Origin of the sequence: Marinomonas sp. 5E14-1 (genome assembly GCF_039939215.1) — a bacterium.
Lineage (GTDB): Bacteria > Pseudomonadota > Gammaproteobacteria > Pseudomonadales > Marinomonadaceae > Marinomonas.
On the sequence record NZ_JBDXMW010000019.1, the window covers coordinates 1 to 48,160 of the forward strand.

The following is a 48,160-nucleotide window of genomic DNA, read 5'->3' on the forward strand; positions in this document are numbered from 1 at the left end:
ATATTAAGGATATACAGATTTTGTGCAACCTTTTTATGTCAAAAAAGACAATTAATTTAATACAAAAGCCTTTTTGTTCACATAACAAACAAAAATACCTTTTTTAGAGTGTTTTTTAATCAAATCAAAACAAAAAAGCCTCGCTACAATTAAGTAACAAGGCTTTTTTCACAACTACCTTACTGAAACTAAGGCATTGCGGTTACGATAAGAAATTATTGAGCGCTTTGCGCTTGCAGATCTTCAAGTTGAATTTGAAGCTCTCGAAATTTAGCACCTAACATGGCTTCTTTTTCTGCAGGAGTAGAGGCTGCATTTAGGTCAACACTAGAGTCAACCTCTGCACCCATGCTTTCCAACTGAGCAGCAATAGCATCAACACGAGATTGCGCCTCAGCTAAAGCATTGTCATTTGCGAAAGCCGCTGTAGAGATTGCAGTAGCAGCCAAAAAAGTTAACGCTGATTTAGTAAATACATTCATAATTTTTCTCCATTCGCTAATTAAATTTCATTTTCAATAAAAAGGTCTTTATTGAGAACGATTGCGTTCCCACGAGAGAAATAATAGCAATAGATTTCCATTAAAAAAGCACCTGAAAGCCGCTTCCCCGTTTGATTCAGAATGAAAGCAATAAACTCTCGTTCGAAGACCTAAAGTAAAAATAGGTAAAGAGAAACTGACGAAATTAGAAGAATCCAGACACTTTATTTAGTAATTATGACGTCAAATACAGCACTCTGAAAAACACATACTTTTTAAGGTCCAATTTTTGGAGAGATAACAGGAATAGAATGACTAACAACCATTCTTTCAGTTGTGATATCGACTTTATAGGCAAGCACCTCAACACCTTTTTCCAGCACTTCAGCAAAAGCCAAGGCATATTTTTCATCTATATGGACAGCTGGAGAAACAGAACCGATCCCCGAATGACTCACACAGAAAAACAAAACCGCCCTATGCCCTTCTTCAACCATTTTTGCGAGTTCATACAAATGCTTACGCCCTCTATCAGTTACTGCATCAGGGAAATAGCCATTTCCATCCTCTTCTAATAAAGTGACATTTTTCACTTCAACATAGCATTTTTGACCTTCACTTCCAGTTAACAACCAATCAATACGGCTCTTTTCACCATATTTTACTTCGGCCTTTTGCTCTGCATAACCAGCAAGTTCAGACACAACACCATTCGCAATAGCCTCACCAACCAACTTATTTGGCAAACCTGTATTAATACAAGCTAGATGCTCGCCATCAACTTCAACTAATTCCCAGGTATAGCCCAACTTTCGTTTCGGGTTATCACTTTTAGAAAGCCACACACAAGCATTATCTTGCTGACAACGTTTCATCGAACCTGTATTCGGGCAATGAGCAACCACCACCTCACCACTAGGCAATTCAACATCAGACAAAAAACGCTTATAACGCTTAATTAAACGTCCTTCTATTAATGAGGTAGAAAAATCCAAAACGCAACTCCAACATTTTTTCTATATAGAACAAAAAAGCGGCTCTCTTTGGTAACAAAAGAAGCCGCTCTTTATATTCTTAAACTAAGTAGTTAATCCGTGGAAATTATTCCCACTCAATCGTTGCTGGCGGCTTAGACGAAACATCATAAGCCACACGAGAAATATGTTCGATTTCATTAATGATGCGGCCAGAAACCGTTTCCAACAATTCATATGGAAGGTGCGCCCAACGAGCCGTCATGAAATCAATTGTTTCCACTGCTCGAAGAGAGACTACATATTCATAGCGACGACCATCACCAACCACACCAACAGATTTCACTGGCAAGAACACAACGAAAGCTTGGCTTGTTTTCTCATACCAGCCAGAACGACGTAGCTCTTCAATGAAAATAGCATCTGCACGACGAAGAATATCTGCATACTCTTTTTTTACTTCGCCTAAGATACGAACACCTAATCCAGGCCCAGGGAACGGATGACGATAAACCATGTCATACGGAAGACCAAGTGCAAGACCAAGTTTACGAACTTCATCTTTAAAAAGTTCACGAAGCGGCTCAACCAACTCCATCTTCATATCCTCAGGCAAGCCACCCACATTGTGGTGAGACTTAATAACGTGCGCTTTACCCGTTTTAGATGCGGCCGATTCAATGACATCAGGGTAAATTGTACCCTGTGCAAGGAAGTCGATACCGTCTAATTTAGAAGACTCTTCATCGAAGATTTCGATAAATGTATTACCGATGATTTTACGCTTCTTCTCTGGATCAGCTTCACCAGCCAACTTGCCAAGGAACAAGTCTTCCGCATCAACACGAATCACTTTCACGCCCATGTTGTCTGCAAACATTTTCATCACTTGGTCGCCTTCGTTTAAACGAAGTAAACCGTTATCAACGAAAACACACGTCAACTGACTACCAATTGCTTTATGCAATAAAGCCGCTACAACAGAAGAGTCGACACCGCCAGACAAGGCCAGCAGAACTTGCTTATCGCCCACTTGCTCACGCATTCTTTCGATTGCATCTTCAGCAATGTTAGCTGGTGTCCATAAAGTGTCACACTCACAAATATCCACTACGAAACGAGACAGAATTTTCCCACCTTGTTTCGTATGAGTCACTTCAGGGTGGAATTGAACGCCGTAAAACTTTTTAACTTCATTCGACATCGCAGCAATTGGACAGCTTTCCGTAGACGCCATCAAAGAGAAGTCAGCTGGCATTGCAGATACTTTATCACCGTGACTCATCCAAACATCTAATGCAGCAACACCATTGTTCGCTACATGATCTTGAACACCTTCTAATAAAGAAGAGCCTTCGTACTTACGGATTTGAGCATAACCAAATTCACGCAACTCAGAACCTTGAACTTTACCGCCCAATTGTTCTGCCATTGTTTGCATGCCGTAACAGATACCGAAAACAGGCACGCCCAAAGTAAATACAGCTTCTGGAGCACGAGGAGAACCCGGTTCAGGAACAGACTCAGGACCGCCAGCTAAGATGATACCTTTAGGAGCGAAATCAATAACCTCCTGATCTTCCATATCAAAAGCACGAACTTCACAGTAAACACCAATTTCACGAACACGACGCGCAATCAGCTGAGTGTACTGGGAGCCAAAATCAAGAATTAGAATTTTATGAGCGTGGATATCTTGCGACATTGTTAGCCATTCCTTTCACTCTATTCCAAAGAACATCGCCCTTTAAAATAGAAGTAATTAATCAATAGATAGTAAGAGCAAAAAATAAAGATGGGGCGTGTTATACGCCCCATCCAAATATTAAATTATCAAGCGATTAACCCACGTGATAATTTGGTGCCTCTTTCGTAATAGTCACATCATGAACATGACTCTCACGCATACCAGCACCGGTAATTTGAGAGAACTGAGTTTTCGTACGCATCGTCTCAATATCAGCTGAGCCAGTGTAACCCATAGAAGAGCGCACACCACCCATCAACTGATGAACAACCGCAACCATTGGTCCTTTCGAGGGTACACGACCTTCAATGCCTTCAGGAACAAGCTTCTCAACACTGCTTGAGTCTTGGAAATAGCGATCACTTGAACCTTGAGACTGAGACATAGCTCCAAGCGAGCCCATGCCGCGATACGCTTTAAATGAACGACCTTGGAACAAAACTACTTCACCAGGCGCTTCATCTGTACCAGCAAGCAAACCACCGACCATGATCACACTCGCACCTGCCGCAATGGCTTTACTGATATCACCAGAGAAACGCACGCCGCCATCAGCAATAACTGGAATGCCGCGAGGGTTCATTGCTTCAGCAACATTGGCAACCGCACTGATTTGAGGAACACCCACACCAGCAACAATACGAGTAGTACAGATAGAACCCGGACCAATGCCCACTTTCACACCGTCTGCACCTGCATCAGCAAGCGCAATCGCAGCTTCAGCAGTTGCAATATTGCCACCGATAACTTGAATATGAGGGAAGTTTTCTTTCACCCAGCGAACGCGATCAATCACGCCTTTCGAGTGTCCGTGAGCGGTATCAACCACAACCACGTCAACGCCCGCTTCAGACAAGGCTTTCACTCGTTCTTCAGTGTCTGCGCCAGTGCCAACTGCAGCGCCAACACGCAAACGGCCCTCTTCGTCTTTACACGCATTTGGGAAAGTCGTGGCTTTATTAAAGTCCGTAACCGTTACCATGCCACGCAATTCGAATTGCTCATTCACAATCAACACTTTTTCAATGCGATTTTCATGCAGCAATTTGCGGATGGAACCAGAAGACGCGCCTTCAAGAGCCGTTACAAGGCGATCTTTTGGCGTCATAATATCAGACACTTTTTTATCGAAATCTTTTACAAAGCGAACATCACGACTGGTCACTATACCAACGAGATCTTCACCTTTCACAACAGGCACACTTGAGATACTGTTTGCTGACGTCAACACCATTAATTCATTAATAGATGCATCAGGGTCGATTGTTACAAGATCACGAACAATACCACTTTCGTATCTTTTCACACGGCGCACTTCATTCGCCTGCTCTTCAACGGTCAAGTTTTTGTGCACAATGCCTATGCCGCCTTCTTGAGCCAAAGCAATCGCCATGCGATGTTCAGTAACTGTGTCCATTGCAGAAGACGTAAGCGGAATATTCAACTCGATGTCTTTCGTGATTTTGGTTTTGAGGCTAACATCCTTAGGAAGAACTTCGGAATAGCCGGGGATAAGCAATACGTCATCAAACGTTAGAGCTTCTTGCACGATTCGTAACATAATAGAGGGGTTTCCAATGCCAACAGGGTGTTAAGATGGCAAGTAATTCTACTCCTATAGTTGCCTTCGGTAAATCAAAACAACGAGAGATTAATGAATAATTTTACATCTTCTGTTCAACAGGAAACGGCTTTCAGTGTTTCGCAACTAAATAAACAAATCCAACAGCTACTTGAAGCCAGTTTTCCATGGATTTTAGTTGAAGGTGAAATATCGAATTTAGCCAAGCCTGGATCAGGTCATTGGTACTTTTCTCTTAAAGACGACAAAGCACAAATTCGCTGCGCCATGTTCAAAGGCAAAAACCGAACAGTACGTTTTCAACCCAAAGATGGCGATAAAGTAAGATTACGCGCAAAAGTCACTTTCTATGGGCCTCGTGGTGACTGCCAGCTCAGTGTAGAAAGTATGGAATCGGCTGGAGAAGGCGCGCTTCAGCAAGCGTTTGACCGCTTAAAAAACAGTTTGCAGCTAGAAGGCTTATTTGATGCCTCCCATAAAAAGCCACTGCCAACAAAGCCAGAGCGTGTTGCCATTATCACCTCCCCCGTTGGCGCTGCCGTACGAGACATGATCATTGCCTTTCGCCGTCGCTTCCCTTTAACAGAGCTGACAATCCTACCGTCATTAGTGCAAGGCCAAGATGCTGCAAAAAACATCTTAAAACAACTGCAACGAGCGGATGACAGCAGTCATTTCGACGCAATTATTCTTGGTCGCGGCGGCGGCTCACTGGAAGATTTATGGAGTTTCAACGACGAAGCATTAGCCAGAGCGGTTTTTCATGCTCAAACGCCAATTGTTTCTGCTGTAGGACACGAAACCGACTTTACCATTACAGACTTTGTCGCAGACGTTCGCGCCGCAACCCCAACAGCGGCTGCCGAACTATTGAGCCCAGATCGAAATCAGCTGGTTCGACAAATTGAGCAACAGGAAAAACAACTCACTCGACGCATCTCTCGCATTCTTGAACAATGTCAACAGCAGCTCGACTTCACAACAAAACGCATTCGCCACCCAAAAGAACGCATTGAGCAACAACAAAACCAGCTCAACCAATTAATACATCGTCTACAGCAAAACATTCAGCGCAAAGTGTCAGAGCAGCATATTCAGACAAACAACCTCTGCCATCGACTTGAAAGAAACAGCCCAGCTCGTCGTATTAGCCAAGAAAGACAAGCGCTCAACAATATAGACACAAGACTGGCGCACGCTCTGCGTAATAATCTAACCAACCAACAAACGGCTTTTGCTCGCATCATTGATAAACTCAACCTCGTCAGCCCACTCAATACTTTGTCTCGTGGCTACGCAATCGCCTCGAAAGACAAACAAGTGATTCGTTCTATTGAAGAAGTAGAAAAAGGTGATGCATTAACCGTACGAGTTCAGGATGGTGAAATATTATGCGCAGTCAGTGAAGGGAGAAAGATCCAACCAAGATAAACAATACTTTTATGTCAAATTAAAATACTTAAGCATCACTACAATATATAAACTCAAGCTTTTATTGAATATAAAAACCAAGGCTTTTATATTCCGAGTTACAAGGTAAAAGTGATATTTACTTTTTCCATTTTGTTTATCAAACACAAAGTGATCACCAAGGTTGGTTTATATGGCATTAAAACTCTCCACTAAAATAGTACTTTGCTTCTCTTGCATCGGCCTATTATTCATAGGATCTTCTTGGCTAAATTATGAGAGCCGACGGGAAGTCATTAGCGGATTAAATACCATTAATGAATCCTCTACCCCTATTGTAAAACTGTCTTCCAATGTCACAGATTCAGTGACCAGCGCTGAAATCCTATTACTAAAACTGCTCAACACAACAACTCCCACTGAACATTCAGAGCTACTAAGTCATATCGACCAAAACAAAAGCAAAGCATTGACAACTTTAGCAGAACTTAAAGCCGCTGCTAGTGGAGTGGATAGCAGCCTACAAGATGAAATACTCCCAAACATCGATTCACTGGATCTTGCGATGACTCATATGTTTGAGCTGACTGAAAAAATAGAAAAGCATCAGCATTCTTTTATCGATCTAAGCATGCAAGCAAAATCCATTTCCGATAAATTAACTCAATTAAGAGATGAAGTACTGCCTTTATTAGCCAACATCCTTCTTCAAGTTGAAAAAGACAATGTTATTTCCGTCATCAATGAAACTAACGCATCTATTTCGTCAGGTATGTTAGTTATCGAAGAGTTGGTCAACACAAGAAATATAAATGAATTAAAAAGCAATCGAGAACATTTTGTCGACTGGCAAAACATGCATTCCAATTTATTACCTAAATTGATTTTCTCCTCTAATGAAGATTACTTTAAGAACTTTGTCTCTGAATTATCCCTATTAACGCTTTCTATTCTTGATGCCGTAGAAGGTGATACAGGCCTCATCGCCATTCAAAACGAGCGATTGGCTCTAGCAGAACAATCACGTATAGACACTTTAGAGCTAGAAACAAAAATACAAGAAGTAAAAATAGCTACTCAAGGCTTACTGGATACCGCGTTTCGAATTAACACCAACCTTTCCGTTTCTTTAGGTGAGGATGCTGTCAATCAAAACCGCAACAGCGTTATGATAGGCATAGTCATCCTAAGCATGATTTTAATCCTTTCTATCTGGATTAGCCGTTTCTTGAAAACCTCTATCAGACAATTAATGAAAGAGCTGAACGATCTTTCTCAAGGCTATTTAAACCGTGTGCAAGCGACTAATAAAACAGATGAATTTGGTGAGTTAAATCGCTACATGGTGATGGTCATAAATAACCTCAGACAAACCGTCTTAAACATTGATGACTCTTCTCAATTTGTTGAAAAATCTGTCTCCAGTGTTGTGGACAGTTCCCAAAGCACCTTGGAGATAGTTCAGCAACAAAAATCTGAAATCGACTTAGTTTCAGCTGCACTGGTAGAAATGACAGCCACAGCCAATGAAGTAGCCACTCATACAGAGAAAACTCACAGAGAAGTGTTGTCTGCAGCCGAACTCGCAAAAGAAGGCCGAACTTGTGTGCAAGCCAGCTATCAAAGTATTGAGAAAATTTCAGAGCAAACAGGTCAAGCAATAAAAGTCATTGAAAATCTAGACTCCTCAGTGACCAGTATCGAAGACATTATCAGTGCCATCACAGACATCGCAGACCAAACCAATCTACTCGCGCTAAACGCGGCAATCGAAGCCGCAAGAGCCGGAGAACAAGGTCGAGGCTTTGCTGTCGTCGCAGATGAAGTGCGTACGCTCGCCACCAAAACACAAGAATCCACACTGGAAATACAGGAAAAAATATCCTCCATGGTGATAGATTCCAAACGCGCAGTTAACGTGATAAACCAAAGCGAAGAAAAAGTCGCCCTGAGTCTAGAACAGGCAAGAATCTCAGACGGCACCATTGCCAAATTCGAAGAAAAAATGAGCGAAGTTCGCGAACTCAGTTACCTAATTGCTACAGCCGCAGAGGAACAAGCTCAAACCACAGCAGAACTAGAAGGTAATCTAACCCGAATTTCAAATCTAACCGATGAAACAAACCAAAAAGCAGAATCCGCTAAAGACGTTGCCGTGTCTCAAGTTAAGGTCGTCAATTCTTTAAAAGAAAATGTCTCTAAATTCGTTATTGATGAGGTCTAATTCAGCATGATTAAAATACTAAAGAACACACAGACCTTAATAAACACATCAATTTTAGCTGGCACTTTTTCTGCTATCGCCTTGTCGGCTACCAGCGCCCACGCGGTCGAGCTAAACATCGCCACGGTGAATAATGGTCACATGATTGAAATGCAGAAACTCAGCAACGAATTTGAAACGTTACATCCAGACATTCAATTAAAATGGCACGTTTATAATGAAGGCAGTTTACGCATGCGAGCCATTGCCGACATTGCTTCTGGTGGTGGACGTTACGACGTATTGACCATTGGTATGTATGAAGCGCCTATTTGGGCAAAACACGGATGGTTAAAGCCTCTTAATTTTAGTTCATCCTATGATGTAGACGACCTTCTGCCTTCTGTCAGAGAAGGTTTATCTTATGAAGGTGAGTTATACGCAGCGCCCTTCTATGGCGAAAGCTCCATGTTGATGTATAGAGAAGACTTACTCAGCAAAGCCAATCTCTCATTCGACAGTCGCCCTAGTTGGGATCAAGTCTACAACGCAGCACAAAAAATGCACGACCCAGAAAATGATATCTATGGTATTTGCCTACGAGGAAAGCCAGGCTGGGGAGATAACATGGCCTTAATATCCACCATGGTAAACAGCTTTGGTGGTCAATGGTTCGACATGAACTGGACTCCTCAAATAGACAGCTCAGCTTGGCAAAAAGCCGTCAGTTTTTATATAGATCTTCTATCAAACTACGGTCCGCCAAACTCAGAGAAAAACAGCTTCAATGAAATTTTATCGCTATCCCGTGAAGGCAAATGCGCAATGTGGATTGATGCCTCCGTTGCCGCTTCGTTTATAACCAATCAAAACGAAAGCCAATACGCCAATAATTGGAAATTTGCCCAATCGCCTTATCAAGAAACCAGCTTAGGTGCGAATTGGTTATGGGCTTGGTCTTTGGCCATCCCGCAAAATACCAAAAAACTGGAAGCAGCAGAAACCTTCATTAGTTGGGCAACCTCAAAAGATTACATAGGTTTGATAGCAAAGAAAAATGGTTGGAAAAACATTCCAACAGGCACTCGAACATCCACCTATCAAGAGCAGAGCTTCCTGTCTGTTGCGGGTGTTTTTGCCAATGCAGAATTAGAAGCCTTACGAACAGCCACGCCAGATAACAGCACGTTATCTGCGTCGCCCTATTCTGGAATTCAGTTCGTCCCTATTCCAGAGTTTGTTCCTATTGCCGGTAATACAGGGCAAAAAATAGCGGAAGTATTGGAAGGCAATATGTCAGTACAAGAAGCCTTATCAAGCGCACAAAAAACCGCTGTGAGAGAAATGAAACGAGCAGAACATTAACTCAGCTTTATCTCTTTATGGCATTTAATAAAAAGCACGCGTCATGCGTGCTTTTTTTGTACTCTCGCGGCAAGACTCTAACTGGCGTTTTTTAAATGCTCAATAAAAGCAACAATGTGTGCAGGAAGCACTCGGTCTTTCATCGTCACCAAATCAATTCCGGCTGAAATGGATTTGGAATCAGGCAGTATTTCGACAACCTCTTTGCTGGCCAGCTCCTTTTCCACCAGCACTCTGGGCAAATTCGCGATGCCAAGCCCAGCCATCACAAAATCTTTAACTAGGCGATCGTCATTCGCAGCAACGGAGGCGCTCTTCACCTCCAAGCGTTTTACCAACTTTTTATCGTTCTTTCCTAACCAAGTTTTCATGGACGGACAATCCATCTGGTAATCAATAATATCGAGATCCACTACTTGCTTAAAATCGGTAATCTCATCGTGCTCCGCAATAAATTGACGACTCGCCACAGTGACAAACGCTTCTGAGCGAAAGGGATAAACCTCTAACAAACGGTTGTCTGAAGAAAACACCACTATTCCAATGTCCGTTTTACCATTCACCACACCATTTACCGTCGTTGCATCGTCTTGCAATTCAATCTCAATATTGACTTGTGGGTGCGCTTTTTTAAATGCATCAATGACAGGAACAAGCAGCAAGGTCGCCAGTTCCATCGTACAAGCAACCGACAAAGTACCAAACAAACTCCCAGAGTCCCGCTTCACCTTAATCATCTCTTCTTCAAGGGCTGAGAGATGCTTATCTGCGGTCACCAGCAGCTCTCTTCCCTCTGGCGTCAGATAGATTTTTCGATTGGCCCTTTTAAACAGAACAATTCCTAACTCTTCTTCAAGCTTTTTAATTTGATGAGAGACTGCTTGCTGAGTTAAATACAAACGACTCGCCGCTTTGGTCACACTTTCATATTTTGCCACCTGAACGAAAGTCGCCAGATTATTTAAATGACGCATTAGCCTCTTAACCCCTTATTCCATCACTTCATATAAAAACAACTTAACACAAATTAAATTTCAAAAAAGTCAAAAAATCACTGTTTTTTATTTGTTAATCAATCCTTCACACTCTCCATATCTTCATCAAATGACACGCGATTTAACACAGAGAGGAACACCATGAAAAAGCCCGTCACACACATAGCAATTGGATTACTCTTTAGCGCTATGGCAACACAAGCGGCCGCGCTTGATATTGAAATAGACCCAACCGCTTATCTCCTAAATGGCCATTCGGTACACTTTGGATTTGGTGGCGACAACTTCCGTCTTGATATAGGTGCATTTGGGCTGGAAGCGCCGGAAGCCTTTCATGGAGATGAAAACTATGACCTAGAATTCGAAGGCGTTGGCATCAAACTGGATTATTTGTTCGGCAATTACGCGGGATGGTTCGTTGGCGTTGAAGCTAACTCAAACGATGTCACTTACACTCGAAAGTCCACCAAGGAAACCGTCACCCGAAAGCAAGTCTCATTAGGGCCAAGGTTTGGTTATCGCATCATGTACACGCAAAATATAACCATCACGCCATGGTTAGGCATCGACTTGAACCTTGAACATGACGATGTGATATTGGATGGTGAACGCGCGGACAGTGAAGCCGTTACCTTCTTCCCAGCGGTTCACCTTGGTTGGAAGTTTTAAATGATGATTAGCAGAAACCTCAAAGGCATGTTGCGCCTTGAAGCTGTGGCGATATTGATTTTATCCAGTATCACCTACTTTCAATACAACCCAGATTGGCGGCTTTTCGCCCTTTTATTTTTACTGCCTGACTTGGCAATATTAGGATATCTAGCCAGCAATAAAACAGGCGCGATCTTGTACAACATCACTCATTCATTAATCGGCCCAGCTGTGTGCTTTGGCATCAGTTGGTTAGTGCTCAAGAGTGAACTGGGCATTTCTATTGGCCTGATTTGGCTCGCACACGTTGGCTTTGACCGCACCTTAGGTTATGGACTCAAATACGCTATCGGCTTTAAACACACGCACTTGGGAATCATTGGCAAATAAGTTTTTCTGCATGTCGCATGATCGGTTGAAAACTCTATTTGGTTGATAGAAGAAACAAAATAAGCGTGTATTCGTCACTCAACGAATAACAACGCGACAAAGTATCGATAAGATCACCTTCTCAATCGATGCTCTTTTTACAAACCGCTTTCTGACGTCTATTTCTAGACGAAACAGAAAGCGGTTTTTTTATGTTTAAAACGTTCTACTTCAAATTCTCGATATTAGTGATAATTAATATCGTATAATCAGCCAAAACGTAAATAGTCTCATTCCCATTAAAGGCAAATATAGACAGTAAGGGTGTTATGAATTCTTATACAGCAATAAAAGATGTAGATCACAAAATAGATATTCTTGACCACGTAAATCAAGATCACCCTAACGAAGTCTTAGCAATCGTAAAAAGCAAATATTCAGATGAAGAGATTATATCTGCGAAGCTGTTTGATATTTTTGAAGAAGGTATTTTGATTCATACACAAGCACGCTCTAAAGACTCGACTAACGAAATGTTTATTCCCTTTGAAATAGAAGGGTCATTAGAAGATCAGATACTCTATTTAGCTTATGCGGCTAGTGTAAAACAAGGTGTGGAAATTGGTCGTTCAAGCAAGCACTTTTTTGAAATCACGGGCAAACAAGCGATCACCAAAAACATCATTCGTTTAACCGTCAGCAGTCTAACTCCTTTACCTGAATATTACGCCGGTCATGCCTATGCATTTTTATTAAAAGCCTTTAAACACCAACCTAAAAACACTTCTTCAAAGAAACCTGAAAAACACTGGCGTAAAAAAGTCACTGAACACTTTATGATTTGGTTGATGAAGCACATTTCCAGTAAAAACCGTCAAAGACTACTTAAAGGTGCGAATAAAGATGTACGTCCCTACACGTTGCGAAAAGCATGGAAAAGTACTGATAATTCCTCTTTTTCTGATTTAGGTTACATCGACATTTATACTCATAACGACACATTAGGCAGCTTATGGGCAAAAAGCTTAACAGTCGGTGACACCATCATGAGTAAATCTGAATCAAAAGATAATCACCAACACCTTGAAGACGGCCAAGCGTTATTAATTGCAGATGAAACCGCCTATCCAGCCATAGCAGGAATTCTAGAGCATTGGCAAAATCCTCTTCCTCCTCATGTCATCCTAATTAGTAATAAGGAAGCGGAACAGGAATACGCCAAGTTGATAAAGTTCCCTGAAAGAACGGTTGTTCACCGGGTTATTTGTGCAACCGAAAATCAAGCAAATGAAGCACTTTCTATTATCAAACAGTTAGAAAACATAGACACGGTCTGGGGCGCATTAGAAGGTGATGCAGCGAAAACGATCAGATATTATTTAAGGAATGAACGAAATATTATTGGCAAAAAAAATCACACAAGAGCCTATTGGAAAATCAAATCTAACCGTCAATAGCTTTCATTTAAAGATATTTCTCCCTTTCTAAAAAGCATCTTTATAAATGATTTAAAGGTGCTTTTTATTTGCTATCAAAAAGTGCATATATCATTACCGAATTGTAAGTTTTTTAGACTTTTTTGTTTACAATTGAAATGATAATCGATATCGTTCGCAATATTTTTCTGCTCAGAGTTAAGTTTTGCCTTCTTTTCCATTTTTAGTACATCACTTTAGTGAGGATATCATGATAAAAAAAGCCGTTTTATGTACCAAATTAACGCCTATTGCCTTTGCGTTAATGACTGCCTACTCAGTAAATGCAGCCGAGGTGTTAGACACTGTTGTGGTGACTAGTGGCAGTGTTGAAACGGCGATTTCAGATGTTGCCGCAACTATGTGGGTGGTGGATCAAGATCAAATTGAGCGTGAAATAAATACTGGCGCAGATCTAAAAGTGGCTCTAGGTAGATTGATTCCTGGCTATGACTTTGGTGGGGAAAGTAGAACTAACTATGGCCAAAATATGCGAGGCCGCTCAGCATTAGTCATGATTGATGGCGTTTCACTAAACTCTACACGAGGCATAAGTCGTCAACTAGACAGTATTTCTCCATTGAATATCGCAAGAGTAGAAGTCCTTTCTGGTGCGACATCTATTTACGGCGCAGGCGCTTCTGGCGGCATCATTAATATCATTACGAAAAAAGCGACTTCAGAAGAAACGACTACTGAGCTTGCAATAGGCGCATCAACTGGAATGAATGGTAGTGATAACTTCACAAAAAATATTGGCGTTGCCGTCTCTGGCGGGAACGAAAAGCTTAGTGGGCGCTTATCTGTTTCCTATGAAAGTACAGGGGCAAGTTACGATGCAAATGGTGACATGATATTGCCAGACGTCACACAAACCGATCTTCAGTTTAATGACACTATTGATATCATGGCTAATGGAGAATACCAACCAGATGATAAACAATTACTGTCTGTTACAGCCCAATATTATAAAAGTCAGCAAGATACTGAATACACACCTTACCTTGGCGTCTATTTAGCAAATGCTGTTGGCAGTTCAGATATCACTATTAGTGATGAACTAGACTTAGAAGAGCAGCCAAGCACTGAACGCCTAATGTTAAATGCACAATATAGTAATAAAGAAGTGCTCGATCATTCTCTGCTGGCTCAAGTCTATTTTCGTAGTGAAGAAATGCAGTTCTTTCCTTTTCCAAGCGTCGATCCATATAATTCAAATGGGTATGGTTATTTATACGGCGCATCTGTTCAAAAAACAGAAGCAATGGGTGCAAAAGTATTACTTAGTAAACAAATGGATGACATTGAGATCAATTATGGTATTGATTCTGAAATAGAGACGTTCACAGCCGATTGGTTGGTGTATGACATAGCATCTGCTTTAGCGTCTGGTGGTGTAATATTCAACCAAACAGATACTGTTGAGCGATATCCGGACGTTGATACACAAAAGATTGGTGCTTTCACACAAGCAAACTGGGAGGCTACTGACAATTTAAAGGTCTCTGGTGGTTTGCGATATCAGTATATAAAACATGGTATTGGTGATTATATCGGTATCTCACAACAATTAATTTATGGTGATTCAGCCGACACAATAGAAGGTGGGACAACTCAATATAGTGAGTTTCTAGCAAATATTGGTGCCATTTATACCATTAACAAAGGCCAACAGCTTTGGGCAAACCTCAGCCAAGGTTTTGAGATTCCAGACCCTGCGAAATATTACGGTAATGGAACGTACAGTGATTCTAGTTTGGTCAGTAGTATCAATATTGAAGATAATGAGCTAGAAGGTGTAAAAACCAACTCTCTTGAATTTGGTTGGCGTTTAAACAAACCAAAATATGACGTGCAAGTTGCAGCCTACTATTCGTTATCGGATAAAACAACATCTTACGATAGCACAACGTATGCAATTGTAGTGAATGACGATGAAAAACGCATTTATGGCATTGAAGGTCAAACAACTTACCGATTCAATAATGAATGGTATGCGGGTTTACAGGCGCATTTAATCAAGAGTGAAACAAAATCTAATGGCAGCTGGTCTGACTTAGAAGCAGAAACAGCTAGCCCTTCCAATGCATCTGTTCGAGCTGGCTATGATAATTTTGATTATGGTGCTGAATTACAATTACAGACCTTGGCTGATTATCACGAAGAAAACGATGAAACTATAAATGGCTATTCATTAGTACACTTTAGCTCTTATTACACTTTACCTTTAGGTAAAGTAAGCTTCGGTATTCAAAACCTGCTAAACGAAGACTATTACACACTTTGGTCACAACGAGCTCAGATTCTTTATGCTGGTTACAACGAAAATCTATTTTCTTATAAAGGCGCTGGCAGAACGTACACTGTAAGCTACAACGCTGAATTTTAGGAGATAGTACTTGTTTCAATTCAAGAACCTTTCCCTTCAAATTGGAGGGAATGAGATTTTGCGTAATATGACAGGAGACATTTCTGAGGGTTCAATCACCGCGTTGATTGGCCCTAATGGCTCAGGGAAGAGCAGCCTATTGTCTTTGTTATGTGGATTAACGGCACCGACAAAAGGCGAGGTATTACTACGTGATAAATCGCTTTCATCCATAAAGCGCCATGATCTAGCAAAACAGTTAGCATTATTACCTCAGAGCAACCCTGTTCCTGCGACATTAACGGTTTCGGATTTAGTAACCTTTGGTCGTCATCCTCATCGCCCTTGGTATAAAAAAGTGGCTAAAGAAGACAAGGAAGTGATTGATTGGGCTATGCAGGAAACAGGTATCACACCTTATGCGAATCGATTATTAACGGATTTATCTGGTGGTGAACTACAACGAACTTGGCTTGCTATGGTTCTGGCTCAAGACACCGACATTCTCATGTTGGATGAACCGACATCTTGGTTGGATATTTCGCATCAATTGAGCTTATTGAAAATCGTTCGTCGCTTAAACCAAGAGTACAATAAAACCATTGTTTGGGTGCTGCACGACTTGAACCAAGCTCGCCAATTTAGCGACCGAGCGATTCTAATTAATCAAGGCGAAATTGTTGCTCAAGGTAACGTTATGGATGTCATCAATGCAAAAGACATCAGTGATGTTTATCAAACACCTGTCAAAATGCATGCATTAGAAGAACTGCAAATTTTGTGGCCAGAGGAACAAGTATGAAACGTTATGCCTTGTGGCTAACGCTATTATTGTGTTTTTTAAGTAGTCATTCTTTTTCTGCGACACCAACATCTATCTGCCTTAGCACCTGTGTTGAATTGCCTAAGCCAGCACTAAGAGTCGTTGCCCTCAATTGGTCTGTCGCTGAAATGCTGTTAACGCTGGATATTGTCCCTGTCGGAGTGACACAAGGAAATGGCTATCGAAAATGGCAAACCAATTATCCCGTTTTACCTGAATCTGTTACAGAAATTGGTAGCCGCCAAGAGCCCAGTCTTGCGGCGATTGCAAAGCTCAACCCCGATTTAATTATTGGTTATGAGTTTCGCCATCGTAAAATCTTAAATTCGTTGCAAAGTATTGCACCAACACTGTTATACCGACAGTTTCCCGATGCTTCTCAAACGAGTTTTAGATATTTTGAGCAGTCTCAAAAAGTATTTTTAGGCGTAGCAAAAGCGGTTAATGAAACAGAAAAAGCGCAATCTATTATTAGATCTTTGTCTCAAAGACTCGCAGAACTAAAACAACAACTATCTGATGCAGGCTTAGCAAACACAAAAGTAACCTTTGGAAAGTTTGTTGGGATGGGATATGGCTTGCGAATTTTCACAAAGATCAGTCTTGCCGGGTCGATCATTGATGAACTTGGATTAGAGTATACGTGGCAAGACGGTTTACCAGGCAAAGACTTCACTCACTTACAACTCGAACAATTACCTGCACTTAATAACAGCCACCTTTTTTTAGCAGGCAATCAAGTAGATGGAGAGCGTATGATGCACTCTCCCGTTTGGCCATTATTGCCTTTCGTACAAAACAATAACTCATCAGATGTTCCTCCGCTGTTTAGTTTCGGCGGCCCTTTATCGGCACTAAAAATGGCCGAAGCGTTTAGCCAGTCACTCTTAACATGGCAGGAAAACTCACATGATTAAATCGCTTTCCATCAGCGGAGTGATATTGCTTTCTCTACTTTGTGGATACTTGTTTTTCCCTCCAGTAATTAGTAATGCCTCTTTAGCCACTGCCATGTTCGATAACGTTTGGCTACCTACCGCACTTATTGCCTTATTAACGGGGGCATTACTCGGCAGCTCAGGTTTATTGATTCAAACAACATTAGACAATGATTTTGCTTCACCTTCGACCTTAGGCATCGCGGCTGGCGCCTTACTCGGCGCAGTATTGATTAGAATACTCGTTCCTGCAGCAAGTTTAAATTTGATTTGGGCTGGCGCATTAATTGGCTCGATTTTGTTGTCTCTCGCTGTACTCGGTGTTAGCCAACTCATTGGTGGCGGAAAGCTTCCTATTGTATTAATCGGCATGGCGTTAGGGTTAAGTGCTGGCGCGCTGTCTTCTTTATTGATCATCTATTTTGAGAATCAAATGGATGGTTTGTTTTTATGGGGAAGCGGGCAAGTATTACAAACCAGTACATCTACGCTGAATCAAACGCTTATCCCCATTATTATTAGCTTAATGTTGACCGTATTTATGCTTCCTAAGTTGGCACTTTTTCTACTTGGTGACACGCATGCGGCAAGCCTAGGTTTGTCTGTAAAGCCTTGGCGTTGGGCGGTTTTATTACTTGCTTTAATTCAAGCGGCATTAGCGACCTCTATTGTTGGAATGATAGGTTTTGTCGGTTTGATGGCGCCACACATGACACGCTTGTTGCTTAGCAAATGTCATATTGGTGGCCGTAATATGTTGCTCCAATGGGTTTTAACCTTGCTGATAGGAGCCATGTTAGTCTTAGTTGCAGAGTGGTGTTCGAGGAGTCTGCTATTTCTTGGTTATCGCTTACCGACTGGTGCTTTTACTGCTTTACTTGGCGCACCTTATTTTGTGTACCTTTTGTTCCAACGTTCTGGCCGGGTTTTAGCTGCAACGGAACGACAAAGCCTTACGTTAAAACCTTTACTGCATGTCTCACCGTCTACAATTTTGATTGGCTTGTTTCTCTTGTTATTGATCACGCTCTATATTTGCTTAGAGCCTTTTAGTAACACCGGCGCGACTTGGATTAATCAAAGAGTGTTATTAGCCGGATTAGGTGGAATAGGATTAGCGTGTGCAGGTACTTTGTTGCAAACGCTGTTCAAAAATCCAATGGCCAGCCCTGATATTTCTGGTGTAAGTGCGTTTGCTATTTTTATCATTGCTTGTGTATTGGTTATCTCTCCTGCCGCGAATCATTTGATGCTGGTTATCGCCGCGTTAACAGGTGCGGGCATAGTCATTGGCCTGCTATCGTGGGGATTAAAACAGCAGTTGAGCGTTTCTCAGCTTGCCTTGTTTGGTATTGTGATTACCGCTTTTTCTGGCACGGCAACGCAAATACTTCTGACCTTTGGGACCTCAACCGCTTCGGTGACTATGATGTGGTTAGCGGGTACAACTTATGGTGCTTCGATAGATAGAATTATGCCGTTATCTATGGCATTGATTTTAGCCGGTGTGGTGATTGCTCCGTATTTGAGAAACCTTGATTTAATGCCATTGGGTGAAATATTGCCACGTACATTAGGTGTATCACTTAAAGGTCAGCGTATCATTTTATTAATCGTTGCCGCATCACTGACAGCTATTTGTGTATCCAGTATTGGCTCGATCAGTTTCATTGGCTTGCTTGCTCCACACTGTGCTCGTTTGCTTGGCTTGTATCGACATGTTCATTTGCTTCCAGCATCCGCCATGACAGGCGCTATATTATTGATTTACGCCGATAATTTAGGGCGCAATATCATGTCGCCAAATGAGATTCCTGCGGGCTTAATGGTGTCTGTAATTGGCAGCCTTTATTTTCTCTTACTGCTCTTTATTGCTTATCGTAAAAAAGCATAATCTGGTCAGCAATTCGGCTTAGCTGTTGAATAATTTGCTGTAAAGAAACAAAACACGTTCGCGCCAGCGCGAGAAGTCGCTGAACCTTGTTTTGGTTTCTTTTTTAAATGAGTAGGCAATTGTAAAACGCTTTCATAAAGCGTAATTTAAATACTATCTTTTAAAGGAATAACACGGATAAAACAGAAAAGGAGGTTGCTATGGACGGTAATCAATGAAGTGGAAATCCGTGATCGCTGGTTCAGTGATTACAACTTCCTGCTATTGTCACCTTTACCACTCCTAAGTTTGGTCGCTGCCTTCTTTCTATGGAAAGAGTTGAGTGCCCATAAACCACATCAAGATCACAGCAGAGAAAGCCGTCCTTTTTGGTGTGCTTCCGCGCTCTTCTTGTTAGGTTTTGCAGGCTTGGTTGTAGGGCTGCTCCCTTACCTGATTCCAAGACAATTAACCTTTATGGACGCCGCCTCGCCAGATTCTAGCTTGCTCTTCTTGCTACCGGGGGTGTGTATTTTCGTTCCGCTAATTTGCGCCTATACCATTTGGGGTTATCGCGTATTTGCAGGCAAAGTCGAAGATTATCAGGAGGGTTACTAATCATGCTTCAGTTTATTAAGGCTAAAACCGCTCGCCTCAAATCTTGGCAATGGTTCTTGTTGCTGTATTTAGGTGGGACTCTTACGTTAATCTCCATCTCCTATGGCATTAAATTATTCATCGCTGGAATACAAATTTAAAGGATGAAACAGAGTGTTATACAGTAACATTTTATGAGAAAATGGACTTTCTACGTTTTACAATCATTTAAACCTTCCATGGTATACATTCAAGGAAACCAATTTATGTCCTTACTTTCTAGGATCGCGCTTACAGCCTGCATCGCTATTGCCTCAATCATGCCGGCAGTTGCAAAAGATAACAGCCTATCAATCGCCATTACATTCGGCCCCAAATCTGAAGTGCCAGACCCTCGCGCTGGATACAATGGCTGGCTGTCGAACCAAGTGGGTGTCACAGAGACCCTTATGGGAATTGATTATGATATGAACCTCTACCCACGCGTTGCTAAAAGCATCGAGCAAGTTAGCCCAACAACATGGAAGGTCGTGGTTCGTGAAGGCGTTACGTTTCATGATGGTTCAGCCGTGACAGCGGATAAAATTGTAGAAGGCATTGCCGCTATTTCTAAAGAAGGCCATGCAGGGCATAACGCCCGTGTTGCTAAACTGCTTGATTTAGCGAACCTGTCTGCTCAAGATAAAAAGACAATTCTCTTTGAAACCAATAGCCCAAATGCGGCTTTCCCTTGGACGTTATCTGAGCCAGCTATTGCGGTACTTGGCCCAGTATCAGACGCTTTCCCAATCAATGCGACTGGCCCTTATGTCTTTAAAGAAGCCATTCCAGAGCAACTTTATCGCGCTGAAGCAAATGCCAACTATCGCCTTGGCACACCAGGCTTTGAAGAGGTCAAAGTGGTTGTCTCTGCTGACCCTGCTTCTGCCGCATTGGCTTTTGAAGCAGGCGAAGTCGATATGGTAGTCAATTACCCTGAAGCCGATTTCCAACGCATTCAAGAAACAGGCGCGCTTGGTTTTGCGGCTCCTACAGCACGACTTTACTTCTACACAATCAACGCTTCTAGCGGCCCAATGGCAAACCCTTTAATTCGCCGTGCTGTTTCTCTTGCCATAGATCGTCAAGGTATTGTCGATGCGGCACTTTCTGGTGTCGGTGGTGTACCAGCTGGCACAATTTACCCGGCTAACAAAGGTTGGGCGGCGGACATCCCAGCGACTTATGACCCACAACAAGCCGAAACGTTATTAGCAAAAGCAGGTGCGATTAAAAAAGGCGGCATTTGGACTTTAGATGGTGAGCCGTTGGAAATAGACATCGTGACTTACTCTTCTCGTGCGGCATTATCGCCTTCGGCTGCATTGACTCAAGCTTTCCTTCAAGCTATCGGCATCAAGGCGAATGTTCGTGTTGGTGAATATGGCGCAAGCAATGATATTATGGCGGCAGGAAAAGCCGACATGTTCCTACAAGCTTGGGTAACAACGCCACAGGGCGATCCGGGTGCTGTATTGGAAACCTTACTGAAATCAGATGGCGGTTCAAACACAGGCCGTTATAGCAATGCCACATTGGATTCATTGCTTGCTAAAGGCCGTACCACTTTTGATCATGATGCTCGTAAAGTCATTTATGACAAAATACAAAACATCATTGCCACTGATGCGGCGCTCATTCCACTTTTCCATGTAGCACAAACAAATGTCGCAAAATCCGGTTTAGAAGGCTATCAAGTGCACCCAACAGAAACCTACTGGCTCACTCACAAGACAAAATTCTCGAAATGATATTGTCTGTATCCGACCTAAGCGCTGTGCGCTCGGGTCGGACTATCCTACACCCAACATCTCTTGAGATAAGGCTTGGTGATCGCATCGGGCTTGTTGGCGCGTCTGGTTCTGGAAAGTCCACTTTCGGCCATGCCTTGATAGACAATTTAAGAGCACAAAACATTCCTGTGGCTCACGTACCACAAACGCCGGATCAAGCACTTGATCCATTGCGCAGTATGGATTTTCATTGGCGTGAAACCGAAACGGCTCTAGGTTTGTCGCATGATGCAGAGCGCCAAACACGGCTTTTTCAGGCTCTTAATATTGAAGATGGTGATTTACGGAAACGCCCTTGGGGGTGGAGTCGTGGCATGCAACAAAGGTTTGTTATTGCGCTGGCATTAATCCACTCGCCAGCCTTATTGATCATGGACGAACCAACTTCGGCACTGGATCCAATTGTTGCAGCGCGAACCATGACACTACTGGAAAACTACCTATCTACTCGCAATACCGCAATGTTATTAATTACTCATGATCTTGGTCTTGCCGCGCAACAAGTGGACAGATTATTAGTGATGGACGAAGGAAGAATTGTAGAAGATGCTCCAACTCAAGATGTGCTAAACAATCCTCAATCTCAAGTGGCTCAATCTCTTTGCACTCACCGAAATTGGCTCACTTTGCCACGCTAACTATCCTAGAACGACTATGCTAACACTCAATCACATCTCTGCCAGTTATAAGAAAACACCGGTGCTTAAGGACATTTCTCTGACACTATCAGCGGGTCAAACCCTTGCTGTTGTCGGTGAAAGTGGCGCGGGGAAATCCACGCTTATTGCCGTTATTCTAGGGCTCGTTAAAGCAGATAATGGCGAGGTGTCATGGTCAAATTCCCCTGTGAAAGATTGCTTGCCATCATTGGTCATGCAAGAGCCTTTATCGGCATTCAACCCTATTCTGCCTTTACGGCAATCCGTCATGGAACCTTTAAAGGCACAAAACAAAACCATCACTGAAGCACGATTGGCGCAATTGTGTGAACGCTTAGAACTTCCATTAGCCTTGTTAGACAGAAAACCAAATCAAGTGTCTATTGGACAAGCACAAAGAGCAGGGATTTTACGCGCTTTAATGGCTGAGCCACCACTTATTTTATTTGATGAGCCGTTGTCGGCATTGGACGCGGTGTCTCAGAAAAAAACCGCTCAGTTGATTGCTGACTTACAACAAGAGCAAGGATTTTCGGCCCTCATCGTCACTCATGATTTAGGTTATGCCGCCGCTTTCAGCGATTATATTGCGGTATTACGTAAAGGACATATTGAGGAAATTACCTCAACGACTGAATTCATCAAAAAACCTCAGTCTGATTATGGTCATGAATTGCGAGCGGCGGCTTTTAGCCTAGGTTCTTTAGGTTACAGCAACTTAGAAGCCAAAAGGGAGAACTCAAAATGACACGCCGCATTCTCGGTCTTTTAGCACGTGCTTTTGTTGTTCTATCTGGCACCGCATTCGCTACTTTCACACTACTTTGGTATGCGCCTGGAGATCCTGCACATGCCATCGCCATGGCTAGATTTGACGCTATTGTCTCAACCGACATCGTTGATATAGTTCGTGCTGAAGCTGGCCTTGATGTCGACTTTTGGCCTGCTTTTATCAATTGGCTAACGCCTCTATTACAAGGCGATTTTGGTTACTCATCCGTTACAGGCAGAGCCATCTGGCCAGATTTATTGTCTGCTATTTCCTATACCGCTCCACTCGCCCTAGTCGGGTTAGTCATCGGCCTGATGTTGGCCATTCCACTGGCTATCTTTGCCACTCGTTATCCAGAAAGTTGGCTAGACCGAACAGCAGTAGCCATTGCATCACTTGGCGTAGCGATTCCGGCTTATTGGCTAGGGCTGCTTTTGATTCTGCTATTTTCAGTCAAGCTGGCTTGGTTACCTGCCATCGGAGCACGCACTGCAAGCCATATGATTCTGCCGGCGTTGACATTAGGTTGTGGCGTTGCTGCGGCACTCATGCGAATTATCCGCTCAGGTATTTTAGAAGCGAAATGTCAGCCATTTATACCCGCGCTACAAAGACGCAGTATTTCTCAATCTCGTATTGCTCGCAGTCATGTTGCTCTGCATGCCGCTATCCCAGTGATTACTGTGTTTGGTTTAGAATTGGCTTTTTTATTAGAGGGCACCGTGATTGTTGAAGTTATTTTTGGTCGCCCCGGTGTAGGTCGTTTCTTAGTGAAAGCGATTGAAGCTCGTGACTTTCCTAAAGTTCAAGCGGTGGTTGTTCTCACCGCTTTACTCTTTGTCACAATTAATCTTCTCATCGACATTATTTATAAGCTCATTGAGCCTCGTATCGGAGATAACAATGCGTAGTGTGGCCCTGCTTGTTTTTGTGCTTTTCCTGCTTTCTGTGATTGGCCCTTTGCTAGCACCGTATGACCCAACGGCCATTCACATTGCCGAACGCTTGAGCTCACCAAGCAGTAAATGGTTATTGGGAACTGATGCTCTTGGCCGAGATATACTATCTCGGTTGCTTCATGGCACACGCTGGTCATTAGGGTTAGCCTTTGTTATTTCATTAATTGGCCTGTTGGTTGGCACTTTCATTGGACTCATGGCGGCACTTGGCAACAAAACCCTAGATTGGGCCATTATGCGTGTTACTGATTCTTTTTTGGCCTTCCCTGAGCTGATTGCGGCTGTGGTTATTGCAGGCCTATTAGGTGGCGGTATTAATAGCCTAATATTGGCATTAAGCCTTACAAGTTGGATGCGCTATGCACGAGTGGCTCGAGGCATTGGGTTGTCACTACAAACTCGTGGGTATGTGGTGCAAGCAAGACTTGCCGGGGTATCTTTACTCAGTCTTGCCCGATGGCACTATTTGCCGTCTCTCTTACCTTCTCTTGTTGTGGTGTGGACGAGTATGTTCGCGCGTGCGATTTTAGGTATTTCCGCTTTAGGTTTTCTAGGTTTTGGTGTACAACCACCTAGCCCTGAATGGGGAACCATGTTGCTGGACGCAAGAATACACATGCGTGCTGCCCCACTCCAAATGATATGGCCTGGAATAACGGTTGTGATCTGCGTCTTGGTTATTAACCTTGCTGGAGATGCTCTAAGAGATGCGCTTGCTAAAAAGGGAAATGAATGAATACGGCTAAAAAAAGTACGAGCAAAACAGACACAACGACTAATATTTTAGATCGGTCAACATTAGGGATTAATTTACGCATACTATCTGGCCTATTGGCGGCAGGTATGTTCATTTGCATCAAGGCTGCCAGCGATGAAGTGCCTTTAGGAGAAGTGGTATTTTTCCGTTCTTTCTTCGCCATTCTACCACTGATTATTTTCTTATGGCTGCGAAAAGAGTTTCCAAGCGGATTAGCAACCAAACGCCCTCTTGATCACCTTTTACGCGCGTCTTTAGGCACACTGGCCATGTTCTGTGCTTTTGCCGCATTGGCTCGTTTAAATGTTGCAGAAGCGATCCTTATCGCACAGCTTTCTCCCTTATTAACCGCCATTGCTGCTATCTTACTTTTATCAGAAAGGTTAACGATTTTTCGCATTGGTGGCATTGCTCTTGGTTTTTCCGGTGTGGTGACCTTAGTCTGGCCTGAATTAGGTGGTGATGGAGAAAATGAAAATCGCCTCTTTGGCGTCATCTTTGGCCTTGTATCTGCGGTTCTTTCTTCGTTAGCTTTGATAATGGTACGCCGCTTGAATCAGACCGAAAGCCCAGGCGCCATAGCACTCTACTTTGTTCTAGCTTCTATGGTTGGTGGCTTGCTGACGCTCCCTTGGGGTTGGGTTATGCCAGAAGGAATGACTTTATTGTATTTAATTTCTGCTGGGGTATTTGGTGGTTTTGCACATATCGCCATGACATTGTCTTTTCGCTATGCAGAAGCATCACGACTTGCGCCTTTTGAATATTTGGCACTTTTTTGGCCTTTGTTAGCGGATTTATTCATTTTCCATTTATCCATTTCTGCAACGTTCCTTATCTCAGCGCCTCTTGTTTTAGCTGGAGCAGCTCTAGCCTCGGCCGAAAGAAAAAAGCGATCGAAAATAAAAAGAATCTAATCTGTCTGCTTTATTTTTCGTGAATGTGTACATAGGTTTTTTATAAAAAACCACTTAAAGTAAATACTTAATCTTTATTCGCTTCTAAGGTTCCCCATGACTCCAAAAGATATGTTACTCGGCCTCGCTATCATTTTCGTGTGGGGCTTTAACTTTGTAGTCATTCGCTGGGGGCTTGATGAGTTAACACCTATGATGTTGGGTGGCTTACGCTTCGTTGGGATCGCTGCTATTGGGTCATTCTTTTTCTCTTTCCCCAAAACCCCATTAAAATGGGTAATCCTTTATGCATTAACACTTAATTTTGGGCAGTTTGCGCTTCTCTTCCTCGCTATGGAATTTGGTATGCCAGCTGGATTGGCTTCTTTGGTCTTACAATCACAAGCGATTTTCACCTTATTATTTGCCACACTGTTCTTAAAAGAGTGCGTTCGTCCTTACCAATTATTATCAATTGGTGTTGCAGCAATTGGGCTTGCGATTATTGGTTTAAATAACGCGAACACAACCATGACGGCATTAGGCTTTGCGATTACCTTAGCAGCAGCAGCAAGCTGGGGATTAGGTAATATAGTCACCAAAACGATCAGTAAAAAAGGCTACGATTCAAATGTAAATCTCGTTGTTTGGGCAAGCTGGATACCACCTATTCCATTCTTTTTAGGCGCTTATTTCATTGATGGCGCGGATGTTATGTGGAGCAACCTTATCCACATAAACTGGAAAGCCATAGCAACTTTATTTTACTTGTCTGTTGCTGCGTCAATCATAGGTTATGGCTTATGGAACTATTTAATGTCGCGATATTCTGCTGGCACTGTTGCCCCTTTAACACTGGGAGTCCCCGTTGTCGGGCTAACATCAGCCGCTTTAATTTTGAATGAAGAAATCAGCTCGTTTCAATGGCTAGGCATTGCTTTGGTATTAACTGGGTTGGTCATGAACACACTAGGTGGACGCTGGTTAGCTCGCAGAGACAACCAAAAAGCTAGTAAAGAACAATAACTTCAGCTATTTGGTAAATAACATTCCAAATCAACCGAAATTAGAGATACAGAATGAAGTATATCTTGATACACCATAGATAAATGGTAGTTATTTATTTCCTTGTCAAACAAGATGTATTCATTTGACTGCAAAAGCTGGGATAGTTGAATAGATTTTAAGCTAGTGTTTGTTTGAGTAATATGATCGAAAGATTTGAAAAAAGCTTCTTTTGCACACCAAACCTCGTAGAAATACGATTCTTTTTGGCTTTCACACGCCATCTCATGCAATTTGATAAGCTCCTCATGAGACATAAAGAAATCACTTTTATCCATTATATTTTTGACATTTTTTTTATATTCGATATCTACACCAATAGGAGAGGTGTGCAAAACACAGCATATCAAATCTTTACTGTGTGAAATCGAAACATAAAAGTCGTCTAAGCCATGCACTATAGGTGCTGAGAAATCCTTCTCTAATATGAGTGGAAGATTCTGTTGCCGCCTTTCGCTATATAACGCTTGTACCAGTAACGCTCGCCCTACTATAAACTCTTTTTGTCTTTTTTGATTACCTATTGCAATGGCTTTATTTTTTTGAGCAATAGGTAAGCTATTGAAAATACGTTGCTGTACTTCAGTCGATACATTTTTAGTATTTGTAAAAAAAATACGTATTTCGTTATGCATAAAAAGCACATCTAACCATTAAGAATTCATTAGTGCTACATTCAATAGCTAAACCTAATCATCATTTACTCGATTGTTACTACTTTACCAACTAAAGCGACTCCAGCCATAATTGTGCCTGCACCACACTTAAATTCATCTGAGCTAGATGTCAGATTATTTTTATAGTTAGATTTAATTTCGACTACTGCATTACCACCTTCATTAATCGCTCTTTGCTTAAGCGCAATCATTGCAGATAGAAAAACCCAATTACAGGCTTCAGAATCACTTTTACCAAACGCATTCGTTTTTTTATTGGTCTTAAATACTCCAAATTCTTTAACTATTTCTCCGTATGACTCATCACCAAAATAAAACGAAATATCTGATCCCAATTTTGCTTTTGCTACATCTGTGCTTATTACACTAGAAATAGAATAAGTTCCTATATCATCACGGGCAAAACTATAAGATGAGCAAAGAATAAGTATTGAAATAGCTGCGACAATGATTTTTTTCATAAAATTCCCTCTTTCTAAAAGTTGAATGTAGTTTACAATAACACTCGAGAAAAATCGCATAATTCTACAAGCTGGATTCACTTTGTGAATATGATTCCCCTCCCCCTCCTAAATGATCAACTCAAAAATATTATGTAAATAGAAACGAAAATCTATTATCCTAGTCCCAGCTAATATATAGGATTGCTGTGTAACATACGGTCAAATTAGGGAATTATATAAGTGTTAAGTTTTAAGTTGCGTGGATGGAATGCCTATACCCCAGGGCTAGATTCTTCAGAATCTTGGGATAATTGGCTTAATAGCCCGTATGTATTACCCACTGATTGCCCTAAGCCTAAGCTCTCTCGCATCCCTACTATGCTTCGTAGACGTTTCACCGCTCTTGGTAAGGGGGCCGTCGAAGCAGCAGATCCCCTTTTAAATGAAAATGAACAAATACCTTTAGTCTTTGCGTCTCGCCATGGTGACGTAGATTTAACACTGTCGTTACTCAAATCCATTGCGGCTAATGAACCACTTTCTCCAACAAGCTTTAGTCTTGCCGTACACAATGCAATCAGTGGTTTATATTCAATAGCACGAAAGGATAAAAGTGAGATTACGGCTATATCAGCCACTGAAAACTTAATACCATTTGCGATATTAGAAGCAGCAACTCAGCTACAAGAACATAAACACATACTCTGTATCATCTGTGAGTCTACTTTACCTGACTTATATAAGCCCTTTGCGTCTTCTCCACCTTTTACTTATGCCATTGCCATGGTATTAAGTCGTGATGAAGGTGACACATTTAATCTCAGCAGAACTATGTCAAAAGAAGTACCACAACATTCAGACAATGAGTTTAAAGAATTAATAGCCTTACTTTTATCTCATAGCCAGCATGCTCTCTTCCCTAGCACTAAAGACTCTCAATGGTCCATCAAAAGGTAAAATAAGATGCTAGAGATAATGAAATATTATTGGCGCTGGACTGCCACTGCTTTTAGCTTTTTAGTCTTCGGCATTGGAGGTATTTTATTACCTATCTTGGCTTTACCTATCTTGTATGCCACTTCATCATCTTCATTAATTAGAGAGAAAAAAGCGCAATCACTAATCCATCACACATTTCGTTGTTATATCGAAATGATGCGGTTCTTAGGGGTTTTAAGCTATGAGATTGAAGACGTAGCGAAACTTAAAAATGCTCAATTAGTACTGGCAAATCATCCGTCACTGATAGATGTCGTTTTTTTGATTGCCTTAATACCAAATGCAAACTGTGTCGTGAAAGGTCGTTTAACTAAAAATATATTTACCCGTGGCTCTGTAAAAGCAGCAGGTTATATTATTAATGATAATAATGAGCACGTCATAAAAATGGCTGAAGAAGCCTTCTCCAAAGGACACGCTTTAATTGTTTTTCCTGAAGGAACAAGATCCACTCCAGGTGAAAAATTGGCACTTAAACGTGGTGCAGCCAACATTGCGATTCGCGCGAAAGCACAAATAACAACGGTATTAATTAATTGCAACCCAACCACTTTAACAAAAAGCGATGCTTGGTATCAGATTCCAAAAACCAAGGCGCACTTTAAGATAAAAGTAAAAGAAACTATTGATGTACATTCTTACTCGATTGGAAACTCATCTCCTGTAGCAGCAAGAAAATTAACATCTGACTTAAAACACTATTTTGAAAAGGAGTTACTTCTAAATGACTAACATAAAGTTAGAATTAAAAAATATGATTATTGAAGCACTTGAGTTAGAAGATATTACAGCAGACGACATCATTGATTCGGAACCGCTTTTTATTGATGGGCTTGGGCTAGATTCTATTGATGCTTTAGAAATTGGTTTAGCACTACAAAAAAAATATGGCATCAAACTAAAAGCAGATTCGAAAGAAACTCATAACCACTTCGCCAGTATCAACGCATTGGCAGAATTAGTTGAATCATATAAAGAAACACATTAAGAGAAGATTATGAATAGCATTAACCTAGAAGTATTTGAAAAAGTATCAGGTGTTTTACAAGATCTGTTTGAATTATCCGCTGATGACATACAACCATCTTCAAAGCTATATGAAGATCTTGATATTGATAGTATCGATGCCGTTGACTTGGTTGTAGAACTAAAAAAGATGACAGGCAAAAAAATTAACCCTGATGACTTTAAATCCGTTAGAACGGTTGAAGATGTTGTGATCGCTGTAGAAAAGTTGTTTGTATAAGGTAAATAGTGGTGATTCTCAAAATATTCTTAGTAATTGTCACCATTATGTACCCGTTCCTTGTTTATTTTGGCTTAACTCACTTTGATTCTACTTTTGTCCTATTTTTTATCATCACATTGTTGATGATAAAAGGCCTAACAGAAAGAAGAAAGCACACACGAAAAATCATTTTTGTAGCAGTTGTTGGGATGGTAGTTATCGCGTATTTCTGGGGTAATCAACAAGGGTTAAAATTCTACCCTGTGCTAGTGAATGCTGCCATGTTATTAGTTTTTGCTTCCAGTCTTTATAGTGGGCAACCCATTATTGAACGTATAGCACGCCTAAAAGAACCCGATTTACCAGAAACAGGTGTTAGCTACACTAGAAAAGTCACCGTGGTTTGGTGTGCGTTTTTTACGCTAAACGGTTTTATTGCCTTATTCACCGCACTCTGGGCATCCGATGAGGCTTGGCTATTTTATAATGGCTTTTTTGCTTATGTTCTTATTGGCCTCTTAGTGACGACTGAATGGATCATAAGGCATAGAGTTAAAAATAAAGCATGAGTACATTAATACCTTTATCAAGATGGCTACTAGATGTCGCCGAAGAGCAGCCAATTGCGGTATTCAACGACATCATCATAACGAAGGCGCACTTATCTAAAAAAGTGGCCATGTGGCAAACTATTTTGCCCTTATCTCATGGTCAGAAATGGGCAGTATTCCACAGCGATGCCATTGAGTTTTTCACACTTTTACTCGCTTTATGGCAATCAGGCTGCACAGCTTGTATACCTGGTGATAACTGTACTTCGACGGTTGAACGTTTAAAATATTCCGTGGCAGGTTTCCTCGGTGAATTTGAACAAACCATCACCTCGAAACACCAATTAGATGAACAGCATGAGCATGACGAACAGTGTACTAATACATCACTTTCTTGGATAGAAATTGAACGCCTCTTTCCTGCCATAGAAGTTTATACTTCAGGATCAACAGGAGAGCCTAAGCCCATTCCCAAAAACATGGCTCAGATTGATGACGAGCTCTCTTGTATTGAAACTTTATGGCCTCTTTCGAACAAATCCGTTGTACTGTCTACAGTCACTCACCAACATTTGTTTGGATTAACATTTCGCTTATTTTGGTCATTAGCAACGGGGCGCCTTTTACTCGCTAAACACAGTGCATTCTCAGAAGATATTTATCACCTTGCTTCTCAATATGAGCAATTCCTTCTGATATCCACTCCCGCTCACTTAAAGCGCTTAAACAATCAACTCGATTGGTCTCATCTAAAAGGAAGATGCGAGGCGACTATTTCTTCTGCAGCGCCACTACAGTACAAAGACAGTCAATATGCTGCTCATTTGCTTCACTCTCCAATATTAGAAGTCTATGGTAGCTCCGAAACAGGCGCTATTGCTTGGCGTAACCAAACAAAGAAAGAAGCCGATTATTGGACGTTATTACCCAATATAACTTTAGATAAGTCTGATGAAGGTTTTACAGTAAAAGGTCCTCATATCTCAACTGAACACGAAACACTCTCAGACAACATAGAACACCTGTCAGAGAATTGTTTCCGGCTACATGGTCGCTCAGATCGTATTGTTAAAGTCGAAGGCAAGCGCTTATCTTTATCAAAAGTAGAAAAATGTCTAGAAGAAAGTAATTGGATTTGTGTTGCTAAAGCACTGGTTATCACAAAAAAACGAGAAGAAGTCGCTATCGTCGCTGAACTTAATGACACAGGAAAAAGGTTAGTACAAAAACATTCGCAAAAATGGTTAGCAACTCAATTAAAAGAGTCTTTAAAAGCATCATTTGAACCTGTTTTACTTCCTAGAAGATGGCGTTTTGTAAACACGCTCCCCTACAATCAACAAGGTAAGCTTCCTATGGAATCATTACAGGCATTATTTGAAATAACAGAGTTTGAAACAGCAGAAGTACAATGGCCACGAGAATTAGCTCGGGTTAATACAAGTGAAAATACATGCCGACTCGATTTTCATATTCCTAAAGAGCTTATTTATTTTGATGGCCATTTTGAGAAAGCACCTATTTTACCTGGGATTGCACAAACACATTGGGCTATCCAGTATGCTAGAGACATATTTGCTTTCGAAGGTAGCTTCGTTCGTTTAGAAGTCGTTAAATTCCAATCTGTCATATTTCCAAACGCAGAAGTGTCATTAGAACTGGAATACGACTCTATCAAAAGCAAAGTGATTTTCAAATATGTATCAATTGCAGGAGTGCATTCTAGTGGCAGAATATGTTTTGAATAACGACTTTAAACCAGCGATCGTAATTCCTGTCTACAACCATGAAGCGGCCATAGAGAACACTCTTAATAAGGTGCTTAAATATGGCTACCCCGTTGTTCTCGTAAATGATGGTAGTCATGAAAAATGCAGAAACGTACTAGAAAAATTGGCACAAAAACACAGAGAAGCTGTTTATCTCGTTCAACTAGACGTCAATAAAGGCAAAGGTGGTGCAGTAAAAGCTGGAATGCGTTTTCTGCTCTCTCAAGGTTTTAGTCATGCACTGCAAGTCGATGCAGATGGCCAACATAACATTAGCGACTTACCACTTTTTATAGAAATGGCAAAAAAAGAACAAAGCAGTTTAATCTGTGGGGCGCCAATTTATGACGCCAGCGTTCCTAAACACCGTTATTACTCTCGTTATTTAACTCATGTTTGGGTCTGGATAAACACGCTTTCTTTTGACATTAAAGATTCAATGTGTGGGTTTCGAGTATATCCTTTGGATAAAATCTGCAAACAGCTTGATCGTAACGACTGCGGCAACCGTATGTCTTTTGATACCGAAGTTGTAGTTCGTTGGTTATGGTCCGGTAACAAGGTCACAAACTTACCAACAAAAGTCCTTTACCCTAAAGATGGGGTCTCTCATTTCAAAGCGGTAAAAGACAATGTCTTGATCTCATGGATGCACACACGTTTATTTTTTGGCATGGTTTTACGTCTTCCAGTTATATTATGGAACAAACGTCATGACTAACTCATCGAAACATTGGTCTACAGTGGCAGAAACAGGCACCGTTTTAGGTATGCGTATCTTGTTGATGTGCTATAAATTATTCGGTTATAAAGGTTTTCAACTTTTCCTTGCCCCTGTCATCTTATATTTTTATTTGAAGCAGCATTCTATTCGATCAGCTTCTAAGGATTATCTAGGAAGAGTAGCATCATTTTTACCAGAAGATGCGAAACATAAATTAACACCTTTACGTCATTTTTGGATGTTCGGTGAAATTCTACTAGATAAATTTTTAGTCTGGATGGGGGAAATCAACCTTCAAAATGTTATCTTTGAAACACCTGAGGCGTTCTATAAATTAGACAATTCGAGCAAAGGTGGCATCATCGTTGTGTCTCATCTTGGCAACACTGAAGTTTGCAATGCACTTGCACATCAATTGCCCGACATTAAGGTCACCATCCTTGTATATACCAAGCACGCTCAAAAATTCAATAGCATGATGAAACGGGTTAACGCGAATGCGTCTATTGATATCATGCAAGTCACCGATATGTCACCTGCCACTGCGATGACTCTCTCTGAGCGAATTGCAGAAGGAGAGTTTATCGTGATCGCCGGTGACCGAACACCAGTGAATAATGGCGAGCGCGTCTCTATTGTGGATTTTTTAGGAGCCAAAGCTGCATTACCACAAGGTGCATTTATTTTAGCTAATCTCCTACGCTGTCCTGTATATCTTATGTTTTGCTTAAAGCAAGAGTCTATTTATCATATTTATATGGAAACCTTCTCTGAAAAACTGACTATGGCTCGAAAAGAGAGAGAGCAAAAATTAGAGGAAGCAGTTGCTCGTTATGCAAAACGTTTGGAGCATTATTGTCAGTTAGCGCCTCTACAATGGTTTAACTTTTTCCCATTCTGGGAAACGACTATGAAAGATAAGCCAACATCAACAAATCGTCGCAACTCATAGTTCTGTGCACAATGGCTGCAGGAGAAAGTAATGATATATGTTGAAATTGAGTTAGAAGTGCCTTTTCACGACGTGGATATTATTCGAGTCGCTTGGCATGGTCATTATGCAAAATACATGGAAATAGCACGCTGTAAATTAATGGACTCCATCGACTACGGCATCATCGCAATGGAAGAAAGTGGTTTCATTTGGCCTGTAATAGATATGCGAATTCGTTATGCACATCCTTTAAAGTTCGGACAAACATTCAAAATCAGAGCGACTTTAGTTGAATGGGAGAATAGGCTAAAAGTGGACTATGTTTTTTTAGACAGCCAAACAAGCAAGCGCCTAACAAAGGCTTATACCATTCAAGTGGCTGTCGATAAAAACACTGGAGAAATGCAATATGCCTCTCCATCAGTGCTTCTTGAAAAACTAGGAATTCCTGAATGAAAAACACCATCCTTGGCATAATTTTATTTCTATTAAGTTTATCAAGCTTCGCTAACGACTTAGATAGACTAAAAACCGTTACCGCAGCACCAGACAAACTCACTGGCACTTTTACACAAAGTAAGTATCTAGCGCAATTAGATACATCGCTACAGTCTACGGGGGAGTTTAATTACTTACGTGATACCCAGATCATTTGGCACACACTCTCCCCCATTGATAGCACGCTAGAACTCACACCAAACACCATGCTAAATTATCAAAACGGCATTCAGGTCAATAAACTTGATACAACAACTAATCCTATCGTTGCTGTGTTGAGTGATATTTTCTTCGGCGTGATGACAGCGCAATGGCAAATATTGGAAGAGTACTTTGACGTGAATGCCGAGGTTGTTGGAGAGCATTGGAAAGCAACATTGATTCCACTCAACAAGAACATTGGTAGCTTTATTCATAAGGTAACGCTAGAAGGCGATAAATATCTCAAACAAGTCACACTATACGAACCCGAAGGGAATCTGACTCATATAGAGTTCGATCAATTACAGCAAAAATGATAATCAACGCTAAATTAAGTGCCCTAGTTTGGGCTATTTTTGTTCTTACCGTTTGTCTTTTTGCAGGGGTGAAACAGACCGCTTTTGATACGAGCATCATGGCATTACTACCAAAGCATGAACAAAAGCCTGTCATTAGCGAACTGCAAGAACAACAAACTAGTGAATACGCCAATCACATATTTATTATGATATCGGCCAATGACAAGCAAAGCGCTAAGGCGGCTGTTCATGCTGTTTCACAAGATCTAAATACGCTCATCGGTGTAGCAGATCTGACTTCTTTGGCGAATTCCGCAAGCAAAAAAACTAATGCACTTTATCCTTTTAGGTTTGCTTTATTAAGTGATGATGTTGCCAAAAGATTAGAATCAGGAGATTACGAAGAGCAACTTAATTCATCTTTAAGCAATCTATTTTCCCCGATGAGAGCCGGAAAAACAGACCCTATACAAGACCCATTTTTTTTATATTCGGACCTATTGTTAAATCAAAAAATAGACACACAAATCAAACTAGAAGACGGTCTCTTACGTTTAACTAATACAGGGAAAATTAGCTATCTTTTGGTACTTGAACTGCATCAAAACCCATTCAATCTAGCGACACAAGCTCAAGTTGTTCCTGTATTACAATCAATCAAACAGAAAATGAACGAGCAGAGTATTAGTGTTTCCTATTCAGGTTTATTACTTCATGCAGCAAAAGGAGCGGAACAAGCCAAATTCGAAATATCGACGATAGGACTGGGGTCAATACTCGGTATTGTCATCATTATTTTATTCGTGTTTCGCCGAGTGGCCCCGCTTATACACATTTTACTACCTGTAATAGTCGGCTGCCTCGTAGCGATGGCTGTGACAAGCTTATATTTTGAACGAGTTCATTTAATTACGATTGCGTTTGGCGCAGGATTAGTTGGTGTAGCGGTCGACTATTCTATGCATTTTGTATGTGAAAGTTATCTCAATGACGGCTCAATTGTTGTACGTAAACTTTTCCCTGGATTATTATTAGGGCTAACATCCAGTGTGTTAGCTTATGGTGGATTAGCCTTAACGCCTTTTCCCGGTCTTCAACAAATAGCGGTTTTCTCTGCAACAGGTTTAATTGCTGCATGGCTGACGGTCTTGTTATTTTTACCTTTAATAACAACCAAAAACACTCTATCTAATAAAGAAAGTTACCTGCCTACTGCACTCGTCTTAAATTCTTATCAAGAAGCACTTCCAAAACTAGACCAATATCCTAAAACAACAGGCTTATTTGTAACTATTTTAGTCACAACTTGTTTCAGTGTATTCTTTTGGGCCACACCGCAAGACAGTATACGTTTACTTCAGACATCCCCTCCTTCGCTATTGAAGGAAGATCAACGAGTGCAACAAGCTTTAGGGAATAATACTAATTCAGCCTTTTTAATTGTTTCAGGAAACAGTACTGAAAACATGTTACAAAACGAAGAGCTGTTTCGTTCAAAACTAGACTTATTGATGCAGCACGGATTGTTAGAAGGTTATCAGTCTATCAGCCAATCGCTGCCTTCTTTATTGCGCCAGCAACATAATATAGGTCTTGTCAAAAAGCTCTACCAAGCTAAGCTCGATACCTATGCTCAAGTAGTAGGATTATCAAAGCAGCAAAAAGAAGCCGCTAATCGTTATTTACAAGACAACTCACAAACCTTGTCACCAGAAACATGGTCAACGTTAGCGGCTAATTTTCAATGGTCTGAAACGTTGAAACCTCGTTCTACAGGTGAATACGCCACTATGATTCGATTACAAGGCTCTTTATCAGAAAGTACTGTTAAGCAATTAGAAGATGCAGCTATAACCAATAACAACATTAGCTATGTTGACCAAGTCGCGGACATCAGCAAAACGTTAGCAAATTATCGGGCTAATATCGCAGATTGGCTACTCACTGCTTATGGCATCATCACCCTATTACTAGCACTACGTTATCGACTCAATGTATGGCGAGTCATGCTGCCATCTGTCACTGGCGCTATTATTGCGTTGGCTCTCGCCGTATTTATTAATGGTGGATACAATATTTTCAACTTAATTGCCTTGATGCTGGTCTTTGGAATAGGACTAGATATAGGGATTTTTTTACAAGAATCCGAAGGTGGCGCACACACATGGTTAGCTGTTTCGTTATCTACATTCACTAGCTTACTTGCCTTTGGTTTATTGGCACTTAGTAAAACACCTGTTTTATATCATTTCGGCATTATTGTTTTGCCTGGATTATTAGCTATTTGGCTAGTATCCCCTTTAATGCAAACTCGTCGATTGGAGACATAATAAATGGAAAAATCGCAAAATTACTATGATGTAGTGGTAATCGGCGCAGGACCTGCAGGAGCTGTGGCTTCAACTATATTGTCAAAAAAAGGTTATCGGGTATTGGTTTTAGAAAAACAACACTTCCCACGTTTTTCAATTGGAGAAAGTCTGCTTCCTCAATGCATGGAAATATTGGAATCCGCTGGTATGCTTAAAGCTGTTATTGAGGCTGGTTTCCAATATAAAAACGGTGCTGCTTTTGCAACTAATGAAAAGTATGACTTTTTCGATTTTAGGCAAAAATTCTCGGCGGGTTGGGGAACAACCTATCAAGTTCAGCGTGCTCAATTTGATAAGGTTCTTGCTAATTGTGCCGAAGAAAATGGCGCAGAAATACGTTATGGACACAGTGTTGCTTCATATAAAGATATTGGTGATCGCGTCCAGCTTGATGTGATCAATGAAAATAGTGAAAGCGAGACGTATCAAGTAGAGGCTAAATTTGTTCTAGATGCGAGCGGCTTTGGTCGCGTGTTACCCAAGCTTCTAAACTTAGAGAAAGAATCCAGTCTATCCCCTCGTGTTTCACTTTTCACTCACATTAAAGATGGGATTACTCACCCAGAATATGACCGCAATAAAATATTAATTTCTGTCTGCCCTGACAACAATCAAATTTGGTATTGGTTAATCCCTTTTAGCAATGGCAGAGCATCCGTTGGTGTCATTCTTCCAAGGGACATTTACGACAACAATTCAGTAGGTGACAACGCAGCAGACAATAAAGAATTGCTCCTTAAATATATTTCAAAAGCCACTATGATGCATGGCTACTTAAAAGAAGCAGAATTCGACACAGAAATTAGAAAGTTAGACGGATATTCTTGTGATGTCACCAGTCTATATGGTGATAAATTTGCTTTATTAGGTAATGCTGGTGAATTCCTTGATCCTGTTTTTTCTTCTGGTGTTACCATCGCCCTAAAATCAGCCGATTTGGCAACACAAGCCTTGCACAAAAAACTGCAAGGTGAAGTCGTTGATTGGGAAGTAGAATATAGCCAACCATTAAAACAAGGTGTGGGGGTTTTCAAAACATTTGTTCAAGGTTGGTATGATGGTTCATTACAGGACGTCATATTCACCGAAGATAAGTCACTCAAAATAAAAGAAATGATCAGTTCTGTATTAGCAGGTTATGCGTGGGACACTAAAAACCCGTATGTGAAAGACCCTAATCGATTAAAGATACTAGCTGAACTATGCCAATCTTAACTATGTTCAAATTCACCGTACCCAGAACAACAGTACCGAGTTTAATGCGAGTATGTTTGCTATATAGCCTGATTGCTTTATCAGGTTGCAGTCTATTCCGTACCGTTGAAAGACCAATAGACGGTTTAATATTGCTGCCGCCCATTCAAGGGACGACAACACAGGTATTAAAGCAAAAGGTCACCATAGAGAAGTACACACAAGCAAAACAGTTTATTGCAGTCACTCGCTTTTCACCACAAGAAACAAAGCTCGTTGCATTGTTACCTACCGGGCAAACTTTTCTGTATTTACTATATGATCAAAATGGCTTTGAAGAAAAAAATGATGCAGGTGTAGAGCTACCCAGTAAAGACATTCTCGCAATGATTCAATTTACTTATTGGCCGGAATCAGAGATTAAGCTCGGTTACCCAGAGTCTCAAGGTTGGCACATAGAAATAAAGCCTCATCAACGACATTTGTACTATAAAAACGCCCTACTATTGGAAATCAAAATAGAGGATGACAACGTCGCCATAGCTCACCATGGTGATCGTTACACTACTGATATTCATACATTCGACCAAGAGGTGTTACCGCTTTGACTCGTTGTTTTCTAAGCTCAATGTCCATGATCAGTGCCTTAGGTGCAGATACTAATGATATAAAAGAGCGCTTACTCACTGGGCAACCACAACTTGAGTTTTCTAAAAAATACCATCCAACAGGGAATCCGTTGCCTCTAGCTTTAGTTCAAGAAAAGTTGGCAGTAATCCCTCTCAAGGATGAAAAGTGGCACAGCAGAAACAATCAAATGGCTTGGACAGCAGCTCAACCCATTTTGCCTGACGTTCAAGCATTGATTAAGAAATTCGGCAAAGAACGCATCGGTGTCATTATTGGAACTTCTACATCAGGCATTGGCGATAATGAAGAAGCCATGCAGGCACAATTTGAGACAGGTCTATTGCCAGAATCCTATCACTACGGCAAACAAGAGATGGGAGAAACCGCATCCTTCTTAGGAATGGCTTTTGATGTCTGTGGCCCTATTTTTGGTGTTTCGACAGCCTGTTCTTCTGGCGCCAAAGCATTAGCTTCTGCCCGTAGACTTATTCGTGCAGGTGTTTGTGATGCGGTTATCGCAGGTGGCGTGGATACTATTTGTAGACTAACAGTGCAGGGATTTTCATCTTTAGAAGCGGTCAGTACAGCGCAATGTAATCCGTTCAGCACCAACCGAAAAGGCATCAATATTGGTGAAGCCGCAGCTTTGTTTATCGTATCAAAGGAAATAGGTGATATTGAGTTAGTGGGCGTCGGAGAAAGTTCTGATGCTCATCACATATCCGCACCCGACCCATCAGGCCAAGGTGCTGTCAACTGTATGACGGCCGCATTAAGAGACGCCAAGATTAATTCAAATGAAATAGACTATGTAAACCTTCATGGCACAGCAACCGAATTGAATGACCAGATGGAGTCGAGAGCTGTCGCGGAAGTCTTCGGAAGTAATACTCCTTGCAGTTCAACCAAACCTTTTACAGGTCATACTTTAGGTGCGGCAGGCGCACTTGAAGCAGCAATTTGTTGGCTAGCACTGAAGAACGGTATGATTCCCAAGCACTTATGGGATGGTTGCCAAGATGGCAATTTACCAAAAATTGGGTTGAGCAATGGAGAGCATAATTGCACTCTCAATTATGCTCTGAGTAACTCTTTTGCCTTTGGCGGGAATAACATTTCGCTTATCTTAAGGAAGTTATGATGGAAGCAAATTATAGCGTCGCCGAACTCGTACCACATTCTGAACGCATGAGTTTGTTAACCCGAATAGTAGGCTATGGTGATGGCTGGCTATCGGCTGAAGTGGATATTAAAGCAAACTCCATGTTTTCTGATAGATTAGGCGTACCTTCTTGGGTAGGGCTGGAATATTTAGCTCAAGCCATAGCAGCTTATGCCGGCTTACAGGAACGACAACATGGCGGCTCGCCAAAGCTTGGCTTTCTCCTCGGTACGCGAAAATACACAAGCTCTAAAGAATATTTTGCTATTGGCTCAACACTAACAATTAAAGTCATTGAAAACCTGCAAGCTGATAATGGCTTGGGGACATTTGATTGCACACTAAACAGCTCGGATTCTTGCGAAGCATCTGCACGATTAAATGTCTTTCAGCCAGAAAACGCAGACGAATTTTTAAAGGATGCACCACATGGATAAAACAATACTAGTGACAGGGTCAAGTCGAGGAATAGGTAAAGCAATTGCTCTCAGGCTAGCAAAAGACGGCTATGATATTGTTTTACATTGTCGCTCTAAAATAGAAGATGCAGAAGCTGTTGCAAAGCAAATTCAAGAACTGGGTCAAGCAGTTCGAATTTTACAGTTCGATCTATCTAACCGAGATCAAGCTTGTTCTGTTTTAGAACAAGACATGGAAGACTTTGGCGCTTACTTTGGCGTAGTTTGTAATGCAGGTGTCGCCCGCGATAATGCTTTTCCTGCTATGCCTGGAGAAGAATGGGACGAAGTACTCAAAACCAATCTAGACGGTTTTTATAATGTGCTTCACCCTATCACTATGCCGATGATTCGCCGCCGAAAGCCCGGGCGTATCGTGACATTATCATCCGTTTCTGGCCAGATGGGTAACCGTGGACAAGTGAATTATAGCGCAGCTAAAGCCGGCATAATTGGTGCTACCAAAGCATTATCAGTAGAATTAGCCAAACGAAAAATCACAGTAAACTGCGTGGCTCCAGGCATTATCGAAACAGAAATGACAGAGCACCTCCCTTTAGAAGAGGCATTAAAAATGGTGCCAATGCAACGAGCAGGCAGTGTTAATGAAGTCGCAGGAACGGTAAGCTTTTTAATGTCTGAAGACGCAGCTTATATAACGCGTCAGGTAATCTCAGTAAATGGTGGAATGTTTTAATGAAACGAGTCGTAATCACTGGAATAGCAGGATTTTCTCCTATCGGTAATGATTGGGAGACAATTTATGCAAATTTGAAAAGTTTTAAAACAGGCATCAAACGCATGGATGACTGGGATAAATACGATGGATTAAATACACGATTAGCCGCACCAGTTACTGATTTTACATTACCGAAGCATTACTCGCGTAAAACACTGAGAAGTATGGGGCGTGTCGCTCAGTTTGCCGTATGCAGTGCAGAACGTGCATTAGAAGACGCAGGACTACTTAACGACCCTTTTCTTAACAGTGGTCAAGTTGGTGTTGCTTATGGCTCTTCTGCAGGAGACTCCATATCTTATATCGATTTTGGCAACATGCTTACAAAAAATTCGACAGATGGCTTGAACGCTAACTCTTATATTAAAATGATGGCACATACGGCACCCGTTAATATTGGTGTCTTCTTTGGTCTACATGGTCGTGTTTTCACCACCTCAAGTGCTTGCACCTCTGGCAGTCAAGGTATTGGCTATGCTTATGAAGCCATTAAGTATGGCATGCAGACAGCAATGATTGCAGGTGGGAGCGAAGGTTTGTGTGCTACAGAGTCTGCGGTTTTTGATACGCTTTTCGCGACAAGCGTTAAAAATGATGTTCCACATCTAAGCCCAAGCCCTTTCGACAAAGATCGTGATGGTTTAGTCATTGGTGAGGGCGGCTGCTCTTTGATTCTTGAAGAATTGGAACATGCGAAAAACAGAGGCGCAAAAATTTACGCTGAAATTATAGGCTTTGGTACTAATTCAGACGGTAAGCATGTTACTCAGCCAAATGCAGAAACTATGCAAGAAGCCATACGTTTGTCTTTAGTGGATGCAGAAATAGAGCCATCAGATATTGGCTACATTAATGCTCATGGCACTGCGACAGACCGAGGTGATATTGCAGAAAGTAACGCCACCGCAAAAATCATGGGAAATAAAATACCAATAAGCTCATTAAAAAGTTATACCGGTCACACCTTAGGGGCTTGCGGTGCATTAGAAGCTTGGTGCTCTATTGAGATGATGAGAAATAATTGGTTTTGTCCTACGGTAAATTTAACCACCATTGACCCTGAATGTGGTGATTTAGATTACATAAGAGGTGAAGGTCGTGAGATAAAAACAGATTACGTGATGAGCAATAATTTTGCCTTTGGAGGAATAAACACGTCTTTGATTTTTAAGAGATATAGTCATTAGGCGGATGCTGGTTAGCTAAGAAAGTCAGCTAACCAGCATCTTTATTTAGTCTTTTAACTTATCGTTTTGCGAATCTATTTTGTCCGCGAGTCGTGTCACTTGTGCTTGCAGCTCGGAGATTTGAGCCACTAAAGCATGATGATGATTATCCTGATTTTCTTGCTCTTTCTCGGCAGTTTCTCTAGTCATAACATCAAGTACTACCCCGACCATCATGTTTAAAAATACAAATGCCGTTAAGAAAATGAAAACAATGTAGAAGACCCAACTCATTGGATATACTTCCATTGTTTCATACATGACATCCGTCCAATCCTCAAAGGTTGCAACACGGAACAGAGTCAGCATCGAAATTGCGATATCACCCCACAATTCGTCATTAACCTGATCGAAGAAGATTGAACCAACCGCGGCAAAGATGTAAAAAATGATAAACATCAAAAGCGCGATATAGCCCATTTTAGGAATGGCTTTTAATAAGGCGTTAATTAAAAAGCGCAGATCGGGAATAATCGAAACCAGACGTAGAACTCGGAAGACTCGCAATAAACGAGCAACCAGAATCATGTCTGTGTCTGAGAGAGGCACCAAACTGCCAATCACGATAATGGTGTCGAACAAGTTCCATGGGTCTTTTAAGAATCGACGTTTGTCGTCGCAAGCCATAAAACGCAAACTGATTTCTACCAAAAAGAATATCGTGATGAAAGCATCTAGATAATTAATCGCCAGCTCAACACTGTAAGGTAGAGGGTAGGTTTTTGCTCCTACGGTTAACGCAGCAACAACGATGATAGCGATGATAAAACCTTGAAACCAAACACTACGCTCAATATGTTTCATCGTATTAAGCAATTTTTCAGAAAGACTTACTGCCATTATTCTCTTCGCCCAGTTATAAAAATGTCCCGTATAGCACGGATCATCACATCTTAAATTGATCTTCTCTGGAAGAAAAGTAAAAGGCTTTTGAATTGGCGATTAAAGATTACGTCCGCTTTACACGAACCACTTTCATAATTTCAACAGGAATCCCAGCCACAGTTTCGTGTGACGGATAATAGGTAAGATTCACCCGTGAACCCAATAACGTGCGATATTTTCCTTGGCGTTTAAACCGAAATGGCACGTCGTAACCCTCAATCATCAAGGTATGCAGCACCCAATCTTCTTGCGGACGTTGCACATGGGATTTCACCTTCATGGCATCGGAATGAATTAACTCTTTGTTATTCTTCAATAAGGCGTCTGGATCAGATTGCACAGGATTCTCCTTCAAAAGATGGAAGAGAGACAGTATGACACAAATGAATCAAACCTTAAAAAATATTGATCATTTTTTACTCAAACGCCATAGAACGTAGAACAACACGTTATCATAGAGGCAGAACAACAATGAGCCCTGTTATGTCAAACGATTTACCCATTTATCAATTGATTCCTGAGTTGAAAAAACAACTCCAACATCATCATGAAGCCATACTGGAAGCGGCGCCCGGCGCAGGTAAAACCACAGTTGTGCCAATTGCTTTGATGGAAGAACCTTGGTTAAAAGGCCGTAAAATCATTATGTTGGAGCCAAGACGTTTGGCAGCGAAAACCGCGGCGCAACGCCTTGCGGACACCTTACAAGAACCGCTTGGTGAACGTGTCGGTTACCGTATTCGTCATGAAGGCAAAGAAAGTCTCCGCACTCAAGTACTGGTTGTCACTGAAGGCGTATTAACGCGCATGTTGCACGATGATCCAAGCTTAAGTGATATCGCTTTGGTTATTTTCGACGAATTTCATGAACGTAACTTGCATTCAGATTTGGCCTTTGCTTTGTGTCTACAAGCCAGAGAACTCTACCGAGACGAAGAACCACTGAAATTATTAGTGATGTCGGCAACACTCGACACAGCATTGCTGGAATCTCGATTGCATTGTCCGACGCTCACCAGCCAAGGACGCAGCTTTCCTATCGACATACGTTATTCTAATAAATCGTTGAAAAGCGATGACGTAACCGACGAAGTGGTTCGATTAACACGCCAAGCGTTCCATGAAGAATCAGGCAGTATCTTGGTGTTTCTTCCGGGCCAAAGAGAAATACGCCGCGCCGCAACACAGCTCCAACACAGCTTCGCTAACGAGAGTCAGGTGAGTATTCTGCCGCTTTATGGCGAACTCAGTTTGAAAGAACAAGAAGCAGTGATTCAGCCGGCGGTTGCGCCTATGCGCAAAATTGTCCTCGCCACCGCAATTGCCCAAACCAGTTTAACCATAGAAGGCATTCGTGTAGTGATCGACAGCGGCTTAAGCCGAGAAGCACATTTTGATGCAAACACCGCCACAACTCGATTACACACGAGACGTGTCACCCAAGCCGAAAGTGTCCAGCGCATGGGCCGAGCAGGACGAATAGAAGCGGGCGTTTGTTATCGTTGGTGGAGCGCAGAACAACAGTCTCGATTAGCGCCTCAAGCGCAGCCTCAAATTGAAATAAGTGACTTGAGCAATGTGGTAATGGATCTGGCTCGCTGGGGCGCACAAGAACGCTTAGAGTTAGATTGGATAACGGAACCGCCAAAAAGCCATTGGCAACAAGCAGTGGATTTGCTCACCAAGCTTAGCGCCTTAGAAAACCAAGATAGCTTGCAATTAACAGCGCAAGGCGAACACATGAGCCAGCTTGGCATCGAACCACGTTTGGCTCGAATTCTCATTGAAGGCAAGCGTCAGAACAATAGCCAACTTGCCAGCGCGGTGTGTACCATTTTATCCGAAGGCGACCCTTTTACTCAGCATCATAGTGATTTGTCAGATCGATTACATTGGCTAAAAGACGATCTCAACATAAAGAGTAAACGCCCTCGCCACGCCTATTTGAAAACTCAAAAACAATGGCAGCACCGTAGCCAACAGCTCAATATAGATAAGCAAGTAGAGGCTTCTTTAGAATACGACCCTGCGTCTTTGTTGGTCTTTGCATTTGCCGATCGCATCGGACAGCGCATCAATCAAGCACAAGACAAGGTGTATTTTAAATTGTCCAATGGACGTAAAGCCTCGTTGCCGGTTCATGATCCTTGTGCACAAAATGAATGGATCATTGCATTGGATATTGGCGGTCACAAAAATGCCAATGAGGATCGTATTTTCCTCAGCACACCTGTGGCATTTTCGCTATTAAACCAACTTGCCGAAACGCAAGAGCATACCGCTTGGTCGAAAAGCGACGGTCGTATTATTAGTGAGTCTCAACGTTGGATTGGCAAGCTCAAAATCGATGCCAAAAAGCAACCTTCTCCTTCTGAGTCAACGATCAGCGAAGCGGTTTGCCAATACATACGAGACGAAGGCATTCATGCTTTACCTTGGGATAACGCCAGCAAACAAATGCAGGCGCGCATACAGTTCGCCTTTCAACACGACACAAACAACAAGTATGATGACATGGCTTGGCCGAACTGCTCAGATGACACATTATTGCAGAGTTTAGAAACGTGGCTTGCGCCATATTTAGGCAAGGTAACCAACCAACAAAGCTTGAACAAACTGCCCCTCTCAGAAATATTATTGAACCAGTTAGATTGGTCACAACAGCAAAAGCTAAATAAACAAGTTCCAGCAAGAATCACAGTACCATCTGGTTCAAGTCATTCAGTAGATTATTGTGAGCTGGTCCCAACATTAAGAGTGAAATTACAGGAAATGTTTGGTTGTACAAGCAGTCCAACGGTGTTTAATCAAAGTATCCGTATTGAACTCTTATCTCCGGGTCAACGACCACTCGCAGTGACTCAAGATTTGGCGTTTTTCTGGCGTGAGGCTTACCCAGAAGTTCGTAAAGAAATGCGCGGTCGTTATCCTAAACACCCATGGCCAGAAAACCCTTTAGAAGCACAAGCAACCTCTAAGACAAACAAAGCACTGAGGTCTTCATAATGGTTTACTTAATTCGCGTAATGCTTGTTCCGTTATATGACGACTAAACTCTGTATTCTTTTTGTGTGTTGGTAGCCAACCCATAATAAAACGATGAAAATCTGCCCATGCAATCGGGAATAGCTCACACCATTCATTCGCCACAGCATCGGCCACATCTGGTGATTCCCCTGTCGATAAAATGCAACGAGATAACTCAGAGAAATAATTCTCTAATAAGTAATCCAAATGCAATGCTAACTCTGACTGACTAAAGCAACTACCAAGGAAGTAAGCAAGGTCTTGAATACCAACGCCGCGGCCAACGTATTGAAAGTCAACGGCGGCGACAGAGTCTAAACACTCACTAAAACAAAAATTTGCCAACTTCGCATCACCATGAACGATTGTCTGATATTGGGCATGATTTAACCTTTGATCTAGTTGACTCGCTGCGTTTTTTAACTCACCTTCTTCCATGGCATTCCATTCATCAGGACGCGTTGCTAAATGCCAATAAGTGCCCCTTTTCCATAAGTCTTTTGGCCAGTTTTGGTTTTTATCATCTTGGTATTCTGCGTTGAGAAAACGTGCATGGAAGTTCGCTAACCAATGCAAGACAACGCACGCCTCTTCAACACTCAAGGAATCACAACGACGTGGGAAACCAGTCGCATCCAAGTCTTCAAGCAGCAAGTAAATACGTCCTTCTTCTTGCCAATGACCGAACAAAGCCGCAACACGCTCATGGCTTCCACAGAGTTGTGACCAAGCTTGATACCAAGCCGACTCCACATGATAAGACTTAAGTTTACGTTGGTGAGAAAACGTCGATTGCCAACCACGAGGATGATTTTGAATTAGATCCAAACGAATAGATTTGAGAATCACACTCGATGCTTGCTGAGAGCCGCTTACGGAAAAACGAACGATTTCCCCATACCCACTCCACAAACTTTGAACTTGCTCGACACGACGAACCTGAGTGGCATTAAGAGCACGTTTGATAAAAATTTCTGGCGTCATAATCTCAAATCGTCGTCATTATTAAATTGAATAAGAATAATAACCTAATTCTGATACCGACTTATATTTAACTACTAAATCATTTCTTACTTTGCGTTGGCGCAGCAAACGAAGTGGATAAGTGCCTAAGTTATTAACACCTAAAAGCAAACGCTCTTCTTGAGTCGTTTTGTGGATAAATAGACTGCTTATTAAAAGGAGCCAAACGGCTCCTTTTTTGCATTTACACAAGCGTAGTTAAGGAGAAGACTTACGAGTCAATAGAGTGTCTTAGTTGTCATTTATGCAGATGTGTTGAACTCACGAAACAGGCGCAAGTAAATGGAAGCAAGACGCTCTTATTTCTAAATCAGATCTTCCATTTCTTA

The 48,160-nt window shown here is 41.6% G+C and carries 47 protein-coding genes; 37 read left to right on the plus strand and 10 right to left on the minus strand.

Annotated elements, in window-relative coordinates:
* Positions 1-215: 215 nt before the first annotated feature.
* The 4 genes from ABFY09_RS14090 to guaB form a co-directional block, all read right to left on the minus strand.
* Positions 216-482 (minus strand): hypothetical protein, encoded by a 267-nt coding sequence (locus tag ABFY09_RS14090; protein WP_347984913.1) that lies wholly within the window; start codon positions 480-482, stop codon positions 216-218.
* 275 nt (positions 483-757) lie between these two features.
* Complete coding sequence (gene sfsA, locus ABFY09_RS14095) at positions 758-1,477, minus strand: DNA/RNA nuclease SfsA (RefSeq protein ID WP_347984914.1); 720 nt, start codon at positions 1,475-1,477, stop codon at positions 758-760.
* A gap of 106 nt (positions 1,478-1,583) precedes the next feature.
* Positions 1,584-3,161 carry a glutamine-hydrolyzing GMP synthase gene (gene guaA, locus ABFY09_RS14100; RefSeq protein WP_347984915.1) on the minus strand — a complete coding sequence of 526 codons (1,578 nt, stop codon included), beginning with the start codon at positions 3,159-3,161 and terminating at the stop codon, positions 1,584-1,586.
* A 136-nt stretch (positions 3,162-3,297) separates the two neighbouring features.
* A complete protein-coding gene (guaB, locus tag ABFY09_RS14105; RefSeq protein WP_347984916.1) occupies positions 3,298-4,764 on the minus strand; it encodes an IMP dehydrogenase in 1,467 nt (488 codons plus the stop codon).
* Between the two features lie 93 nt (positions 4,765-4,857).
* Here guaB and xseA point away from each other — a divergent pair, with 93 nt between their 5' ends.
* From xseA to ABFY09_RS14120, 3 genes are all read left to right on the plus strand, one after another.
* Positions 4,858-6,216: an exodeoxyribonuclease VII large subunit gene (gene xseA, locus ABFY09_RS14110; protein WP_347984917.1), complete on the plus strand. Its 1,359-nt coding sequence runs from the start codon at positions 4,858-4,860 to the stop codon at positions 6,214-6,216.
* Positions 6,217-6,388: 172 nt separating this feature from the next.
* Positions 6,389-8,419 (plus strand): methyl-accepting chemotaxis protein, encoded by a 2,031-nt coding sequence (locus tag ABFY09_RS14115; protein WP_347984918.1) that lies wholly within the window; start codon positions 6,389-6,391, stop codon positions 8,417-8,419.
* A gap of 6 nt (positions 8,420-8,425) precedes the next feature.
* The gene (locus tag ABFY09_RS14120) at positions 8,426-9,763 is read left to right on the plus strand and encodes a sugar ABC transporter substrate-binding protein (RefSeq protein ID WP_347984919.1); all 1,338 of its coding nucleotides are present in this window, start codon (positions 8,426-8,428) and stop codon (positions 9,761-9,763) included.
* 77 nt (positions 9,764-9,840) lie between these two features.
* Here ABFY09_RS14120 and ABFY09_RS14125 read toward each other — a convergent pair whose 3' ends face one another.
* Complete coding sequence (locus tag ABFY09_RS14125; protein ID WP_347984920.1) at positions 9,841-10,737, minus strand: LysR family transcriptional regulator; 897 nt, start codon at positions 10,735-10,737, stop codon at positions 9,841-9,843.
* A 162-nt stretch (positions 10,738-10,899) separates the two neighbouring features.
* Between ABFY09_RS14125 and ABFY09_RS14130 the strand changes: the two genes are divergently transcribed.
* From ABFY09_RS14130 to ABFY09_RS14205, 16 genes are all read left to right on the plus strand, one after another.
* Entirely contained in the window at positions 10,900-11,427 is a 528-nt protein-coding gene (locus tag ABFY09_RS14130) for a hypothetical protein (RefSeq protein WP_347984921.1), read from the plus strand.
* Positions 11,428-11,799, plus strand: a complete 372-nt coding sequence (locus ABFY09_RS14135; RefSeq protein WP_347984922.1) for a DUF4260 domain-containing protein — start codon at positions 11,428-11,430, stop codon at positions 11,797-11,799. It begins immediately after the preceding gene.
* Between the two features lie 308 nt (positions 11,800-12,107).
* Positions 12,108-13,235, plus strand: a complete 1,128-nt coding sequence (locus ABFY09_RS14140) for a siderophore-interacting protein (protein WP_347984923.1) — start codon at positions 12,108-12,110, stop codon at positions 13,233-13,235.
* Between the two features lie 229 nt (positions 13,236-13,464).
* Positions 13,465-15,642: a TonB-dependent receptor gene (locus ABFY09_RS14145; protein ID WP_347984924.1), complete on the plus strand. Its 2,178-nt coding sequence runs from the start codon at positions 13,465-13,467 to the stop codon at positions 15,640-15,642.
* Between the two features lie 10 nt (positions 15,643-15,652).
* Positions 15,653-16,423 (plus strand): ABC transporter ATP-binding protein, encoded by a 771-nt coding sequence (locus ABFY09_RS14150; RefSeq protein WP_347984925.1) that lies wholly within the window; start codon positions 15,653-15,655, stop codon positions 16,421-16,423.
* Positions 16,420-17,361: an iron-siderophore ABC transporter substrate-binding protein gene (locus ABFY09_RS14155; RefSeq protein WP_347984926.1), complete on the plus strand. Its 942-nt coding sequence runs from the start codon at positions 16,420-16,422 to the stop codon at positions 17,359-17,361. Before ABFY09_RS14150 ends, ABFY09_RS14155 begins: the two co-directional genes overlap by 4 nt.
* Complete coding sequence (locus ABFY09_RS14160; protein ID WP_347984927.1) at positions 17,354-19,276, plus strand: iron ABC transporter permease; 1,923 nt, start codon at positions 17,354-17,356, stop codon at positions 19,274-19,276. The genes ABFY09_RS14155 and ABFY09_RS14160 overlap by 8 nt, the downstream gene beginning before the upstream one ends.
* Positions 19,277-19,471: 195 nt before the next feature.
* Positions 19,472-19,873: a cytochrome d ubiquinol oxidase subunit II gene (locus ABFY09_RS14165; RefSeq protein ID WP_347984928.1), complete on the plus strand. Its 402-nt coding sequence runs from the start codon at positions 19,472-19,474 to the stop codon at positions 19,871-19,873.
* Positions 19,874-19,875: 2 nt separating this feature from the next.
* Positions 19,876-20,013 (plus strand): hypothetical protein, encoded by a 138-nt coding sequence (locus ABFY09_RS14170; RefSeq protein WP_347984929.1) that lies wholly within the window; start codon positions 19,876-19,878, stop codon positions 20,011-20,013.
* Between the two features lie 105 nt (positions 20,014-20,118).
* Positions 20,119-21,642 (plus strand): ABC transporter substrate-binding protein, encoded by a 1,524-nt coding sequence (locus tag ABFY09_RS14175; protein WP_347984930.1) that lies wholly within the window; start codon positions 20,119-20,121, stop codon positions 21,640-21,642.
* On the plus strand, positions 21,639-22,322 hold the full coding sequence (locus tag ABFY09_RS14180; protein ID WP_347984931.1) for an ATP-binding cassette domain-containing protein: 684 nt from the start codon (positions 21,639-21,641) through the stop codon (positions 22,320-22,322). Before ABFY09_RS14175 ends, ABFY09_RS14180 begins: the two co-directional genes overlap by 4 nt.
* Before the next feature lie 16 nt (positions 22,323-22,338).
* Entirely contained in the window at positions 22,339-23,091 is a 753-nt protein-coding gene (locus tag ABFY09_RS14185) for a dipeptide/oligopeptide/nickel ABC transporter ATP-binding protein (RefSeq protein WP_347984932.1), read from the plus strand.
* On the plus strand, positions 23,088-24,026 hold the full coding sequence (locus ABFY09_RS14190) for an ABC transporter permease (RefSeq protein ID WP_347984933.1): 939 nt from the start codon (positions 23,088-23,090) through the stop codon (positions 24,024-24,026). Before ABFY09_RS14185 ends, ABFY09_RS14190 begins: the two co-directional genes overlap by 4 nt.
* Complete coding sequence (locus tag ABFY09_RS14195; protein ID WP_347984934.1) at positions 24,019-24,810, plus strand: ABC transporter permease; 792 nt, start codon at positions 24,019-24,021, stop codon at positions 24,808-24,810. Before ABFY09_RS14190 ends, ABFY09_RS14195 begins: the two co-directional genes overlap by 8 nt.
* Positions 24,807-25,748 carry a DMT family transporter gene (locus ABFY09_RS14200; RefSeq protein WP_347984935.1) on the plus strand — a complete coding sequence of 314 codons (942 nt, stop codon included), beginning with the start codon at positions 24,807-24,809 and terminating at the stop codon, positions 25,746-25,748. The genes ABFY09_RS14195 and ABFY09_RS14200 overlap by 4 nt, the downstream gene beginning before the upstream one ends.
* A 96-nt stretch (positions 25,749-25,844) precedes the next feature.
* Positions 25,845-26,753 (plus strand): EamA family transporter, encoded by a 909-nt coding sequence (locus ABFY09_RS14205; protein ID WP_347984936.1) that lies wholly within the window; start codon positions 25,845-25,847, stop codon positions 26,751-26,753.
* A 2-nt stretch (positions 26,754-26,755) separates the two neighbouring features.
* Here the strand turns inward: ABFY09_RS14205 and ABFY09_RS14210 are convergent, their stop codons facing one another.
* Both ABFY09_RS14210 and ABFY09_RS14215 read right to left on the minus strand, forming a co-directional pair.
* Positions 26,756-27,427, minus strand: coding sequence for a 4'-phosphopantetheinyl transferase superfamily protein (locus ABFY09_RS14210; RefSeq protein ID WP_347984937.1), 672 nt, complete (start codon positions 27,425-27,427; stop codon positions 26,756-26,758).
* Positions 27,428-27,492: 65 nt separating this feature from the next.
* Positions 27,493-27,930 carry an excinuclease gene (locus ABFY09_RS14215; RefSeq protein WP_347984938.1) on the minus strand — a complete coding sequence of 146 codons (438 nt, stop codon included), beginning with the start codon at positions 27,928-27,930 and terminating at the stop codon, positions 27,493-27,495.
* A 222-nt stretch (positions 27,931-28,152) separates the two neighbouring features.
* On the opposite strand from ABFY09_RS14215, the gene ABFY09_RS14220 reads away from it, so the two are divergent.
* The 17 genes from ABFY09_RS14220 (at position 28,153) to ABFY09_RS14300 (ending at position 42,857) form a co-directional block, all read left to right on the plus strand.
* A complete protein-coding gene (locus tag ABFY09_RS14220; protein ID WP_347984939.1) occupies positions 28,153-28,869 on the plus strand; it encodes a beta-ketoacyl synthase chain length factor in 717 nt (238 codons plus the stop codon).
* Positions 28,870-28,875: 6 nt separating this feature from the next.
* Entirely contained in the window at positions 28,876-29,643 is a 768-nt protein-coding gene (locus ABFY09_RS14225; RefSeq protein WP_347984940.1) for a lysophospholipid acyltransferase family protein, read from the plus strand.
* Positions 29,636-29,899, plus strand: a complete 264-nt coding sequence (locus ABFY09_RS14230; protein WP_347984941.1) for a phosphopantetheine-binding protein — start codon at positions 29,636-29,638, stop codon at positions 29,897-29,899. Before ABFY09_RS14225 ends, ABFY09_RS14230 begins: the two co-directional genes overlap by 8 nt.
* Before the next feature lie 9 nt (positions 29,900-29,908).
* Complete coding sequence (locus ABFY09_RS14235; protein WP_347984942.1) at positions 29,909-30,157, plus strand: acyl carrier protein; 249 nt, start codon at positions 29,909-29,911, stop codon at positions 30,155-30,157.
* A gap of 8 nt (positions 30,158-30,165) precedes the next feature.
* Entirely contained in the window at positions 30,166-30,708 is a 543-nt protein-coding gene (locus ABFY09_RS14240) for a hypothetical protein (RefSeq protein ID WP_347984943.1), read from the plus strand.
* Positions 30,705-32,438, plus strand: a complete 1,734-nt coding sequence (locus ABFY09_RS14245) for an AMP-binding protein (protein WP_347984944.1) — start codon at positions 30,705-30,707, stop codon at positions 32,436-32,438. The genes ABFY09_RS14240 and ABFY09_RS14245 overlap by 4 nt, the downstream gene beginning before the upstream one ends.
* A complete protein-coding gene (locus tag ABFY09_RS14250; RefSeq protein ID WP_347984945.1) occupies positions 32,416-33,180 on the plus strand; it encodes a glycosyltransferase family 2 protein in 765 nt (254 codons plus the stop codon). Before ABFY09_RS14245 ends, ABFY09_RS14250 begins: the two co-directional genes overlap by 23 nt.
* Positions 33,173-34,135, plus strand: a complete 963-nt coding sequence (locus ABFY09_RS14255) for a lipid A biosynthesis acyltransferase (RefSeq protein WP_347984946.1) — start codon at positions 33,173-33,175, stop codon at positions 34,133-34,135. The genes ABFY09_RS14250 and ABFY09_RS14255 overlap by 8 nt, the downstream gene beginning before the upstream one ends.
* Before the next feature lie 30 nt (positions 34,136-34,165).
* Complete coding sequence (locus tag ABFY09_RS14260; protein ID WP_347984947.1) at positions 34,166-34,573, plus strand: acyl-CoA thioesterase; 408 nt, start codon at positions 34,166-34,168, stop codon at positions 34,571-34,573.
* The gene (locus ABFY09_RS14265; protein WP_347984948.1) at positions 34,570-35,133 is read left to right on the plus strand and encodes an outer membrane lipoprotein carrier protein LolA; all 564 of its coding nucleotides are present in this window, start codon (positions 34,570-34,572) and stop codon (positions 35,131-35,133) included. Before ABFY09_RS14260 ends, ABFY09_RS14265 begins: the two co-directional genes overlap by 4 nt.
* 98 nt (positions 35,134-35,231) lie before the next feature.
* Positions 35,232-37,445: an MMPL family transporter gene (locus tag ABFY09_RS14270; protein WP_347984949.1), complete on the plus strand. Its 2,214-nt coding sequence runs from the start codon at positions 35,232-35,234 to the stop codon at positions 37,443-37,445.
* 3 nt (positions 37,446-37,448) lie between these two features.
* Positions 37,449-38,702, plus strand: coding sequence for an NAD(P)/FAD-dependent oxidoreductase (locus ABFY09_RS14275; RefSeq protein WP_347984950.1), 1,254 nt, complete (start codon positions 37,449-37,451; stop codon positions 38,700-38,702).
* The gene (locus ABFY09_RS14280) at positions 38,690-39,289 is read left to right on the plus strand and encodes a DUF3261 domain-containing protein (protein ID WP_347984951.1); all 600 of its coding nucleotides are present in this window, start codon (positions 38,690-38,692) and stop codon (positions 39,287-39,289) included. The genes ABFY09_RS14275 and ABFY09_RS14280 overlap by 13 nt, the downstream gene beginning before the upstream one ends.
* Positions 39,286-40,452, plus strand: coding sequence for a beta-ketoacyl-ACP synthase (locus ABFY09_RS14285; RefSeq protein ID WP_347984952.1), 1,167 nt, complete (start codon positions 39,286-39,288; stop codon positions 40,450-40,452). The genes ABFY09_RS14280 and ABFY09_RS14285 overlap by 4 nt, the downstream gene beginning before the upstream one ends.
* Positions 40,449-40,910, plus strand: coding sequence for a hotdog family protein (locus tag ABFY09_RS14290; protein ID WP_347984953.1), 462 nt, complete (start codon positions 40,449-40,451; stop codon positions 40,908-40,910). The genes ABFY09_RS14285 and ABFY09_RS14290 overlap by 4 nt, the downstream gene beginning before the upstream one ends.
* Positions 40,903-41,628: a 3-oxoacyl-ACP reductase FabG gene (gene fabG / locus ABFY09_RS14295; protein WP_347984954.1), complete on the plus strand. Its 726-nt coding sequence runs from the start codon at positions 40,903-40,905 to the stop codon at positions 41,626-41,628. Before ABFY09_RS14290 ends, fabG begins: the two co-directional genes overlap by 8 nt.
* The gene (locus ABFY09_RS14300) at positions 41,628-42,857 is read left to right on the plus strand and encodes a beta-ketoacyl-ACP synthase (RefSeq protein WP_347984955.1); all 1,230 of its coding nucleotides are present in this window, start codon (positions 41,628-41,630) and stop codon (positions 42,855-42,857) included. The genes fabG and ABFY09_RS14300 overlap by 1 nt, the downstream gene beginning before the upstream one ends.
* Before the next feature lie 45 nt (positions 42,858-42,902).
* Here the strand turns inward: ABFY09_RS14300 and ABFY09_RS14305 are convergent, their stop codons facing one another.
* Together ABFY09_RS14305 and ABFY09_RS14310 are read right to left on the minus strand one after the other, a co-directional pair.
* On the minus strand, positions 42,903-43,736 hold the full coding sequence (locus ABFY09_RS14305; RefSeq protein ID WP_347984956.1) for an ion transporter: 834 nt from the start codon (positions 43,734-43,736) through the stop codon (positions 42,903-42,905).
* Between the two features lie 109 nt (positions 43,737-43,845).
* Positions 43,846-44,121 (minus strand): hypothetical protein, encoded by a 276-nt coding sequence (locus ABFY09_RS14310; protein ID WP_347984957.1) that lies wholly within the window; start codon positions 44,119-44,121, stop codon positions 43,846-43,848.
* 131 nt (positions 44,122-44,252) lie between these two features.
* Between ABFY09_RS14310 and hrpB the strand changes: the two genes are divergently transcribed.
* A complete protein-coding gene (gene hrpB / locus ABFY09_RS14315; protein WP_347984958.1) occupies positions 44,253-46,787 on the plus strand; it encodes an ATP-dependent helicase HrpB in 2,535 nt (844 codons plus the stop codon).
* Here hrpB and ABFY09_RS14320 read toward each other — a convergent pair.
* Positions 46,782-47,792 carry a phosphotransferase gene (locus tag ABFY09_RS14320; protein WP_347984959.1) on the minus strand — a complete coding sequence of 337 codons (1,011 nt, stop codon included), beginning with the start codon at positions 47,790-47,792 and terminating at the stop codon, positions 46,782-46,784. The two genes, hrpB and ABFY09_RS14320, sit on opposite strands and share 6 nt — an antisense overlap.
* Positions 47,793-48,160: the final 368 nt, after the last annotated feature.

What these genes read in the sequence shown, in the direction of transcription:
- ABFY09_RS14185 (WP_347984932.1), top strand. Translation starts at nt 22,339, where the DNA reads ATGCTAACACTCAATCACATCTCTGCCAGTTATAAGAAAACACCGGTG.
- ABFY09_RS14155 (WP_347984926.1), top strand. Translation starts at nt 16,420, where the DNA reads ATGAAACGTTATGCCTTGTGGCTAACGCTATTATTGTGTTTTTTAAGT.
- ABFY09_RS14160 (WP_347984927.1), top strand. Translation starts at nt 17,354, where the DNA reads ATGATTAAATCGCTTTCCATCAGCGGAGTGATATTGCTTTCTCTACTT.
- ABFY09_RS14120 (WP_347984919.1), top strand. Translation starts at nt 8,426, where the DNA reads ATGATTAAAATACTAAAGAACACACAGACCTTAATAAACACATCAATT.
- ABFY09_RS14270 (WP_347984949.1), top strand. Translation starts at nt 35,232, where the DNA reads ATGGCATTACTACCAAAGCATGAACAAAAGCCTGTCATTAGCGAACTG.
- ABFY09_RS14260 (WP_347984947.1), top strand. Translation starts at nt 34,166, where the DNA reads ATGATATATGTTGAAATTGAGTTAGAAGTGCCTTTTCACGACGTGGAT.
- ABFY09_RS14135 (WP_347984922.1), top strand. Translation starts at nt 11,428, where the DNA reads ATGATGATTAGCAGAAACCTCAAAGGCATGTTGCGCCTTGAAGCTGTG.
- ABFY09_RS14265 (WP_347984948.1), top strand. Translation starts at nt 34,570, where the DNA reads ATGAAAAACACCATCCTTGGCATAATTTTATTTCTATTAAGTTTATCA.
- ABFY09_RS14215 (WP_347984938.1), bottom strand. Translation starts at nt 27,930, where the DNA reads ATGAAAAAAATCATTGTCGCAGCTATTTCAATACTTATTCTTTGCTCA.
- ABFY09_RS14280 (WP_347984951.1), top strand. Translation starts at nt 38,690, where the DNA reads ATGCCAATCTTAACTATGTTCAAATTCACCGTACCCAGAACAACAGTA.
- xseA (WP_347984917.1), top strand. Translation starts at nt 4,858, where the DNA reads ATGAATAATTTTACATCTTCTGTTCAACAGGAAACGGCTTTCAGTGTT.
- ABFY09_RS14170 (WP_347984929.1), top strand. Translation starts at nt 19,876, where the DNA reads ATGCTTCAGTTTATTAAGGCTAAAACCGCTCGCCTCAAATCTTGGCAA.
- ABFY09_RS14175 (WP_347984930.1), top strand. Translation starts at nt 20,119, where the DNA reads ATGTCCTTACTTTCTAGGATCGCGCTTACAGCCTGCATCGCTATTGCC.
- ABFY09_RS14320 (WP_347984959.1), bottom strand. Translation starts at nt 47,792, where the DNA reads ATGACGCCAGAAATTTTTATCAAACGTGCTCTTAATGCCACTCAGGTT.
- ABFY09_RS14145 (WP_347984924.1), top strand. Translation starts at nt 13,465, where the DNA reads ATGATAAAAAAAGCCGTTTTATGTACCAAATTAACGCCTATTGCCTTT.
- hrpB (WP_347984958.1), top strand. Translation starts at nt 44,253, where the DNA reads ATGAGCCCTGTTATGTCAAACGATTTACCCATTTATCAATTGATTCCT.
- ABFY09_RS14205 (WP_347984936.1), top strand. Translation starts at nt 25,845, where the DNA reads ATGACTCCAAAAGATATGTTACTCGGCCTCGCTATCATTTTCGTGTGG.
- guaA (WP_347984915.1), bottom strand. Translation starts at nt 3,161, where the DNA reads ATGTCGCAAGATATCCACGCTCATAAAATTCTAATTCTTGATTTTGGC.
- ABFY09_RS14125 (WP_347984920.1), bottom strand. Translation starts at nt 10,737, where the DNA reads ATGCGTCATTTAAATAATCTGGCGACTTTCGTTCAGGTGGCAAAATAT.
- ABFY09_RS14140 (WP_347984923.1), top strand. Translation starts at nt 12,108, where the DNA reads ATGAATTCTTATACAGCAATAAAAGATGTAGATCACAAAATAGATATT.
- ABFY09_RS14090 (WP_347984913.1), bottom strand. Translation starts at nt 482, where the DNA reads ATGAATGTATTTACTAAATCAGCGTTAACTTTTTTGGCTGCTACTGCA.
- ABFY09_RS14235 (WP_347984942.1), top strand. Translation starts at nt 29,909, where the DNA reads ATGAATAGCATTAACCTAGAAGTATTTGAAAAAGTATCAGGTGTTTTA.
- ABFY09_RS14225 (WP_347984940.1), top strand. Translation starts at nt 28,876, where the DNA reads ATGCTAGAGATAATGAAATATTATTGGCGCTGGACTGCCACTGCTTTT.
- ABFY09_RS14290 (WP_347984953.1), top strand. Translation starts at nt 40,449, where the DNA reads ATGATGGAAGCAAATTATAGCGTCGCCGAACTCGTACCACATTCTGAA.
- ABFY09_RS14210 (WP_347984937.1), bottom strand. Translation starts at nt 27,427, where the DNA reads ATGCATAACGAAATACGTATTTTTTTTACAAATACTAAAAATGTATCG.
- ABFY09_RS14245 (WP_347984944.1), top strand. Translation starts at nt 30,705, where the DNA reads ATGAGTACATTAATACCTTTATCAAGATGGCTACTAGATGTCGCCGAA.
- ABFY09_RS14305 (WP_347984956.1), bottom strand. Translation starts at nt 43,736, where the DNA reads ATGGCAGTAAGTCTTTCTGAAAAATTGCTTAATACGATGAAACATATT.
- guaB (WP_347984916.1), bottom strand. Translation starts at nt 4,764, where the DNA reads ATGTTACGAATCGTGCAAGAAGCTCTAACGTTTGATGACGTATTGCTT.
- ABFY09_RS14255 (WP_347984946.1), top strand. Translation starts at nt 33,173, where the DNA reads ATGACTAACTCATCGAAACATTGGTCTACAGTGGCAGAAACAGGCACC.
- fabG (WP_347984954.1), top strand. Translation starts at nt 40,903, where the DNA reads ATGGATAAAACAATACTAGTGACAGGGTCAAGTCGAGGAATAGGTAAA.
- ABFY09_RS14230 (WP_347984941.1), top strand. Translation starts at nt 29,636, where the DNA reads ATGACTAACATAAAGTTAGAATTAAAAAATATGATTATTGAAGCACTT.
- ABFY09_RS14200 (WP_347984935.1), top strand. Translation starts at nt 24,807, where the DNA reads ATGAATACGGCTAAAAAAAGTACGAGCAAAACAGACACAACGACTAAT.
- ABFY09_RS14130 (WP_347984921.1), top strand. Translation starts at nt 10,900, where the DNA reads ATGAAAAAGCCCGTCACACACATAGCAATTGGATTACTCTTTAGCGCT.
- ABFY09_RS14115 (WP_347984918.1), top strand. Translation starts at nt 6,389, where the DNA reads ATGGCATTAAAACTCTCCACTAAAATAGTACTTTGCTTCTCTTGCATC.
- ABFY09_RS14180 (WP_347984931.1), top strand. Translation starts at nt 21,639, where the DNA reads ATGATATTGTCTGTATCCGACCTAAGCGCTGTGCGCTCGGGTCGGACT.
- ABFY09_RS14195 (WP_347984934.1), top strand. Translation starts at nt 24,019, where the DNA reads ATGCGTAGTGTGGCCCTGCTTGTTTTTGTGCTTTTCCTGCTTTCTGTG.
- ABFY09_RS14190 (WP_347984933.1), top strand. Translation starts at nt 23,088, where the DNA reads ATGACACGCCGCATTCTCGGTCTTTTAGCACGTGCTTTTGTTGTTCTA.
- ABFY09_RS14300 (WP_347984955.1), top strand. Translation starts at nt 41,628, where the DNA reads ATGAAACGAGTCGTAATCACTGGAATAGCAGGATTTTCTCCTATCGGT.
- ABFY09_RS14275 (WP_347984950.1), top strand. Translation starts at nt 37,449, where the DNA reads ATGGAAAAATCGCAAAATTACTATGATGTAGTGGTAATCGGCGCAGGA.